This is a genomic window from Paenibacillus tyrphae (genome assembly GCF_027925525.1).
GTDB classification, from domain to species: Bacteria; Bacillota; Bacilli; order Paenibacillales; family NBRC-103111; genus Paenibacillus_G; species Paenibacillus_G tyrfis_B.
The window spans coordinates 115,343-158,770 of record NZ_BSDJ01000015.1 but is presented as its reverse complement, the minus strand read 5'-3'; the positions used below and the strand labels follow the sequence as shown (position 1 = coordinate 158,770).

At 51.2% G+C, this 43,428-nt stretch carries 49 protein-coding genes and 2 tRNA genes (1 of these 51 running past the window's edge); 42 read left to right on the top strand and 9 right to left on the bottom strand.

Annotated elements, in window-relative coordinates:
- The first annotated feature begins 455 nt into the window (after positions 1-455).
- The 12 genes from rpmH (at position 456) to QMG93_RS19460 (ending at position 11,430) form a co-directional block, all read left to right on the top strand.
- Complete coding sequence (rpmH, locus tag QMG93_RS19515; RefSeq protein WP_054975180.1) at positions 456-590, top strand: 50S ribosomal protein L34; 135 nt, start codon at positions 456-458, stop codon at positions 588-590.
- Positions 591-705: 115 nt separating this feature from the next.
- Positions 706-1,056 (top strand): ribonuclease P protein component, encoded by a 351-nt coding sequence (gene rnpA / locus QMG93_RS19510; protein WP_281939330.1) that lies wholly within the window; start codon positions 706-708, stop codon positions 1,054-1,056.
- Between the two features lie 131 nt (positions 1,057-1,187).
- Positions 1,188-1,922: a membrane protein insertase YidC gene (yidC, locus tag QMG93_RS19505; protein WP_054975178.1), complete on the top strand. Its 735-nt coding sequence runs from the start codon at positions 1,188-1,190 to the stop codon at positions 1,920-1,922.
- Between the two features lie 12 nt (positions 1,923-1,934).
- The gene (gene jag / locus QMG93_RS19500; protein ID WP_036691758.1) at positions 1,935-2,552 is read left to right on the top strand and encodes an RNA-binding cell elongation regulator Jag/EloR; all 618 of its coding nucleotides are present in this window, start codon (positions 1,935-1,937) and stop codon (positions 2,550-2,552) included.
- 84 nt (positions 2,553-2,636) lie between these two features.
- Positions 2,637-4,013, top strand: a complete 1,377-nt coding sequence (gene mnmE, locus QMG93_RS19495; RefSeq protein ID WP_281939325.1) for a tRNA uridine-5-carboxymethylaminomethyl(34) synthesis GTPase MnmE — start codon at positions 2,637-2,639, stop codon at positions 4,011-4,013.
- Positions 4,014-4,043: 30 nt separating this feature from the next.
- Positions 4,044-5,933 carry a tRNA uridine-5-carboxymethylaminomethyl(34) synthesis enzyme MnmG gene (gene mnmG / locus QMG93_RS19490; protein WP_281939324.1) on the top strand — a complete coding sequence of 630 codons (1,890 nt, stop codon included), beginning with the start codon at positions 4,044-4,046 and terminating at the stop codon, positions 5,931-5,933.
- Position 5,934: 1 nt separating this feature from the next.
- Positions 5,935-6,657, top strand: coding sequence for a 16S rRNA (guanine(527)-N(7))-methyltransferase RsmG (rsmG, locus tag QMG93_RS19485; protein ID WP_281939323.1), 723 nt, complete (start codon positions 5,935-5,937; stop codon positions 6,655-6,657).
- 158 nt (positions 6,658-6,815) lie between these two features.
- On the top strand, positions 6,816-7,637 hold the full coding sequence (gene noc, locus QMG93_RS19480; RefSeq protein WP_281939321.1) for a nucleoid occlusion protein: 822 nt from the start codon (positions 6,816-6,818) through the stop codon (positions 7,635-7,637).
- Positions 7,638-8,040: 403 nt separating this feature from the next.
- Positions 8,041-8,799, top strand: coding sequence for a ParA family protein (locus QMG93_RS19475; protein ID WP_281939318.1), 759 nt, complete (start codon positions 8,041-8,043; stop codon positions 8,797-8,799).
- A complete protein-coding gene (locus QMG93_RS19470) occupies positions 8,796-9,656 on the top strand; it encodes a ParB/RepB/Spo0J family partition protein (protein WP_054975171.1) in 861 nt (286 codons plus the stop codon). The genes QMG93_RS19475 and QMG93_RS19470 overlap by 4 nt, the downstream gene beginning before the upstream one ends.
- A 104-nt stretch (positions 9,657-9,760) precedes the next feature.
- Positions 9,761-10,915: an aminotransferase class V-fold PLP-dependent enzyme gene (locus QMG93_RS19465; protein WP_281939316.1), complete on the top strand. Its 1,155-nt coding sequence runs from the start codon at positions 9,761-9,763 to the stop codon at positions 10,913-10,915.
- Positions 10,916-10,935: 20 nt separating this feature from the next.
- Positions 10,936-11,430, top strand: coding sequence for a DUF4446 family protein (locus tag QMG93_RS19460; protein ID WP_281939314.1), 495 nt, complete (start codon positions 10,936-10,938; stop codon positions 11,428-11,430).
- Here QMG93_RS19460 and yyaC read toward each other — a convergent pair.
- Positions 11,405-12,019: a spore protease YyaC gene (gene yyaC / locus QMG93_RS19455; protein WP_281939312.1), complete on the bottom strand. Its 615-nt coding sequence runs from the start codon at positions 12,017-12,019 to the stop codon at positions 11,405-11,407. The two genes, QMG93_RS19460 and yyaC, sit on opposite strands and share 26 nt — an antisense overlap.
- 128 nt (positions 12,020-12,147) lie before the next feature.
- Here yyaC and QMG93_RS19450 point away from each other — a divergent pair, with 128 nt between their 5' ends.
- From QMG93_RS19450 to QMG93_RS19435, 4 genes are all read left to right on the top strand, one after another.
- Entirely contained in the window at positions 12,148-12,390 is a 243-nt protein-coding gene (locus QMG93_RS19450; RefSeq protein WP_281939309.1) for a DUF3343 domain-containing protein, read from the top strand.
- 14 nt (positions 12,391-12,404) lie between these two features.
- Complete coding sequence (locus tag QMG93_RS19445) at positions 12,405-13,304, top strand: mechanosensitive ion channel family protein (RefSeq protein ID WP_281939307.1); 900 nt, start codon at positions 12,405-12,407, stop codon at positions 13,302-13,304.
- Entirely contained in the window at positions 13,304-13,537 is a 234-nt protein-coding gene (locus QMG93_RS19440) for a DUF951 domain-containing protein (protein ID WP_281939305.1), read from the top strand. Before QMG93_RS19445 ends, QMG93_RS19440 begins: the two co-directional genes overlap by 1 nt.
- Before the next feature lie 74 nt (positions 13,538-13,611).
- Positions 13,612-13,702, top strand: a tRNA-Ser gene (locus QMG93_RS19435).
- 144 nt (positions 13,703-13,846) lie between these two features.
- Here the strand turns inward: QMG93_RS19435 and QMG93_RS19430 are convergent.
- Positions 13,847-13,948, bottom strand: coding sequence for a helix-turn-helix domain-containing protein (locus QMG93_RS19430; RefSeq protein WP_281939344.1), 102 nt, complete (start codon positions 13,946-13,948; stop codon positions 13,847-13,849).
- A 12-nt stretch (positions 13,949-13,960) separates the two neighbouring features.
- On the bottom strand, positions 13,961-14,227 hold the full coding sequence (locus QMG93_RS19425) for a helix-turn-helix domain-containing protein (RefSeq protein WP_281939304.1): 267 nt from the start codon (positions 14,225-14,227) through the stop codon (positions 13,961-13,963).
- A 170-nt stretch (positions 14,228-14,397) separates the two neighbouring features.
- On the opposite strand from QMG93_RS19425, the gene QMG93_RS19420 reads away from it, so the two are divergent.
- Complete coding sequence (locus tag QMG93_RS19420; RefSeq protein WP_281939302.1) at positions 14,398-14,712, top strand: hypothetical protein; 315 nt, start codon at positions 14,398-14,400, stop codon at positions 14,710-14,712.
- Between the two features lie 148 nt (positions 14,713-14,860).
- Here QMG93_RS19420 and QMG93_RS19415 read toward each other — a convergent pair whose 3' ends face one another.
- Together QMG93_RS19415 and QMG93_RS19410 are read right to left on the bottom strand one after the other, a co-directional pair.
- Complete coding sequence (locus QMG93_RS19415; protein WP_281939300.1) at positions 14,861-15,115, bottom strand: hypothetical protein; 255 nt, start codon at positions 15,113-15,115, stop codon at positions 14,861-14,863.
- 78 nt (positions 15,116-15,193) lie between these two features.
- Entirely contained in the window at positions 15,194-15,379 is a 186-nt protein-coding gene (locus QMG93_RS19410; RefSeq protein WP_163852889.1) for a YjzC family protein, read from the bottom strand.
- Between the two features lie 241 nt (positions 15,380-15,620).
- Between QMG93_RS19410 and rpsF the strand changes: the two genes are divergently transcribed.
- From rpsF to QMG93_RS19350, 12 genes are all read left to right on the top strand, one after another.
- Entirely contained in the window at positions 15,621-15,905 is a 285-nt protein-coding gene (gene rpsF / locus QMG93_RS19405; RefSeq protein WP_036691811.1) for a 30S ribosomal protein S6, read from the top strand.
- Positions 15,906-15,987: 82 nt separating this feature from the next.
- Positions 15,988-16,470: a single-stranded DNA-binding protein gene (ssb, locus tag QMG93_RS19400; protein ID WP_281939295.1), complete on the top strand. Its 483-nt coding sequence runs from the start codon at positions 15,988-15,990 to the stop codon at positions 16,468-16,470.
- 44 nt (positions 16,471-16,514) lie between these two features.
- Positions 16,515-16,796 carry a 30S ribosomal protein S18 gene (gene rpsR, locus QMG93_RS19395; protein WP_010501571.1) on the top strand — a complete coding sequence of 94 codons (282 nt, stop codon included), beginning with the start codon at positions 16,515-16,517 and terminating at the stop codon, positions 16,794-16,796.
- A 112-nt stretch (positions 16,797-16,908) separates the two neighbouring features.
- Entirely contained in the window at positions 16,909-18,621 is a 1,713-nt protein-coding gene (locus QMG93_RS19390; RefSeq protein WP_281939342.1) for a DUF4091 domain-containing protein, read from the top strand.
- Positions 18,622-18,777: 156 nt separating this feature from the next.
- Complete coding sequence (locus tag QMG93_RS19385) at positions 18,778-19,194, top strand: CBS domain-containing protein (RefSeq protein ID WP_054975162.1); 417 nt, start codon at positions 18,778-18,780, stop codon at positions 19,192-19,194.
- 48 nt (positions 19,195-19,242) lie between these two features.
- Positions 19,243-19,554 (top strand): MazG-like family protein, encoded by a 312-nt coding sequence (locus QMG93_RS19380; protein WP_281939291.1) that lies wholly within the window; start codon positions 19,243-19,245, stop codon positions 19,552-19,554.
- Positions 19,551-20,486: a DUF2232 domain-containing protein gene (locus QMG93_RS19375; RefSeq protein ID WP_281939289.1), complete on the top strand. Its 936-nt coding sequence runs from the start codon at positions 19,551-19,553 to the stop codon at positions 20,484-20,486. Before QMG93_RS19380 ends, QMG93_RS19375 begins: the two co-directional genes overlap by 4 nt.
- A gap of 28 nt (positions 20,487-20,514) precedes the next feature.
- The gene (locus QMG93_RS19370; protein ID WP_281939287.1) at positions 20,515-22,476 is read left to right on the top strand and encodes a DHH family phosphoesterase; all 1,962 of its coding nucleotides are present in this window, start codon (positions 20,515-20,517) and stop codon (positions 22,474-22,476) included.
- Complete coding sequence (rplI, locus tag QMG93_RS19365) at positions 22,473-22,916, top strand: 50S ribosomal protein L9 (protein ID WP_281939285.1); 444 nt, start codon at positions 22,473-22,475, stop codon at positions 22,914-22,916. The genes QMG93_RS19370 and rplI overlap by 4 nt, the downstream gene beginning before the upstream one ends.
- Before the next feature lie 118 nt (positions 22,917-23,034).
- On the top strand, positions 23,035-24,393 hold the full coding sequence (dnaB, locus tag QMG93_RS19360) for a replicative DNA helicase (RefSeq protein ID WP_063182403.1): 1,359 nt from the start codon (positions 23,035-23,037) through the stop codon (positions 24,391-24,393).
- A gap of 285 nt (positions 24,394-24,678) precedes the next feature.
- Positions 24,679-25,962, top strand: a complete 1,284-nt coding sequence (locus QMG93_RS19355; protein WP_281939283.1) for an adenylosuccinate synthase — start codon at positions 24,679-24,681, stop codon at positions 25,960-25,962.
- 169 nt (positions 25,963-26,131) lie between these two features.
- On the top strand, positions 26,132-26,827 hold the full coding sequence (locus QMG93_RS19350) for a hypothetical protein (RefSeq protein WP_281939281.1): 696 nt from the start codon (positions 26,132-26,134) through the stop codon (positions 26,825-26,827).
- A 40-nt stretch (positions 26,828-26,867) separates the two neighbouring features.
- On the opposite strand, the gene QMG93_RS19345 is transcribed toward QMG93_RS19350, so the two are convergent.
- Complete coding sequence (locus QMG93_RS19345) at positions 26,868-27,131, bottom strand: hypothetical protein (protein WP_281939280.1); 264 nt, start codon at positions 27,129-27,131, stop codon at positions 26,868-26,870.
- Positions 27,132-27,438: 307 nt separating this feature from the next.
- On the opposite strand from QMG93_RS19345, the gene QMG93_RS19340 reads away from it, so the two are divergent.
- From QMG93_RS19340 to QMG93_RS19315, 6 genes are all read left to right on the top strand, one after another.
- The gene (locus QMG93_RS19340; protein ID WP_281939278.1) at positions 27,439-29,010 is read left to right on the top strand and encodes a M23 family metallopeptidase; all 1,572 of its coding nucleotides are present in this window, start codon (positions 27,439-27,441) and stop codon (positions 29,008-29,010) included.
- Positions 29,011-29,197: 187 nt separating this feature from the next.
- Complete coding sequence (yycF, locus tag QMG93_RS19335; RefSeq protein ID WP_281939276.1) at positions 29,198-29,935, top strand: response regulator YycF; 738 nt, start codon at positions 29,198-29,200, stop codon at positions 29,933-29,935.
- A gap of 15 nt (positions 29,936-29,950) precedes the next feature.
- Positions 29,951-31,795 carry a cell wall metabolism sensor histidine kinase WalK gene (gene walK / locus QMG93_RS19330; RefSeq protein WP_281939274.1) on the top strand — a complete coding sequence of 615 codons (1,845 nt, stop codon included), beginning with the start codon at positions 29,951-29,953 and terminating at the stop codon, positions 31,793-31,795.
- Positions 31,792-33,075: a YycH family regulatory protein gene (locus QMG93_RS19325; protein ID WP_163852883.1), complete on the top strand. Its 1,284-nt coding sequence runs from the start codon at positions 31,792-31,794 to the stop codon at positions 33,073-33,075. The genes walK and QMG93_RS19325 overlap by 4 nt, the downstream gene beginning before the upstream one ends.
- A 13-nt stretch (positions 33,076-33,088) precedes the next feature.
- Entirely contained in the window at positions 33,089-33,835 is a 747-nt protein-coding gene (gene yycI / locus QMG93_RS19320) for a two-component system regulatory protein YycI (RefSeq protein WP_010501538.1), read from the top strand.
- Positions 33,836-33,855: 20 nt separating this feature from the next.
- Positions 33,856-34,659, top strand: coding sequence for an MBL fold metallo-hydrolase (locus QMG93_RS19315; RefSeq protein ID WP_108532511.1), 804 nt, complete (start codon positions 33,856-33,858; stop codon positions 34,657-34,659).
- Positions 34,660-34,853: 194 nt separating this feature from the next.
- Here QMG93_RS19315 and QMG93_RS19310 read toward each other — a convergent pair whose 3' ends face one another.
- Entirely contained in the window at positions 34,854-35,084 is a 231-nt protein-coding gene (locus QMG93_RS19310; RefSeq protein WP_281939267.1) for a hypothetical protein, read from the bottom strand.
- A gap of 175 nt (positions 35,085-35,259) precedes the next feature.
- On the opposite strand from QMG93_RS19310, the gene QMG93_RS19305 reads away from it, so the two are divergent.
- Together QMG93_RS19305 and QMG93_RS19300 are read left to right on the top strand one after the other, a co-directional pair.
- Entirely contained in the window at positions 35,260-36,486 is a 1,227-nt protein-coding gene (locus QMG93_RS19305) for a S1C family serine protease (protein WP_281939265.1), read from the top strand.
- Between the two features lie 118 nt (positions 36,487-36,604).
- On the top strand, positions 36,605-36,772 hold the full coding sequence (locus QMG93_RS19300) for a CxxH/CxxC protein (RefSeq protein WP_010501530.1): 168 nt from the start codon (positions 36,605-36,607) through the stop codon (positions 36,770-36,772).
- A 220-nt stretch (positions 36,773-36,992) separates the two neighbouring features.
- Here the strand turns inward: QMG93_RS19300 and QMG93_RS19295 are convergent, their stop codons facing one another.
- Positions 36,993-37,709, bottom strand: a complete 717-nt coding sequence (locus QMG93_RS19295) for a hypothetical protein (protein WP_281939262.1) — start codon at positions 37,707-37,709, stop codon at positions 36,993-36,995.
- A gap of 167 nt (positions 37,710-37,876) precedes the next feature.
- On the opposite strand from QMG93_RS19295, the gene rlmH reads away from it, so the two are divergent.
- The 3 genes from rlmH (at position 37,877) to greA (ending at position 40,506) form a co-directional block, all read left to right on the top strand.
- Complete coding sequence (gene rlmH / locus QMG93_RS19290; protein WP_281939260.1) at positions 37,877-38,356, top strand: 23S rRNA (pseudouridine(1915)-N(3))-methyltransferase RlmH; 480 nt, start codon at positions 37,877-37,879, stop codon at positions 38,354-38,356.
- 662 nt (positions 38,357-39,018) lie between these two features.
- Positions 39,019-39,888 carry a deoxyribonuclease IV gene (locus tag QMG93_RS19285; protein ID WP_010501526.1) on the top strand — a complete coding sequence of 290 codons (870 nt, stop codon included), beginning with the start codon at positions 39,019-39,021 and terminating at the stop codon, positions 39,886-39,888.
- A 132-nt stretch (positions 39,889-40,020) separates the two neighbouring features.
- A complete protein-coding gene (gene greA, locus QMG93_RS19280) occupies positions 40,021-40,506 on the top strand; it encodes a transcription elongation factor GreA (RefSeq protein ID WP_281939257.1) in 486 nt (161 codons plus the stop codon).
- A gap of 429 nt (positions 40,507-40,935) precedes the next feature.
- Here greA and QMG93_RS19275 read toward each other — a convergent pair.
- A tRNA-Met gene (locus QMG93_RS19275) sits at positions 40,936-41,012 on the bottom strand.
- A 168-nt stretch (positions 41,013-41,180) separates the two neighbouring features.
- On the opposite strand from QMG93_RS19275, the gene QMG93_RS19270 reads away from it, so the two are divergent.
- A complete protein-coding gene (locus QMG93_RS19270; RefSeq protein WP_063182378.1) occupies positions 41,181-42,755 on the top strand; it encodes an ABC-F family ATP-binding cassette domain-containing protein in 1,575 nt (524 codons plus the stop codon).
- 308 nt (positions 42,756-43,063) lie between these two features.
- Positions 43,064-43,428, top strand: partial view of an ABC-F family ATP-binding cassette domain-containing protein gene (locus tag QMG93_RS19265; protein ID WP_281939253.1) — the 5' end (the start) only. Its footprint extends 1,375 nt past the window's final position; 365 of the gene's 1,740 nt are visible here — the first part of the coding sequence; its start codon is at positions 43,064-43,066; its stop codon lies off the right edge, out of view.

Sequence of the window (43,428 nt, the reverse complement as noted above, 5' to 3'; positions counted from 1 at the left end):
CTGTAGAAAAAAATCAGATGCTGTCGAAACTATCCACAATGTGCAGGTTTACGAAATTTTCATTATACAGAGGCACTGAAAATTGTTCACAGAGATATCCACAGGCTGTTGATAACATTGTTGAAAAAAATCCGTATCCACAAAGGAAAACATATTCATGATATCAAAAAAGACCCGCGTTCGCAATGGAATGTTTGGGATTATCCACATACCCAAGACCTTGTGTATATAAGTTATCAACAGCACTAGATATTGTTTATAATCTGTTTACAATTCGACAAGAGCGGTGGAAAACCCGATTTTTTTATTCACAGGGGGGAAATGGTCGAATTTGGCCGAAGCCTGTGCATAACTTTTTGTATGCTGGAAGTTGACTTTTGACCCGTAAAGTGGTTTAATGTTAAAAGGTATTTTTGGGGATTGGGAACCAAATCCTTCGAGGAGGTGCACGATAGATGAGACCGACTTTCAAACCGAACGTTAGAAAGCGCAAAAAAGTTCATGGCTTCCGTAAAAGAATGAGCACGAAGAACGGCCGCAAAGTTTTGGCTGCTCGCCGTCAAAAAGGAAGAAAAGTACTGAGCGCATAAGACGAGAGACCACTGACAGGTGGTCTTTTTTGTTGCATTCGTTTAAATCGGGTCGAATTCGCGAACGATAGGAAAGCCTATGCCGCTAAGGATTGATCATATGGAGCGATGCCGCGTGGAAAAGAAAAACCGACTGACCAAAAGAGAATATTTCGATAAGGTATATCGTCACGGCAAATCCGCTGCGAATCACCAGTTCGTTCTGTATTATAAAGCGCAGCCGCAGCAGGCTTCGTTTCGGCTTGGGGTTTCGGTCAGCAAGAAGCTCGGCAACGCCGTTGTGCGCAACCGGATCCGGCGCCTTCTAAAGGAGATTGTGCGATTGAACGCCGCCCGGATTCCGGAAGGGTACGATCTGATCCTCATTGCCAGGAAGCCGGCGGCCGAAATGTCCTATCACGAGATGGAAAAGAGCGTGCTGCACGTGTTCAAACGGGCGTCGCTGCTGCTTGCGCAAAGAAAATAGTCCGGGACCAGGCTGAGCTTCGCGATGGTACGCTGCCTTCGAGGCCAGTGATTCGCGGGGATCAGTTTCTTTGTGTCCAAAGATATGATATAGTTGATTATTGGAAAAGATGATACTGGGAGGATACTCTTTTGACGCGTCGATTACTGAAATATATACCGCTCGTGTCGGTATTGCTGCTGCTGGCTGGATGCAGCCCCGCCAACGCCCCCATCGACCCGACCAACAGTATGTGGGACAAGTATGCCGTAGGGCCGCTGGCCAATACGCTCGACTGGTTCGCTAACCTGTTCGGGGGACAGTACGGATTATCGATTCTTATCGTAACGATTATTATCCGGCTCATTATATTGCCGTTGACGTTGAAACAATACAAGAGTTCAAAGCGGATGCAGGAGCTGCAACCGGAACTGCAGAAGCTGAAGGAAAAACATAAAGACGACGTGAAAAAGCAGCAGGAAGAGACGATGAAGCTGTTCCAGAAGGAAGGCGTCAATCCGCTTGCCGGTTGTCTTCCGGTGCTTGTACAGATGCCGATTTTGATTGCGCTTTATAACGCGATTATGCGCAACCACCACATCGGGGAGCATTCCTTCCTGTGGATGCAGCTCGGCACGAAAGATCCTTATTATATCCTGCCGCTCCTGGCTGCGCTAACGACGTACTTGCAGCAAAAAATGATGTCGTCGCAAATGAACCCGCAAATGCAAAGCCTGATGTTTATTTTCCCGATTCTTATTTTCGTGATGGCGATGAATTTCGCTTCGGCGCTGCCGCTTTACTGGGTATACAGCAACCTGTTCACCATTGTTCAATCTTACTTTATTTATGGTGTACCTAATAAAAAGGGCGGATCTAAAAAGTAAGGGTGCGATGATATGAAGAAAATCGTGGTTACGGGTAAAACGATTGACGAAGCCGTCAAAAACGGACTCGGGCAGCTGGGCGTGCCGGAGGAACGGGTGAAAATCAGCGTGCTGGAGCAGCCCTCCAAAGGCTTGTTCGGCCTCATCGGGGCGAAGGACGCCCGGGTGGAGCTTGAGCTGCTGCCCGATGCGATCGAGGAAGCGGTCGCGTTCCTGCAGGAGGTTCTCCGCAGCATGAAGCTGGATGTGCGAATCGAACAAAAGCAGGACAAGGACGGTACGCAGCTTCATCTGCATGGCTCGGAGCTCGGCATGCTGATCGGGCGCCGCGGCCAGACGCTGGATGCGCTGCAGTACTTGGTCAATATTGTCGCGAACCGCTTTTCGGACCGTCATGTGCGCATCGTGCTGGACGCCGAGCAGTTTCGCGAGCGCCGGACCAAGACGCTGCAGGAGCTGGCCGACCGGCTGGCGGAACGCGTCGTCCGGACGCGCAAGGAAGTGGTGCTGGAGCCGATGTCGCCTGCGGAACGCAAGGTGATTCACGCTTGGTTGCAGCAGCACGACAAGGTTCGCACGTTCAGCCGCGGAGACGAGCCGAACCGCCGAATCGTTATCGTTTTACGTTGATTGCCACATTGCAATGATGTCATGTCCGTAATGACCTCATTGCTTTTTCTTTAATTACGAAGAAAGTCAGATAGAGGTGCTATCATGAATCAAGACACCATTGCGGCGATTGCCACCCCGATGGGCGAAGGAGGGATCGCGGTCATTCGCGTCAGCGGCGATGAAGCGGTGCCCGTGTGCGATAAAATTTTTACAGGGAAATCGAAGCTTGCGGATGTGCCGACGCATACGGTGAATTACGGCTATATTCACGATCCGGAAACCGGCGCCCGGGTGGAGGAATCGCTCGTGACGGTGATGCGCGCGCCGCGGTCGTTTACAAAGGAAGACGTAGTCGAAATTAGCTGTCACGGGGGCTTCGTCTCGGTGCGGAAGGTGCTGGATCTGCTGCTGGAGCACGGAGCGCGGCTTGCCGAGCCGGGTGAGTTCACGAAGCGGGCCTTTTTAAACGGCCGGATCGACTTGTCCCAGGCGGAGGCGGTCATCGACCTGATCCGCGCCAAGTCGGATCGGGCGTTTCGCATTGCGCTCAAGCAGTCGGAGGGCAGCTTATCGAAGACGATTAAGGAGCTTCGTCATCGTCTGGTCGAGCTGATGGCGCACATCGAGGTCAATATCGATTACCCGGAGCACGATGTGGAAGAGATGACGAACGCTTTTATCAAAGAGAAATGTGCGGACGCGTTGTCGGATATCGAACGCATGCTGACCACGGCCCAGCAGGGCAAGATTTTGCGGGAAGGTCTGGTTACGGCAATCGTCGGCCGGCCGAATGTGGGCAAATCGTCGTTGCTCAATACTTTGGCACAGGAGGAGCGGGCCATCGTCACCGAAATTGCCGGGACGACTCGCGATGTGGTGGAGGAGTACGTGCATGTGAACGGCATTCCGCTGAAGCTGCTCGATACGGCCGGGATTCGGGAGACGTCGGATCTGGTCGAGCAGATCGGTGTGGAAAAGTCGCGACAGGCGCTGTCGGACGCGGATTTGATCCTGTTCGTATGCAATGGGGCGGAGCCGTTGCAGCCGGATGAGTACGTGCTGATTGACCAGTTGAAAGACCGTCAGGTGATCGCGATTATCAACAAGCAGGATCTTCCGCAGCTTATTGAGGAAGAGGTTTTGAAGGAAGCGTTCGGCGAGGACCGGGTTGTGCGGATGTCGCTGCTTGCTCAGCAGGGCATCGCAGACTTGGAAAAAGCTATCGCTAGTATTTTTTTCAGCGGTCAGGTAGAATCAAGTGACCTGACTTATGTGAGCAACGCTCGTCATATTCATCTGCTGAAGCAGGCGAGATCGGCTCTTACGGAGGCACACGAAGCAGCGGAGGCTTTCGTGCCGATCGATATGATTCAAATCGACATTCGCAACGCTTGGGAGCACCTCGGGGAAATTATCGGGGACTCGGTAAGCGAATCGTTAATAGATCAGATTTTTTCGCAATTTTGTTTGGGTAAATAACTTCTCGAAAAGGGTTAGGAGGTTGGAAGAATGACTTACACTGCAGGTCAATATGATGTCATTGTGATCGGAGCCGGTCATGCCGGCAGCGAAGCGGCTTTGGCGGCAGCCCGGATGGGCTGTGAGACGCTGCTGCTTACGATCAATCTGGATATGATTGCTTTTATGCCGTGCAACCCTTCCGTCGGCGGACCGGCGAAAGGGCACGTCGTGCGCGAAATCGATGCGCTCGGCGGGGAAATGGGCCGCAACATCGACAAAACGTATATTCAAATGCGCATGCTGAACACGGGGAAAGGACCGGCTGTGCATGCTTTGCGGGCACAAGCCGATAAATTTTTGTACCAACACGCGATGAAGGAGACGATTGAGAAGCAGGACCACTTGACGCTTCGTCAAGGTATGGTGGAAGAGCTGATCGTCGAGGACGGCGTGTGCAAGGGTGTCGTTACCAAAAGCGGCGCAGTATATATGGGGAAAACGGTCGTACTGACGACAGGCACGTATCTGCGCGGCAAGATCATTATGGGCGAACTGATGTACGAGAGCGGACCGAACAACCAGCAGCCGGCCGTCAAGCTGTCGGAAAATCTGCGCAAGCACGGTTTGGAGCTGGTCCGTTTTAAGACGGGGACGCCGCCGCGGGTGCATGAGGATACGATCGATTTTAGCAAAACGTCGATCCAGCCCGGGGACGAGAAACCGAAGTTTTTCTCCTACGATACGACGGAGGAAGTGCCGAATCAGCTGCCTTGCTGGCTGACGTATACGTCGGAGGAAACGCACCAAATCATCAACGATAATTTGCACCGAGCTCCGATGTTCTCCGGAGCGATCGAAGGTACGGGACCGAGATACTGCCCGTCCATCGAAGATAAGATCGTACGCTTCAGCGATAAGCCAAAGCATCAAATTTTCTTGGAGCCGGAAGGCCGCAATACGAAGGAATATTACGTTCAAGGGCTCTCCACGAGCATGCCTGAGGATGTGCAGCTGCAAATTCTCCGCTCGATTCCGGGGCTGGAGAAGGTCGAGATGATGCGTACAGGGTATGCTATTGAGTACGATGCCGTGATTCCAACGCAGCTGAAGCCGTCGCTTGAAACGAAGGTGATCGACGGGCTGTTTACCGCCGGTCAAATCAACGGCACCTCCGGCTACGAAGAGGCGGCAGGACAAGGGATTATGGCCGGAATCAATGCGGCCCGCAAAGTGCAAGGGAAGGAACCGGTTGTTCTGGATCGTTCCCAAGCTTACATCGGTGTGATGCTCGACGACTTGGTGACGAAAGGGACGAACGAGCCTTACCGCTTGCTGACGTCGCGTGCCGAGTACCGTTTGCTGCTCCGCCACGACAATGCGGATCTGCGGCTGACCCAGACCGGCTACGATATCGGGCTAATAACGGAAGAGCGGTATGCTCGTTATCAGGAGAAAGTACGGCTTGTCGAGGCGGAGCTTGAGCGGCTCAAAACGACGAAGACGAAGCCGACGCCGGAGGTTCAAGCGATGCTTGCTTCACTTGGCAGCGCCGAACTGAACAACTCCGTCGATCTGTTGTCTTTGCTCCGCCGGCCGGAAGTAACTTATGAGCACATTCATGGCATTTCTCCGGCTCCTTATGAGCTCACGGAGGACATGAAGGAACAGGTCGAAATTCAAGTAAAATACAGCGGCTATATTGAGAAGCAGCTCGCGCAAGTGGAACGGCTTCGGAAGATGGAGAAAAAGCGGATTCCGGACGATATCATTTACGATGAGATTCACGGAATCGCCACCGAAGCGAAGCAAAAGCTGGCGAAGATCCGGCCGATCTCCATCGGTCAAGCGTCCCGTATTGGCGGCGTTACGCCTGCGGACATCTCCATCTTGCTTGTTCACTTGGAGCATTACAATAAAGTCGTTGCTGCTAGAGGCTAATATGGACACCGTACAACAACAATTTACCGAACTGTTGAAAGAGAAGGGGATCGAACTGACGGAAGCGCAGCTTCATCAGTTCGAGCTCTATTATCGGGAGCTCGTCGAATGGAACGAGCGGATGAATTTGACGGGGATTACAGAGAGAGAACAAGTGTACGTGAAGCATTTTTATGATTCTCTCTCTGTTTCTTTTTTTATTCCGATGGAACACATTCGTTCCGTTGCGGATATCGGATCGGGAGCCGGATTTCCGAGCATTCCTTTGAAGATTGTGTATCCTCATTTACACGTCACGATCGTCGATTCGCTTAACAAGCGCATACAGTTTTTAACGCATCTGGGAAATACGCTTGGATTAACGGATGCGCGTTTTATTCATGGACGTGCGGAAGACGTTGCGCGTATGCCCGAACATCGGGACCGTTATGATCTTACTACTGCGAGGGCTGTTGCCCGATTAGCTGTTCTTAACGAATTTTGCCTTCCTTTCGTTAAATCCGGTGGGAGGTTTGCTGCCATGAAAGGGCAGGACGTTCAAGCAGAATTAGAGGAAGCGGCGCTTAGCCTGAAAGAGTTAAAAGGTAAATGGAACCATACATATCGTTTTCAGCTTCCTTTGGAAGAATCGACTAGACACATTATCGATATAGAAAAGATAGCTCCAACTCCCAAAAAGTATCCCAGAAAAGCAGGGACTCCTTTGAAAACGCCGCTAGTTTGATGGTGTTCCACGTGGAACATTTTGGAGCAGGCGGTTTCTTTTTGTGAGTGCTAATAATAAACTTCTTCGGAGACTTTTGCAGGATTTTGGGCATATTTGGAGAATTGTTTATAGAGTGGAGTTTCATTATCGGTGAAAAAGATCGGGTGGTTATCGTAATGAAGGAACAAATCTCAAAATTGTTTGGTTTTGCTGAAAAGGCGCCGACTGACGAAGTGAAAAATGTTCCTGTCAATGACATCGTTCCAAGTCCCTACCAACCTCGAACGATATTTGACGATGAGCGGATTGATGAACTGTGTCAAACGATTAAGACACATGGTGTTATTCAGCCGATTGTTGTTCGTCTTCGGAATAACCGCTATGAACTAATTGCAGGGGAACGCAGATGGCGCGCAGTCAAAAAGCTGGGCAATGAAACGATCCCGGCTATTATTCGCGATTTTAATGATTCGCAAGCCGCATCTATTGCTCTGATCGAGAATTTGCAGCGGGAAGGCTTGACTGCCATCGAAGAAGCAATAGCTTATCAGCAACTGATCGATTTGCACAGTTTGACGCAGGAAAGTCTGGCTCAGCGTCTCGGGAAAAGTCAATCGACGATTGCGAACAAGATCCGGCTTCTTCATTTAAGCGAGCCGGTGAAAAATGCATTGATGGAACGGAAAATTACGGAGCGGCATGCCAGGGCGTTGCTTGCATTGGATCAAGAGGAACAGCAGTTGCGCGTTTTGGAGGATATTGTAAGTAAAGAGCTGAACGTAAAGCAAACCGAAGCGAGAGTCGCCTTTTTGAAGGAAGCGGCTAAGATTAAAAACAGCAAGACAAAACGAGTGTCGTTCTCGAAGGATGTACGGTTAGCCCTAAATACGATTCGTCAATCGGTGGATATGGTGACTTCGTCCGGCCTTACGATCAATACGACGGAACAGGATCATGAAGATCACTATGAGATTGTAATTCGGATTCCAAAGCGGTAAAATAGAAGAGTAGAGATTGTTGAAGCCTCGAATGAGGCTTTTGTTTAGCTGTCAGAATACATATTCTCGCAAAAGTATCTATGAATTTCTGATAGTGATTCAGGTACACAGTATAATGCATCCTTGACATGACTTCGATTTGAGTTTTTCTGTTTATGATGGGAATGTTTGAGTTTTAATAGAACATTCAATTTTTACTAGAAAAGCTTTAGCTGAGGCACAAACGTATTTTCCTCGAAAAAGCTTCGTTTCGAAGCTTTTCTTACCAACCGATCATTGGGGAGGGAATAAAGCTCTCCAATGATTCTTTTTTTTCGCTACTGTCGCTAATTGTATGTCTTCTATTCGACCCCTCGAAAAGATCGTATTTACTCTAGTTTTTATTATTTGAGGTGAACAGATTTTGGCTAAAATCATCGCCATAACCAACCAGAAGGGTGGGGTTGGCAAAACAACGACATCCGTCAACTTAGGCGCATCATTGGCATCATTGGGAAAGAAAGTGCTTCTTGTCGATATCGATCCGCAAGGAAATACGACAAGCGGACTTGGCATTAACAAAGCAGATGTCGTTCACTGTATTTACGACGTTCTTATTAACGATGTTCATCCGAAAGAAGCTATGGCCGACACGGCCTTGGAAAATTTGAAAATCATACCGGCTACCATTCAACTGGCCGGTGCGGAAATTGAGCTTGTCCCAACAATTTCCAGAGAACAGCGTTTGAAAAAATCACTGCAGTTAGTCAAACATATGTTCGATTATATTCTAATCGACTGTCCGCCATCCTTGGGGATATTGACTGTCAATTCATTAACGGCTGCCGACTCGGTAATTATTCCTATTCAATGTGAATATTATGCTCTGGAAGGGTTGAGCCAATTACTTAACACGGTTCGGTTGGTTCAAAAGCATCTCAATACGACGCTGCAAATTGAAGGCGTGCTGTTGACCATGTTCGATGCGAGAACGAACTTGGGCATGCAGGTCATTGAGGAAGTGAAAAAGTACTTCCAACAGAAGGTGTATCAGACAATCATACCAAGAAATATTAGATTGAGCGAGGCGCCCAGTCATGGTCAACCGATCATTACGTATGATCCGAAATCCAAAGGGGCAGAGGTATACTTGGAGTTGGCAAAGGAAGTGATCGGACTTTGAGCAAAAAAATTGGATTAGGTAAAGGACTGGATGCACTGTTGCCTGCATTGAGCATTAACGAAGACGATAAAGTAGTAGAAATTCCATTGGCTCAGCTTCGGCCAAACCCATATCAGCCTAGACGCAATTTCAACGATGAGACGATTCAGGAATTGGCTGATTCGATTAAAGAGCATGGTGTCATTCAGCCGATCATCGTTCGCAGTGTTCTTAAAGGATATGAAATTATTGCCGGTGAGCGAAGATTCCGTGCTTCTCAAGTTTGCGGAAAACCGACGATACCTGCGGTTGTGAAAAAATTCAGCGATCAGCAGGTTATGGAAATTGCATTAATCGAGAACGTTCAGCGCGAGGATTTGAATGCGCTGGAAATCGCGATAGCATATCAAGCGTTGATCGATCAGTTTAAACTGACGCAGGAAGAGCTGTCCTTAAAGGTAGGGAAGAGCCGTTCGCACATTGCAAACTTCCTCCGTCTGCTGCAGCTCCCGGAAGAAGTTAAAGAATATGTTTCACGTGGAACATTATCGATGGGGCATGCTAAAGCGATCGTAGGCTTGAAGGATAAGAAGGTCATTAAAGCGTTAGCCGATACTGCGATAAAAGAGCAATGGAGCGTTCGTGAGCTTGAAGAGGAAGTAAAGAAGCTGGAAGAAAAAGCGGATTCGAAAAAGATGAAGCTGAAGCCGAAACGTAAAGACCCGTACATTAATCAGTTGGAAGAAAGCTTGAGAGAAATGTACCGGACGACGGTAAAAATCAAACACAGCAATAACAAAGGGAAGATCGAGTTATTGTATTATTCAAAAGATGATTTGGATCGTCTGTTGGAGCTGCTCCAAGGGAAAACTTCCTAATGATGATGGTATAGCATACCCGGGTCATGCCTGATAAGTACAGGTTAAACTAGGTATGCTATATTTGTGTAACGGATCTGAATTGACAGTAGAGGTGAGAACAAATGTCGGTCATCTACTTGGATCATGCGGCATCTTCCTGGCCGAAGCCACCCGAAGTATTGAAAGCGATGCATGATTGCATGGAACAGTATGCTGCCAATCCAGGGAGAGGCAGTCATGAACTGGCTGTCAAGGCGAGTCGCGTATTGTTTGAAGGACGGAAGCAGTTGGCCAAGTTGTTCAATATCAAGAATCCTAATGATATCGCGTATGCTCACAATACAACTTTTGCCTTAAATCTGGCAATTAAAGGGTTTGTTAAAGAAGGAGATCACATTCTTTGTACGGCCGTCGAGCACAATTCCGTAAGAAGACCGCTGGAATATTTAAAGAGAACAAAAAATGTGCAAGTAACGTATGTGAAAACTGATGAGCAAGGACAGTTGAGCTTGGACGATGTGCGTCGTGAGATTAGACCGCAAACAAGCTTGATTGTAAGTACGCATAGCTCCAATCTGTTAGGCAGTATTATGCCGATCGAGGAATTGGGACAGCTGTGCAGACAACATCATATTAAGCTGCTGGTCGATGCTGCGCAAACGGCCGGGACGATGGAAGTCGATGTGCAGAAGCTGGGCATTCATATGCTTGCTTTCCCAGGACATAAGGGATTACTTGGACCACAAGGAACAGGGGGACTGTATATCGATCCTGAGATCGATCTGGAGCCGCTGCTGCATGGAGGTACCGGCAGTCAATCCGAAGCTGCGGAACAGCCTGACGTTCGGCCGGATCGGTATGAAGCCGGAACGCAAAATACGGTAGGGGTTGCCGGACTTGTGGAGGGCGTGAAGTACATACACAAGCAAACGGTAGAGCAAATTCACGCAAAAGAATGGAAGCTCACCCAAAGGATCATGAACGGATTGATGGAAATTGATGGAGTAACCACTTTAGGGCCGCAAATCGGGCAAAATAAAACAGGAATTGTTGCCTTTACCATCGCCGGCGCCGATTCGTCCGAAGTCGCTTTCATCCTGGATCAATCGTTTCATATTGCCGTTCGGGCCGGCTTCCATTGTACGCCGCTTGCTCATGAGATGGTCGGTACATTGGAACGCGGAGCTGTAAGGGCTAGTGTCGGTTGCTTTACGACGGAACAGGAAACGGATCAACTGCTCTATGCGGTTCGTGAAATTGCCAAGCATTTTAAATAGGTGAGCAGGAGGCTTTTAGCGTGGGGGATGTTGTACTGGAAATGCCTGTAGAGGTGCTGTTGTTCATCACAGCGGCCATCTCTTTGTTGTTTTTAATTCTTGTTATTGTATTGTGGTCAAAATTAAATAAGCTCCGCCGAAATTATAAAAGCATGTTGAACGGGACCGGGAGCTTAAATGTGGAACAGATCCTAATGGAGCTGCAGGAGAAAGGAAACGTTTTGCTGGAAAACGATAGCCGAAACGAACAGCAAATTCAAGCGATACGCCGGGACATGTCCACGATGAAATCGCATATCGGCGTACACCGGTACAATGCTTTTTCGGAAACGGGAAGCGATTTGAGCTTTTCTGTAGCGATCTTGGATGAACAGCAGACAGGAGTCGTGCTTTCGGGCATTCATGGTCGTGATGAAACGTATGTATATGCAAAGCCGATCGAGCAGGGTCAGTCCAAGTATGCGTTGTCCCCCGAAGAAAAGGAAGCGATTAATCGATCCTTACCAAAGAGGTAGGAGACCATTGCTGCTTGCCGCTGAATGCGGTTTGAAACGATTTGGCAATGACCTCAGCCATGCTCATGACCAGGCTCAACCGAGTGTTTTGCAGGACAAAGTACTCCATAAATCCGCCTACGTTCACAATACCGGTAACGTGCATGTGACCGACAGGAGGGAGCTCTTTGTTCACGCCGGCACCCGGTTTGACCGGACCATCGCCTACTTGGATATAGCCAACGCTGGTCAACTGGCCGAGGCAGGCATCGATCGCGATGACGAAAGGCTCGTTGAATTGCTGCTGAATCGTTGTTAAGGTTTCGTTCAGATTCATGGCGTGAACCGGATGCTCCAATGTACCGTATAGATGGAGGCCCTCTATGCCTTGCTTTTGAAGCTGACTTCCGACCAGTGGTCCGAGCGCATCGCCTGTGGAACGATCTGTGCCTACACATACGATGACGATGGGCTGTTGAGCTGGAATCGCTCGCAAAACAGCGCTTAGTTTATCTGAAAGCAGGTCGATGCTGTTCGCTTCGGAGTGCATAATTTTTAAAGTTTCGCTGGCTTTAGGCTTATGAGCATCTCTCTGAAAGGGTAGTTTCATAGGAACGCCTCCTGCGGAAAAGGGTAGAGTGACAATCGGAAACGCCAGAAAATGGGCTGTTACTAGTATACGGTTGCTAGGAACGAAATATACGCGGAGCAGAAAAAAATAGAAAGGGGGTGGGAAGGGTGCTGCTCATGGCTTTCGATTCAACACAGCAAGCTCTGAGGGCGGAAATGCTCCTCGATTATGCGGATATCGAAAACGATATGTGTCCTACCCCCAAAGAAATTACGGCTGGATGCGCGTTATCGCTGGAATTTCAGGAGGAGGATCTTCCGGAGGTTAAGCGCATTATTAAAGAAGAACGGGTAGATATCCACGGGCTCTATAGTAAAGAGGACGGGCATTATGTTAACATAGAGTTGTAAGGTGGGAGATCTTAATGGATGAAATGCTGAAGGAAAGTGGTTTATCCACATGGGGACAATTTCAAGAAAAACTGATTAACTATGTTTCCAACCCTGAATTGTGGACAGGATTGCTGTTCACCGTCATTAAAATCATACTGATTTTTATCGCGGCGAGGGTGATCATTAAGGTTGCGGAAAAAGCGCTGCAGCATATGATGATGGCACGGGATAAAGGGCCGATCAAGTTCGATGCGAGACGTTCGAAAACAGTAGGCAAGCTCGTGGGAAATATTATTACTTACGTTGTTAACTTTATTATGATCTTGATGATTTTGAGTCAATTTCAAGTAAATCTTGGACCGGTCTTAGCTGGGGCTGGGGTCGTTGGGTTGGCGATCGGCTTCGGTGCGCAAAGCTTGGTGAAGGACGTCATCACCGGATTTTTCATTATTTTTGAAGATCAGTTTGCGGTAGGCGACGTTATTCAGGTGGGCAATTACAAAGGAACCGTTGAAGAGATCGGCCTGCGGGTAACCCGGGTGAAGAGCTGGACAGGGGAAGTTCACATCATTCCGAACGGGACGATTGTGCAAGTTACTAACTTTTCTGTCAATAACTCGCTTGCCATCATTGATGTCTCGGTATCGTATGAAACGGATATCGATTTTGCGATGAAAATTCTTGAGGATACCGTCAAAACATTTTATGATACAAGTGTGGAAATGGTAAAAGAGCCGGAAGTGCTCGGGATTCAAATGATGGGAGCATCGGAAATTACGCTACGGATTACGGCGGAGTGCAAGCCTAACCAGCAGTCCGGGGTAGCAAGGAAGCTGAATGCGGAGATCAAAAAAGCGTTCGAGGCCAACGGGATTCAAATTCCTTATCCACGGATGATCACTTATCATAGAACGGAAAAGGCGGAATCGTGATGGAGAAGAAGCAGTATCAGTTAGGCGACGTCGTACAGATGAAGAAGCCGCATCCGTGCGGTACGAATGAGATGGAGATTATCCGGATGGGAATGGATATTCGCATCAAGTGTGTCGGGTGCAAGCACAGCGTGCTCGTTCCCCGTTCCAAGTTCGAGAGCAAGCTGAAAAAAGTGCTTCGTTCCACCGCGCCGGCTGAAGATTCTGCAGCAACGGATGAGGGAGAAGCTTGATCGCTGGTAAATATTAAAAAGCACTTGCATACATGCGGGTGTGTATGCTATTATATTTCTTGTCCCTTTAATGCGGAAAGGTACCCAAGAGGCCCAAGGGGGCTGACTCGAAATCAGCTAGGCGGCGCAAGCCGTGCGTGGGTTCGAATCCCACTCTTTCCGCCATAACTATAAAAACGAGACGACCGCAGGGTCGTTTTTTTTGTTTGTGTGGAAAGTGGGATAGGACAGCATCCCAATCGGCAAGACGCTTTAACCACTTTTCCGGCTACATAAGAAAATCCCCGTATTCAGGACTTTATGTCACTGCTACGGGGATTTTGCGTTATCGTCGTCAGATGCATATTCAAGCAGGTCTCCGGGTGTGCAATCCAATGCTTTACACATCAAATTAAGTACCTCAACGCTTATTGCTTTAACGTGTTACGGAGTCTCTACTTCCTTATTATCCGGTATGTATTCAATTATGTCGGATATCGTTATTTTACGAGTAATGCCTTGTTCGCGCGCAATTGTATTTAATGTATCAAGTAAATTAACCAATGTATGAATCTCGATTCGTTTTGTTTCTCCGCTCACTAAATCTAATACTGTGGCCGGCCGCGTTTTTGACTCGACAGCCAATTTATTCCTCGTAATTCCTAACTCTTCAATAGTTCTACCAAGGTTAAATCGTACTTTCTCCGTCATTTGTTACGCTCCTTAGTTTGCATCCTTCTTGTATTATAACGTAACTAAACGAGGCGGGGAAAACTTTTTAAATATTACTATTGACGCATTACTTCAGAAGTAATATTATATACCTCAGAAGTACTACTGTAGAAGTATTATACGCTAATGAACAAGGGGGAAGAAAGATTATGCTCAAACGAATTAAAATGGTGATTGAGCAAGGGGAAAACGAATTCGAGTTAGTTGATGCTTATTTGACTCCAGATGGATCGCACGCGTTTTATATTTATGAAGGAACTATTCACTACACGATAGCCGTCCGGACGCAAAACGAACGAGTTTATGTTGAAAGTCAGGTATCGATGCAATTAGGGGATACGATCCGCGGCGAGGTGACCATTTATGATTTACATGATAAATTGATCGGTATGAGTGCATACCAGCTTTTAAATTTTCATGTCATTCACCAAATGGATGATCTCAAATTAATAAACGAAAACTAAAGTTGAAAATGCGATGAATAGGGGAGGGGACCCGGCAGAAGACCAAGCGACAACAAGAGGACGAAAAAGGAACCAAGTCAAGGTTCCTTTATCTTTACGTCATATATTATTAGGATACTTAAATCTTCTGGTACCAGCTTTAGAGGACTCATTTCCCATCCTTCGTCCGTCGGTAGACGGAGAAACGGTCAACGGCATAACCGATAATCGTCCACGAAAGAACGGTGAACAGATAAAGCGGCCAAGGATTGATATTGGTGTAGGTGAAGATCGGGTAAAACCAGGCGGGCACGCTGAGCGAATAGAAGAGAAGATAAACCGGATCGTATTCGTGTCCGATATAATGGATAAAGCACAGCACAATGCCCACAATGGTTAAGATTTTCGTATATTTATAGCGCATCGGTTGCGCCTCCTTTGTCCAAGTTGCAGAAGAAGCAGGCTCCCCGCCGATCATCCATCCGGAAGGGAGCGAGCTGGTTTAGCCGCGAAACAGCTTTTTCCACTTGCGGTTATGGTTCGTTGTTTCCGGGAAGGGATCTCCCTTTTTTAAATTGACGATCTTCGGATTATTAATGCCCATATGAAAGGCATTCTCGCCGACTTCCATATATTCGCCGTCGTTCGGCGCTTTGTCTCCCGGACGGAACTGACTCCATTCCCCCACAACAAGCCACCTCCTGTACTTAAATCTGATGTTAGATTTTCCATAAAGCTTCGGAAGCATGCGGGCTAATAATTGCCAGAACACCGTATAAAAAGGGACGCAGCTTGCGGATTTTGCTTGCGTTGAGTGCTCGATTTTGCTATAGTATTATGGTGCGAGTTTGGATATTATCGATTCTCGCTCCTTGCTCCTGACGGTACAAGCCGACTCAGGGGCCGTTAGTCCAAAAGGAGGTGGCAACATGCGCAAATACGAAGTGATGTACATCATCCGTCCTGACCTGGAACAGGAAGCTGTTCAGGCTACGGTGGAGAAGTTCCAAAACATCATCAACAACGGTGGCGAAATTACGAAACACGACCTGATGGGTAAGCGCCGTCTTGCGTATGAGATCAACAAGCTGCGTGACGGTCATTATGTGTTGGTTCATTTCAACGCAACCAATGAAGTCATTAGCGAGCTTGACCGCGTAATGAAGATTTCCGACGAAATCATTCGTTACCTGATCGTTAGAGACGTAGCTTAAGGCTTCGTGCCGTAATTGAGTTTGTTGACAACGAGCATCGTCTGACGACGCGGCCGTTGCAACGATCCGGGAGGGAATGCGGATGTTGAATCGTGTAATTCTGATCGGAAGGCTGACACGTGATCCCGAATTACGTTATACGCCGGCAGGTGTAGCTGTAACCCAGTTTACGCTTGCGGTAGACCGCCCCTTCACAAGCAACCAAGGGCAGCGGGAAGCGGATTTCATTCCGGTCGTAACTTGGCGCCAGCTTGCGGAGACTTGCGCAAACTACCTTCGCAAAGGGCGTTTGGCTGCAGTCGAAGGCCGTATTCAAGTACGCAACTACGACAACAATGAAGGCCGTCGCGTCTATGTGACGGAGATCATTGCGGACAATGTGCGTTTCTTGGAATCCGCGAACAGCGCAAACCGCGACGATAGCGGTATGGGCATGAGCGGCGGCGGCGGTGGCAACAGTGGCGGCGGGAACCGCGGAAGCTACGGCGGAGGACGCGAACAACAGGATCCTTTCCAGGATGACGGCAGACCGATCGACATTTCCGATGATGATTTGCCGTTCTAGCGATAGAGCGGTAGGACAATCTACGTAGAAAGGACTGAAAACAAGTGGAACAAAGAGAGAGACGTAATCCGGAAGAGCGCGGCGAAAGAAAGTTCGGCGGTCGCGGCAAAAAAGGCGGCAAGCGCCGGAAAGTGTGCTACTTCACGGTTAACAAAATTACGCACATCGACTACAAAGACATCGAAACGCTCAAGAAGTTCATCAGCGAGCGCGGTAAGATTCTTCCTCGTCGTGTGACAGGTACTTCCGCTAAATATCAGCGTATGCTGACCGTTGCGATCAAACGCGCGCGTCAAGTAGCACTGCTGCCTTATACAACGGAATAGAAAGATTGGAAAAAGACAGCTGGTATCCTACCGACTGTCTTTTTCTATATCCTCTTCAAGATGCTCTTCAGATCCTGCATGCCTAATCTGAACCGGAGGACGATGAACCTTGATGCATTATGGCCTGCAAAACATGTTCTACAAATACATATGGTCGGCAAACTGGTGGAATCAAGGGGCGAAGGATGCGGCAGCTTCTCATCTCAATCTTCACTGCCAGAAGCGCGATAGCGCTGCGTTTCAAGTGCTGGTTAGCTCGGACCGGGACGAGTTCCTGTTGACTATCGGTGGGGATGCGATTCTGGGCAAAAGCGGCCCGATTAAGATCGTACGCTGCGAGGTAGAGACTGACGCGCCATGTGAGGTGGAGGTCAGGCTGATCGGCTTGATCGAAGACGACGACCGGACGCTCAAGTCCGATGTGCTGCTGGAGGACCAGCATGCTTATGTGCAGAAGAGAAAAATTCAACCGCTTTGGATCGAGCTGCATGCGGGGGAGTCGGCTGCGGCCGGAACGTACGGCGGGAAGGTGAAATTTTACGCGCATTCGATGTTCGAGGACGAGGTGCTGGAGCGGGAGCTGACATTCAGCTTGACGATCGGCGACCGCGTGCTGCCGGACTCGCGGGAATATTCGTTTTACTTGGATCTATGGCAGCATAACTGCAATATTGCCCGGAAATACAATGTGGCCTACTGGTCGGACGAGCATTTTGCGATTCTGGACTCCTATCTGCACAGCTTAGGCCAGCTCGGGCAAAAAGCGCTGACCCTGATCGTCTCCGAGGAGCCATGGTGCGGCCAGCGCTCGTTCATCGACGCGGAACCGTCCGATTTGAATGAATACAGCATCGTGCCCGTCGTGAAGCGCTGCTCCGGCGAGTTCGAGTACGATTTTTCCCGGTTGGACCGGTATGTCGAGCTTGGGGAGAAGCACGGCATTCGCGAGGAACTGGAGATTTTCGGCCTGATTAACGTGTGGGAGCACGAGGAGGAAGGCTTCGGAAGCATCGTGCAGGACTACCCTGATGCCATCCGCGTTCGTTATTACGACGAAGCAGAGGGAAGCTATAAGTTCATCCGCGATCAAAACGAGCTTGCGGCTTATGTGCAGGCGCTGGAGCGGCATTTTGTCGAAAAGGGATGGATCGATCGGGTGCGGGTCGTAGCCGACGAGCCGGAGGATTTCGATTTGTTCGCCAAGCGGATGGCGTGTCTTCGGGAGATGGCGCCTGCTTTCCAATACAAGGCAGCGATTCATCAAAGCGAATTTATTCGCAAAGGGGTCCAAGGCATCGTCGATTATGTGCCGATTCTGGACTGTGCGGCGGGCGAGTTACAGCAGCTGATGCAGGTGCGGTCGGAGGCGAAAGGACGGATGATGTATTACGTCTGCTGCGTGCCGGACAAGCCGAATACGTTTCTTGGCTCGCCGGCGATCGAATCGAGGGTCATTCCTTGGTTGGCGGAAAGGCTGCGGATGGACGGATTTTTGCGGTGGAATTACACCGTTTGGCCGGACAACCCGCTCGAAAAGCTGTCTTACCGGCCTTCGTTATGGAAGGCGGGGGATACGAACTTCGTTTATCCCGGCAAAGGGGGCCGGCCGCTGCTGTCGCTTCGTTACAAATGGCTGCAGCGGGGGATCCGGGACTTCGAGTACATGCAGCTGCTCAAGCGAAGCGGGCTTAAGGAACACGTGGAACAAGCGCTGCAGCGCGTTTTCAAGTTCGATCATCCGGCGCAATTATGTCCCGATTCGGGAAAAACGGCAGAGCAATTATACAGTTTTCATCCGGAGGATTACGATCGGCTTTACATGTAAATGGCGCCAACCACAGGCTTAAGGGCTTGTGGTTTTTGTTTATCCCGGCGCGTCCGGCACGATTTTTCTTCGGGGCTTGTCTCATGATATGATGGAAGGGAGGACCGCCCGGCGCCCGGTGTCGGGGGTCAAGTAAGAGGAAAGTAGGGAGATCCGTTGAATATTGCATTTTTCCTTGTCCCGAAGGACGATGTCATTTATTTTTCCCCTCATCATACGATGCGTCAAGCGCTGGAGCGCATGGAATATCACCGGTATTCGGCTGTTCCGCTCGTGGACGATCACGGCAAGTATGTCGGCACGATTACGGAAGGGGACTTGCTCTGGAAGCTGAAGCATTCGCCGGAGATCGGCTTCGAGAATGCGCATAAGGTGCAGCTCAAAGACGTGCCGCAGCATATGACGATCCATCCGGTGAGAATTAACCAGCAGATGCAGGATCTGATCACGTTGGCCACCAACCAGAACTTCGTACCGGTACTCGACGACAACGAGGTGTTCATCGGCATTATCCGCCGTCGCGAAATCATCGATTATTGCTTCAAGCTGTGGCAGTCGGAACAAAAGGTGTAAAAATGTGTTATAATTAACGAAAGCGTCTGGGTAAGGGGAGAAGCGGCCATGTCCAATCTGGATCGTGACATCGATTTGGCGAAACGGGCCAAAATCATCGAATGGCTCAAAACCGAACTGGTCGATCAGCTGGCTCATCTGCTTAAGGGCATGTGGGAAGGCAGCCATGCCAAAATCGTTGACGGGCTGTCCAGTCTTATCGCCTGCTGCTATATCCTGGGAAGACGGCTCGGCATCTCTTCGCGCAGTTTGGATGAAGCGGTATTGGATAAAATGAAAAAGCACCGCGAAGAAGGACATCAATTGGAAGAGTGGTATGGCGACATATCCGCTGTGGAAGATCATTTGCGTAAGAGGTGAACTGCTTGGAAGGAACCCAAAAACCGCGTATGCTCGGGTGGAGCATTGCGTATATCATTTTGCTTTTATCGATCTTTTTGCCGCCGCTGAGCTTGATTACGGCCGCTCTGCTGATGGTGCCGGTGCTGATCATGTATGTGAAGCTCGGAACCCGCCGGTTTTTGGTTCATTACGTCGTTAGCTTGGCTGTCGTATATTTCGTCGCCTCGCTGCTAGCCGGATGGCTCGGGGCGCTGCTCGTCTCGGTGTCGATCTTTTTCCTGCCGCCGGTCATTCAGATGGGCAATCTGTACAAAAAGCGGGCCGCGGCGCGAACGGTGCTAACGGCAGGAACGCTTACTTTGCTTGGCGAGCTGCTGCTCACTCTGGTCGTCTGCTTCATGTTCGGCCTGAATCCGGTCGGCAGCATGAAACGCTTTATGATGGAGAGCGTGCAGACGCTGCCGGCTCAGGTGCAGAGCATCATGGCCATCGATATGGACACTTTGGTGCAGCTGATGGTACAGATGCTGCCGTTGTATATGATCGGCTTTTCGCTGTTCTACGTCGTCATATCGCACTGGCTGGCGCGCAAGGTGCTGGTACGCTCGGGCGAGTCGATTCCGGCGTTTAAACCGATTAAGGATTGGATGCTGCCCAAATCGTTCGTCTGGCTGTATCTGCTTGCGCTCATCCTGGAGATGTTCGTGAAGGATTCGCGCTCGATGATCTTCACTGTGCTTCTTAACCTGCTTCCGCTGCTGATGGCGGCGTTTGCGATTCAGGCGATAGCTTTTTTATTTTTCGTTGCGCATGTGAAACGATGGAACAAAACGCTGCCGATTGTGGGCATTCTTCTTCTGCTATTCTTCCCGCCGGCTTACTTTATGTTCAGCTTGCTGGGCGTCTTCGACGTAGCTTTTCCAATCCGCGACCGCATGACCAGCAAATGACTTATCTTAGGGATTAGGAGCGAATGAAATGCCGAAGTTCCTGTTGAAGCGTTGGCACGGAATGCATATCGTATGGATTTTTGCGCTGCTTACGGTGCTGATCCTCATTCTTTTCTTGTACTCGTGGATCATCAGCGTGATCGCGCTGGTTCTGTGCGGCATTCTGGGGTACTACACCTTGCAGGCGGAACAGGCGTTCCGTAAGGATTTGAACGAATACGTCAGTACGCTGTCCCATCGGGTCAAGCGGGCGGGGAGCGAGGTCATCCACGAGCTGCCGCTGGGGATTCTCTTGTATAACGAGGATAAGATCATCGAATGGCACAACCCGTTCGTCGCGAAAATGCTCGGCAAAGATTCGCTGATCGGCGAGTCGGTCAACGAGATGTTCCCCGTGCTCAAAACCCGCAAGGACAAAGAGCTCAAGCTTGAAATGACGATCGACAAGCAGATTTATGAAGTGCAGGTCCGCCCGGATGAGCGGCTGCTTTATTTTACGGATATCACGGCGCTGAAATCGCTGCAGCTCCGTTATGAGGAAGAGAAGCTGGCGGTCGGCCTCGTCATGATGGACAATCTTGACGAGGCGACGCAGGGGCTGGACGACCAGACGCGCAGCATCATGATGGCTAAAGTGACGGGCGAGATCACCGAATGGGCGCAAAAGCATCAAATGTACCTGCGCCGGACGGCGTCGGACCGTTATCTTGTCATGATGGACCAAAAAGGGCTGAAGGCGCTCGAGCAGTCGCGCTTTGAGATTCTCGACGAGGTGCGGGACATCACGATCGAAAACAAGCTGCCGATGACGCTGAGTATCGGCATTGCCACGGGCACGTCGTCGCTCACTGAGCTCGGCCATTGGGCGCAGACGAGCTTGGATATGGCGCTCGGGCGCGGCGGCGATCAGGCGGCCGTGAAGGTCGGGGAGCGGCTGTCGTTCTACGGCGGCCGGACGAATGCGATCGAGAAGCGGACGCGGGTGCGGGCCCGGGTCATTTCCCATGCGCTGCGGGACTTGATCAAGGATTGCGACAAGGTCGTGATCATGGGGCACCGGATGCCGGACATGGATGCGATCGGCGCGGCCATCGGGGTGCTCAAGATGGCGCACGTCAGCAACAAGGAAGGCTATATCGTGCTGGAAGGGGTCAACCCTTCCATCCAGAAGCTGATGGAGACGGTATACGAGGACGAGAAGCTAAACCGGTGGTTCATTACGCCGGATCAGGCGATGCAGATTACGAATTCGCGCACGCTTGCGGTCATTGTCGATACGCACCGGGCCTCGATGACGCCGGAGCCGAGGCTGTTGCAGCTCACGCCGCGCAAAGTGGTGGTCGACCATCACCGCCGCAGCGAGGACTTCATCCACGACGCCACGCTCGTCTATATGGAACCGTACGCTTCGTCCACCTGCGAGCTGGTGACGGAGCTGCTGCAATATTTCCACGAGCGGCTGACGATGGGCGTGCTGGAGGCGACGGCGCTGCTGTCCGGCATCATGGTCGATACGAGAAGCTTCAGCCTGCGCACGGGCGCGCGGACGTTCGAAGCCGCGTCGTTCCTGCGGCGGAGCGGGGCAGATTCTTCATTAATTCAGCGGCTGCTGAAGGAGGATCTGGAGCATTACATTCAGAAGGCGGACGTGATCAAGAACGCCGTCGTGATCTTCGACCATATTGCGCTTGCGGTGAATGAGCCGGGACGTAAATATTCACAGTTGCTCATTGCCCAAGTTGCTGATACATTGTTAACTATGACAGGAATTATGGCGTCGTTCGTCATCAGCGAGCGGCCGGATGGCCTGATCGGCATCAGCGCGAGATCGCTTGGCGAGATGAACGTCCAAGTCGTGATGGAGCGGATGGGCGGCGGCGGCCATTTGACCAATGCGGCTACGCAATTGGAAGGTACGCTTGCGGAGGCTACGCAGCGATTAAAGCAAATACTTAGCGAGATTCATGCGGAGGAGGGGTTGTTCGAATGAAAGTCATTTTGTTGAAGGACGTCAAAGGCCAAGGAAAGAAAGGCGAAGTAAAAGAGGTTTCCGAAGGCTACGCGACGAATTTCTTATTTAAACAGCAGTTGGCCGCGCCGGCCAGCGATGCGGCGATGAAGACGCTGGAGCAGCAGAAGAAGGCCGAGGATCGTAAAAAAGCGCAGGAGAAAGCCGACGCGCAGGAGCTCGGCAAGAAGCTCGGCGAGCTGACGGTTCAGCTGAAAGCAAAATCCGGAGCGGACGGCCGCTTGTTCGGTGCCGTATCGAACAAGCAGGTAGCGGAAGCGCTGGAAAAGCAGGGGATCAAGCTGGATAAGCGCAAAATCGTAATGGATGAGCCGATCCGCACGCTCGGCGTGACCGAGGTGATCGTTAAGCTGCATCCGGAAGTGACCTCTAAGCTGAAGGTTCACGTGGTGGAAGAATAGATCGGCCTGACCGATGATTATACGGTATTTTTGGGGAAATGACAGTGCAGGAGCGGGCGGTGAAAAGCAGCCGGCTCCTGCGTCGTTATAAGGCAGTATCCAGTGGGGAGGATAACGGATGAACGAGAGTTTGTTTATGGATCGCATCCCTCCGCAAAATTTGGAAGCCGAGCAGGCGGTGCTCGGCGCTATTTTGCTTGACGGCGACGCGCTGGTCACGGCGATGGAGCGGGTGACGAGCGACGACTTCTACCGCGGCTCGCACCAGCGCATCTTCGAAGCGATGATCGAAATTGCGGAGGCGAACGAGCCGGTCGATTTGGTCACGCTAACGGCCCGGCTGCAGGATAAGAAGCAGCTGGAGGAAGTCGGCGGTATCAGCTATTTGTCGGAGCTCGCCAATGCGGTGCCGACGGCAGCCAACGTCGATTACTACGCGCAGATCGTGGAAGAGAAGTCGATGCTCCGCCGCCTGATCCGCGCCGCGACCCAGATCGTCACGAACGGGTATTCCGGCGAGGACGAAGTGGGAATGCTGCTCAGCGACGCCGAGCAGCGGATTATGGAGATTTCGCAGGCACGTTCGGGGTCCGGCTTTATTGCGATCAAAGACGTGCTAATGGAGGTTTTCGACAAGGTCGAGTTCCTCTTTAACCAGAAGGGGAGCACGACGGGAGTCCGTTCCGGCTTTGCCGATCTCGACAAGATGACGTCCGGATTTCAGCGTTCGGACCTCATTATTGTAGCGGCGCGTCCTTCGGTAGGGAAAACCGCCTTCGCCCTGAACATCGCGCAGAACGTCGGGGTGCGGGAAAAGGAAACCGTGGCCATCTTCAGTCTCGAGATGGGCGCGGCCCAGCTCGTGCAGCGGATGATCTGTGCGGAGGCGAACGTGGACGCCGGCCGGATGCGGACGGGCTTTCTGGAGCCGGATGATTGGGAGAAGCTGACGATGGCGATCGGATCGTTGTCGGAGGCGAATATCTACATCGACGATTCGCCGTCCGTCACGGTGGCGGACATTCGGGCGAAGTGCCGCAGGCTGAAGAAGGAGAAGGGCCTCGGCATGATTCTGATCGACTACCTGCAGCTGATTCACGGCCGAGGCAAGGGCGATAACCGGCAGCAGGAAGTATCGGAAATTTCGCGTACGCTGAAGCAAATCGCGCGTGAGCTGGACGTGCCGGTCATTGCACTGTCGCAGCTCAGCCGGGGCGTAGAGCAGCGGCAGGACAAGCGGCCGATGATGTCCGACCTTCGGGAATCCGGTTCGATCGAGCAGGACGCCGATATCGTGGCGTTCCTGTACCGGGACGACTACTATGATAAGGAATCCGAGAAGAAGAACATCATCGAGATCATTATCGCCAAGCAGCGGAACGGTCCGGTCGGAACGGTGGAGCTGGCGTTTCTTAAAAATTACAACAAATTCGTCAATCTCGACCGGTCGCATCAGGAGATGGCGATGGCGCGTTAACGGCTTGGCGGCTTCCGGGATGTGGTTTTTGTTGCACGGGGAACATTTTTTTGCGGAAGTTGGTTTAAGCTAGCATAAAGGACGGCATCCTGCGGTAGAATACGCGCAGGTGCCGTTTTTTTGTGTTAGGAAGGGTTTATCAATGTTTTCCGAACAATGATGGGCAATGGATTATAATTGTTCGTTTTTATTGACTTTGCGCTAGTCAACTGCTAAACTAGTCATGGTGCGTTGCACCGTAAAGGCTAATATTAGGTGGTTTCCCACCTCACGGGGGTAGTGAAGATGTCAACGGTAGTGGTTGTCGGAACCCAATGGGGAGACGAAGGAAAAGGAAAGATTACCGACTTTCTGGCAGAGTCCGCTGAGGTTGTCGCGCGCTATCAGGGCGGGAACAACGCAGGACACACCATTCTCATTAACGATAAAAAGTATAAGCTGACGATGATTCCTTCCGGCATTTTTTATGAAGATAAAGTATGCGTCATCGGCAACGGGATGGTTATTAATCCGGGTGCGTTGCTTGAAGAAATCCGCTATATTCACGAGAACGGCTTTACAACGAAAAACCTGCGCATCAGCGACCGCGCGCATGTTATCATGCCGTATCATTTGCTGCTCGATGGTCTGGAAGAAGAGCGCAAAGGCGATAACAAAATCGGCACGACCCGCAAAGGGATCGGCCCTTGCTATATGGACAAAGCGGCGCGCAACGGCGTCCGGATTGCCGATCTGATGGACGCGGAAGAATTCGAGAGCAAAGTGCGCCGTCTCGTCGCCGAGAAGAACACGCTCATCGAGCAAGTGTACGGCTCCAAAGGGATCGACGCCGACTCGATCATTCAGGAATACCTCGGATACGCCGAGCAGCTTCGTCCTTACGTCACCGATACGTCGGTCGTCTTGAACGACCTGATCGACGCCGACAAGAAGGTGCTGTTCGAAGGGGCGCAGGGCGTCATGCTCGACATCGACCAAGGCACGTATCCGTTCGTTACTTCGTCGAACCCTTCGGCGGGCGGCGTCTGCATCGGTTCGGGCGTCGGTCCTTCGAAGATTCAGCAAATCGTCGGCGTGGCCAAATCGTATACGACGCGCGTAGGCGACGGTCCGTTCCCGACTGAGCTGATGAACGAAACCGGTGACTGGATTCGCGAGCGAGGCAACGAGTATGGTACTGTAACCGGCAGACCGCGCCGCGTCGGTTGGTTCGACAGCGTCGTCGTCCGTCACGCCCGCCGGGTGAGCGGCATCACGGGCTTGTCCTTGAACTCGCTCGACGTGCTCGCTGGTCTGGAAACGGTCAAAATTTGCACCGCCTATACTTACCGCGGCGAGACGATCAGTCATTACCCGGCAAGCCTGAAAATGCTCGCTGAGTGCCAGCCGGTGTACGAAGAGCTTCCAGGCTGGAGCGAAGACTTGTCCGGTGTCCGCAAGCTTGAGGATCTGCCGGAGAACGCCAGACGTTACCTTGAGCGCGTATCCGAGCTGACAGGCATTCCGATCGCGATTTTCTCGGTTGGCCGCAACCGCGAGCAAACGAATCTGGTGAAGCCGATTTATTAATTCTTATGATGAAATAGGTAACCCCTCGAACCGTTCTTGACTCATGACGGTGGCGAGGGGTTTTTCATGCCCGCATTTGCATTTTTTCCCCGGCGTCCCTGGTTGGTTTCCCAGAAAAAGGTCAATACTGTGAATAGAGTAACAGAAGGCAAGATGGGAGATGTCCGGGATGAAATGGCTGATAGGGATCGCGAAGCTGGCGGTTAGTGCGGTAGTAACCTCGCTTTGTTGTATGGTGCTGACGTTCGCCGCTGCCAATACTTATGTGGACTTATTGCTCGACCAATATCATATTCCGCGCCCAGCTGGTCAAAAGATCGAATGGGGCACTTTCATGAGCCGATTCACGGCGCAGTTAGGGCTTGGCGCGGGGGGCGGGAGTGGCGTGCCTGCAAAGCCTAAGGACTTGGCCGTTTCCGTGCCTCCGGCTGGCAATACGCCTTCCTCCTCGGAAGCCGGCACGAAAGAACGCACGCAGACGGACGGCAAAACGACGGCCCCAGGCAGCGGTAAGGCGAACGATGACCCTTATAAGGTGCCGGAGGATGCGGCCGCCGTCTGGAGCCGTCAATCCGGGAAGACGAGCGGCAAGCAGGATAGTCTCACGGAGCAGGACCGGAAGGTCGTGGTCTCGAGCGAGGAAGTGACGAAGAAGAAGGAGCAGTTGTCCGAAGCGGACAAGGCGAAAATCTTTTCCCTAATGGTCTCGCGTGTGCCGCAGGAAGACATGCAGACGATATCCAAGCTGATGGAGGACGGCATTACGGCCGGCGAGCTGAAGGAAATCGAGCGGCTTCTTCAAAAATCGTTGAAGTCTGACGAGTATAAGCAATTGATGGATTTAATTCAAAAGGAAACGCCCTGACGAGAGCAGGGCGTTTATTTTTTCCTCGTTCCGTATTCCTCTATTCAATGGACCCCCCGAAGCGGGTCACCGTTTCTTCGGCCTGTCGAATCCGCGATGATTCGACAACGACCTGCAGCAAGCAGCCGGGACTTTCGGCTATTGACAAATGAGATAGTCCGCCGCCCAGAAGGGATGTTGGCATCGGCTGATGCGGTTCCACCCCCGGCTCGATCTGGAGATCGACGACGCCCTGCTTGCGCAGCGCATCTATGGCTTGCTGCAGGTCATGTTCGCTTCGGAAAGCCGCCGTAAAATTTTCCATCGATTGTCTTCACACTCCTGTCACTTTCTCCACCTTCATGTGGGATAAGATACGATTTTGTTGAAATCGGTAAAGTCAATGTGGTAAATTTATAAAGTAGTTTTTAACCCATTGGGTTATTGTCCCTTTTTTTAGTGTTTTTATGTGCACATCGTAAGCGAACCTGTGAACGTACGCCCAGACAACATGAGACTATAGACTTAGAGAAAAAAACGTGTCATCAGGAAAAGCATCGCATCCGTCGGTCTTAAGGCCGGGGGAAGCTGAGGTTCGAATGCGGCAAAAAACGGCTTAAAAGGAGAAGAAAATGAAATTTTTCAAAGGAACGGATCGACTCAAAGGCCTGTTGGACAAGCTTCGCACTCCAAGGTCTGCGGATCGGTCGAATAGTTTGGATAAAAGCGTAAAGCCAGCGGCGTTGTCGGAAGTACCGGGAGCGACAGCGCTTGAACGGATGAAAAACCGAATTATTTTACATAAATGGATGGTTATCAAATCGGTCTCTGCGCTGGGCTTGATGGCGGCGGTTGTTGTTAGCGGACATGAATTGGTCGAAGCCAATATGAACGAGTATTATCAGGTATATGCGAACGGAGACCTGATCGGAATCGTATCCGATCCTTCCAAGGTCGAGGAATATAAACAAAAGAAGCGGGAACAGCTGTCCAAGAGCGAGGCCGATCTTCGGATGGTCGTAACGGAACCGAAGCTCGAATTAACGCCTGAAAGGGTTTTCAACCACAATACAGAGGATCAAGCCGTGCTTGATAAGCTCGGCGGCTATTTCTCCTCGTACCCGGTCGGCATGCAGCTTGTGGTGGACGGCAAGCCGATGGGGATCGTGAAGGACGAAGCGACGGCGAAGACGGTGCTGGACCAAATCAAGAACAATGCGATCGCATCGATGCAAACGAAGAAAATGTCGGGGCGCGTAAGCATTTTGTCGGCATCGCCCGCGGCGGGTACACCCGTGCAGACGGAGCTGCAAAAAGCGGACTTCGTGCAAAAGGTCGATCTTCAGGAAGTGAAGATTGAGCCGAAGCAGCTGGTGAATCCGGAGGATCTGCGCAAAAAGCTGGAGACCGGCGATGTTCAGCCGACGAAATATACGGTGGAGAAGGGCGATTGCGTCTCGTGCATCGCAAAGAAGCTGGATATTCCGAAGCAGGTCATTTATCAGAACAATCCCACGATCAGCGACGATATGATCAAGGTCGGCCAGCAGCTCGACTTGACGGTCTTGAAGCCGACGCTTGCCGTGCGGACGGTCGAAAAAGTGGTGGAAAACCAAGAGATCGCCTACGAGACCGAAGTGAAGCAGGATGACAATATGCGTCTCGGCGAGTCCGAGGTATTGAGTCCCGGTAAGAACGGTCTCAAGAAAATGACCTATCAGCTTACGAAAGTAAACGGTCTGTTGGAGGCGGAAACGGTCTTAAGCGAAGAGATCGTTCAACAGCCGGTCAAAGCCGTCGTGAAGAAAGGCACCAAAGTGATCAAAGGCGAAGGAACGGGTAAATTCGCTTGGCCGGTACAGTCGGCATCGATTTCAAGCACGTTCGGCACCCGTTGGGGCGCGTTCCATAAGGGTGTCGATTTGACCGGCAACCGCAACATTATGGCGTCGGATAACGGCAAAGTCGTGTTTGCCGGCGAGAAAAGCGGATATGGCAACTGCATTATCATCGATCATATGAACGGCTACCGCACGCTGTACGGCCATTTGAACCAGATCAATACGAGCGTCGGCAAGATCGTCGAGAAGGGCGAGAAGATCGGTTATATGGGCAGCACCGGAGATTCGACGGGCGTGCATCTGCACTTCGAGGTGCAGAAGAACGAAACGCCGGAGAATCCGCTGAAGTATTTGAACCAATAAGAAGGCTAGAGAGATAGAGGGGCATGGAAGTCACAGGAAACCTGGGCTTCCGTGTCTCTTTTTGCTTCAGGATGTGGTAAAATAATAGAATAGCTTACCATGGATAGGATATCGTTGACATTCGGCCGCGCGAAGCAAAGAGCGTAGTACGGATGCAACGCAGTCTCTGACAGGCGGTGAACGAAGCATGGCCAAAATTCTCGTCGTCGACGATGAACAGCCGATTGCAGATATATTGAAATTCAACTTGGAAAAAGAAGGCCACGAGGTCATCTGCGCCTATGATGGTGCGGCGGCCGTGGATCTTGCCTATTCCGAAAACCCGGACCTGATTCTGCTCGACCTGATGCTGCCGGTCAAGGACGGTATGGACGTCTGCCGGGAAGTACGGGTGAAGCTGAACACGCCGATCATCATGCTGACGGCGAAGGATAACGAAATCGACAAGGTGCTCGGTTTGGAGCTTGGAGCCGACGATTACGTGACGAAGCCGTTCGGCACGCGCGAGCTGTTGGCCCGGGTGAAAGCGCATTTGCGCCGTCATACGAAGTCGGCAGTGCCGGCGGCAGCCCAAGCGCAGCCGAACGAAGAAGAAGCCCGGCAAGGGCTGCGTATCCAGAGCTTGTTTATCGATACGGACATGTATGTCGTATATAAGGACGACGTTCCGCTCGATTTGACACACCGGGAATTCGAGCTGGTGCAGTACATGGCCAAGAACAGCGGCAAAGTCATGACGCGGGAGCATCTGCTTCAAGCGGTATGGGGCTTCGAGTATTTCGGCGATGTGCGGACGGTCGACGTGACGATCCGCAGACTGCGCGAGAAGCTGGAGGACGATCCGAGTCGTCCGGAGTACATCATTACCCGGCGCGGGCTCGGGTACATGATGCGCAATTCGAAAGCAAGCGCCGGCGGCTACTAAGCAGAGGCCGAGCCGATGAAACCGATCCGTTTCTTCCAATCGATTCAAGCCAAGCTGATTGTTATTTATTTGCTGATGATTTTGGTCGCGCTCCAGCTCATCGGGGTTTATTTTATTAAGACGCTGGAAACGTCGCTCAAAAACGAGTTTATCGAGAACCGGAACTCGCAGGCGCAGCTGCTCGCGCAGTATGCGGAGACATACCTGACGGAAAATCAGGAGAATAAAAACTCGGACACGACCAAGAAATCGTATGCCGATCTGAATGATTTTGTAAACAGCCTCTTCGCGACGAGCAAAGCGGAGATCCAGATTATCGATGCGAACGGTGTCGTGCTTACGACGACAAGGCCGATGAACCAATCGGTCGTGAACAGCAAAAATACGCAGACCGAAGTAACGCGGGCGCTGCAAGGCATTAAGGATAACCAGCGTCTGTTCACCGACTTCGACGGCGTCCGCAAAATGATTATCGCCAAGCCGATCGGCTCGGGCGTCAAGGTGCTTGGCGCCGTATACATCATTGCTTCGATGGACGATGTCTACAAAACGCTAACCCAGATCAATAACTTCTTCATCTCCGGTACATTAATCGCGCTCGCGCTTACGGCTGGGCTCGGTGTGATTTTGTCGTCTACGATTACGAACCCGATTAAGGCCATTACGAGACAGGCTACGGCCGTAGCCGAAGGCCGATACGAATATGAGGAAAAAATCCGGGTGATGGGCGAGGACGAGATCGGTCAGCTCGGCAATACGTTCAATTTCATGATGGAGCGGCTGCGCGAGGCGTTATCGCTGAACGAAGAGGAGAAGGAAAAGCTCGCTTCGATTTTGTCCAACATGAACGACGGGCTGATCGCCACGGACGACCACGGGCGCGTCATCGTGATCAACCGGCGGGCGAAGCAGATCCTGCAGGTTAACGAGGATACGACGCTCGGCATGCCGCTTGGCGAGCTGCTCGGGATGCAGCAGGAGAAGATGCAGGTGCTGGAAGGCACGGAGGATCATTCGACGATGCTGCATCTGTATCATGAGGCCGAGGAAGATCCGCTGTTCGTCAAAGTGACGTATACGACGATTCACAGCAAGGGCAAAGGCTCCGCCGGGACGATCGCGGTGCTGCAGGATGTCACCGGTCAGGAGAAGCTCGAACAAGCGCGCCGGGAATTCGTTGCGAACGTATCGCACGAGCTCCGGACGCCGCTTACGACGATCAAGAGCTATCTCGAAGCGCTGGAGGACGGAGCCTTGGAAGAGCCGCAGCTTGCGGGCAAGTTCGTCAATGTGGCGAGGAACGAAACGGAGCGGATGATCCGGCTCGTCACGGACCTGCTGCAGCTGTCCAGGCTCGATTCGAAGCAGGCGATTATTAGCAAGGAAACGACGGATGTGACCGAGATGCTTGATGAAGTGGGGGATCGCTTCTCTTTTCAACTGGAGCAGCGCATGATCGCCATCGAAATCGACGTCGAGAAGCACGTGGACGAAATTATGCTGGACCGCGACCGGATCGACCAAGTGCTCGACAACCTGGTATCCAATGCGATCAAATATACGCCGGAGGGCGGACATATCCGCATTCATGCGGGCCGGAGAGAACACGCTGTGCTGGAAATTTCCGTGCAGGATAACGGCATCGGGATTCCGCGCAAAGATTTGAGCCGGATCTTCGAACGCTTCTACCGGGTAGATAAAGCCCGTTCCCGCAGCATGGGTGGGACAGGTCTCGGCTTATCGATTGCCCGGGAAATAGTGAAGGCGCACGGCGGCACCATTCAATTGGAGTCGGAGCTCGGGCAAGGGACGCGGGTAACGTTCACGCTGCCGTATCAACAGGAGGAGGCGGCCGTATGATCGAGAAACTGAAAACCGCCGCGCTGACGCTGCTGGTGCTGCTCAGTTTGCTGCAAAGCTACCTGCTGGCTTACAGCTATCCGAAATACGACCCGGTCAAGCCGGAGGAATACGTGAAAACCGACATCCTCGGCACCCATGCGTCCTTGAAGGATATGCTGTTTCCGGATCAGCTGGTGCTGCATCTGGGCAATCAGCAGCATACGGTGCTCTACCCGAATACCGTGAAGTACAATGAAGTGATGGAGATTTTGAAGCAGCGGTTTTTGGAAGGGTTCCGGAAGACGAACGTCGCTTCGCTCGGCTTTAACTGGGACGATGTGCGGAATAAGCAGCAGGGAGTCGAGATCCGGTTCCGCGACGGGCTGCCGATGAACGTTCTGCAGGAGGTTATGCAGCTGAAGGGCGATCTGCAGGGCGAGAACGACTTGATTACGCGCATCTGGATTTTTGCCAAGGATACGAACGAGGTCAGAGCGATTCTGTTTACGGATACGGCGAATACGGTATACGAAGCGATCAAAGCCGACTTTACGGTAAAGGATATCGAGAAGTTCGTGCAGGCGGACGAGTCGTTCACCCCTTATAAGGCGATGAATGGGGATTATTATTTGCCGATGAAGCCGCTGACGATCCCGAGCTTCAAGATGACGTATACGCAGTTTACGGCGGATCAATTGAAGCGTACGTTTTTTGTCGATCCGACGCTGACGCGCAATGTGACGGAGCGGGACGGCTCAGAGATCTATACGGACGGAAAGCGCGGGCTGAAGCTGAGAAACGAGCAGCACTGGATGACGTATACCGATCCGGTGGCCGCGACGGAGAACAACAAGGTCGATTTGCGCGAGAGTCTGTTGTCGGCCGTACAGTTCATCAACCAGCATGGGGGATGGAACGGCAAGTACGGGGTGCAAAAGGTACCGCAGCGGCTGCTGCCGGGCAGTCAGCAGTATGTGTTCCGGCAATACTACGATTCGTACCCGGTCATCAATACGCGCAACGAGAATACGGGCTTTATGAAAATATCGCTGCAAAAAGGCATCGTAGCCAGCTACGAGCGTTCGCTGCTTACTCCCGATCTGCGAAGCTCTGTCCGTACCGAAGTGCAGTTGGCGGGCGGAGAGCCGCTGGAGCAGAAGCTGGCCGCGTTCGCCAAAAAGGCGCGGGTGTATTCGATCTTCCCGGCTTACCGCATGGTCGTGACGGAGCAGGCCATGCTTCTTGTTCCGGCCTGGGTGGCCGAGCTTCAAGACGGTTCGTACGAATTTTTGGACTAAGGAGGACGCCGGCGTGGAATGGGGACGTGCCAAGACGATATTGATATTGTCCTTCCTGCTGCTGAACGTGGTGCTCGGCATCCAGCTGTGGTCCAGTCGTGCGGACCTTCTCGATCTGGAGGCGAACGCGATCGGAGCGGCGGAGGAGATTCAAAGGCTGTCGAAAAGTAAAAATATTCAGGTGCCTCCGGATATTCCGAAGGATGTGCCGAAGCTGCGGGAGATTGTTGTCCGGTTCGACGATAATTTCAATCCGGAGAAGGTGGTGCCGCTGGCGGCGCCGTTTAAATTCGATCCGTTGATCAGCAAGGGCTCGTTCCGGGACGTATTGGCGAGAACGGGCATTCCGAAGATCGAGTCGTACCAATTCGATCCGATGACGAGTCTTGGCGGTACTTATGTGTTTCACCAGTTGTACGGCACGCTTCCGATGTTCGACGTGCAGTTGAGGCTGTTCGAGAAAAACGGACAAATCACCTCCTACCAGCAGGGTTATGTGGAAGTGCAGTCTGACGGGCAGCAGAAGGAACAGAAGGTCATTACCGCCTATATCGCTTTGCGGAGTCTGATCGAGAACTATTTGCCGTCGGGAGCGGTCATTACGAGCGTCCGGCTCGGGTATCACGGACAGGTGTACAATTCACAGACGTTGAATATGTGGCCGTCCTGGCGGGTGTCGCTGGGGAATGCGGACGGAGACGTGTATTACGTTCATGCTTTGAACGGTGCGGTGGAAGGGCCGCAGAAGAGCAAAAAGTAAGCGGCTAAGGAGTTTTGAACATGGGGATACGGTTTTGTGTGCTGGGCAGCGGCTCGACGGGCAACGCCACGGTCGTTGCGACCGAGGAGGGCAAAGTGCTGATCGACGCCGGGCTCAGCGCGAAAAAGATAGATCAGCTGTTGAAGGAACGGGGCATGTCGGCCAGCGAGCTGGATGCGATTGTGGTGACGCACGAGCATGCCGATCATATTAAAGGGCTGGGTGCGGTTGCGCGCAAGTACGACTTGCCCGTCTATGCCAATGAGAAGACATGGGCCGAGCTCGACCGGCAAATCGGCGAGATTGCGGAGGAGAACCGCTGCGTGATGAAGACGGGGGAAATGCTCGAATTCGGCTCGCTGCAGGTGGAATCGTACGGCATTTCGCACGATGCGGCCGAGCCGGTCGGCTACTGCTTTTATCACGAGGAAGAGAAGTTGAGCGTCGCGACGGATCTCGGCTACATGAGCTCCAAGGTGAAGGAGAAAATTCAGGATAGCGATGTGCTCGTTCTGGAGTCCAATCACGATATCGAGATGCTGCGGATGGGCCGGTATCCGTGGAACATCAAGCGGCGCATCTTGAGCGATGTCGGCCACTTGTCCAACGAAGCGGCCGGGATCGGCCTCGTCGACGTGATGACGGCGAAGACGAAGCGGGTGTATCTCGCGCATCTCAGCCGAGACCATAACCTGATGGATTTGGCCAGGCTGACCGTGAATAGTATGGTAGAGGAGCGGCTCGCTCCGGACGATCACCGCGCCAAGCTGATGGACACGTATCATGACCGGTCGACGGAGTGGGACGTGTTGAAGGACGATTAGCCGTTCCCGGGACAAGGGAGCGGGGGATAGAATGCTTTTGGAGCCGCGAGTAAGGATCGGATCGTATTAGGTGCTTGTACATAAGCGGTTCGAGCAGGATGGCGCATGGCGAATCACAAGGGCGGCTCAAGTGAAGCTTGCTGATGGCGTGTTGGGAAAGCTCGTTGTTTTTCAGCGATCCGCAGAGTATGGTCTTAATGCCGGTGACGGTTGCCAGAGCCAGTCGGGAGTGTGGACTGATCGGACGCCTCCAGCGTGTGGACTTTGGCAGCTAATTCTTGGGCGGTGAGCAGCCCTTTTTCCAGCAGCAGCTCGAGAATGGCTCCCAGTAAAAGAGAGTTTCGGTAATGGTCTTCCTTGAGGTCTGCAAGCTTGGCGATCCAAGCGACTTCATCCAGATGAGACGATATGCGGCGGTTCGACATCTCCATCATCCTTCCTTGATCGGGTGCAGGTTATGTTCTTATTCTAGTCTAGCTTTAGGGAAATCATTCCTCTTTTTTAGTTTTTGAGATTGCCAGAGTTTAAGGTACAATGGATATAGCAGATTTTTCGGCCTCGGATGGGGTGCGGAGCGGGATGGAACAGGGGGCGGCAGCGGTGAGTTTGTTTGACGACGATTTTTATTCGACGAAGGCACCCCGAAGGGAGACTTGGCGCTTGCCGTCCGGCCGATCCGGTGTCAGGCTGCCGACGTGGCTGCTTCCAGCCGTTGGCGGGGCCGTTGTTACGGCGGCCTTGTTCATGCTGTTCGATCGGGAGGCAGGGCATGATGTGATGCCGCAGGCGGTTTCGGTGATGGCCGCGCCGTCTCCGGGAGCGTCGACCGGCGGAGGCGTCGACACTGAGCGACTGACGAGCGATTCAGTGGTAGGCGCGGCAGCGAAGGTATCGCCGACGATTGTGAGCATTATCGGCTCCCGTCGGGAGGGAGAGAAGGAAAACGCACGCGGCGGCGCGGTGGGTCTCGGTTCGGGGGTTATTTTTGCCCGGGCGGGAGATCAGGTGCGCCTTGTGACGAACAACCATGTCGTGGAAGGCTTCCAGCAGTTGGACGTCATTACGATCACCGGCGAGCGGCGTAAGGCGACGTTGGTCGGGCGCGATCAGATTACGGATCTGGCCGTACTGGAGATTGACGGAAGCGAGATCAAGCAGATCGCCGAATTCGGCGATTCGGATGCGCTCAAGCCGGGGGAGACGGCGTTAGCCGTAGGCAATCCGCTCGGACTCGGGTATGCGCCGACGGTGACCCGGGGCATTATTAGCTGGCCCAAACGGACGATTCCCGTTTCGCTTGGGAAGGACGGCGAGTTCGACTGGGAGATGGAGGTCATCCAGACGGATGCGGCCATCAACCAAGGGAACAGCGGCGGCGCCCTCGTGAATCTGGACGGCAAGGTCGTCGGCATTAACACGCTCAAGGTCGCCGATATGGGCGTAGAGGGCCTCGGCTTCGCGATCCCGATTAATCAGGCGAAATCGATCATTGAGACGCTGATCAAGGATCATAAAATCAAACGCCCTTACATCGGCGTGGTGACACAGGATTTGCAATCGTATGCGGGCATCGAAAGCTTGAAGCTGCCGTCGGATGTCAAGAAAGGCGTGCTGGTGATCGAGGCCGTCGGTCCGGGCAAGGACGCGGGGCTGAAAACCAGCGACGTGATCGTGGAGCTGGACGGCAAGCCGGTTGATGGCACGCTGGCGCTGCGCAAGTACATTTATGGGCACAAAAAGATCGGAGAAAAGCTTGCCGTCACGTATTATCGGGGAGCGAAGAAGAACACGGTTCAAGTCACGCTGGCTGAGCTAAAGGATCGTTAGTTTGATTAGGGAAAGCTGTAAGTCGCGGCCGCTTTTGGGGAACAATGAAAGCAAAGGCTGTATAGAGCGAAACGGTGTGCGATTTTATAAGGGTTAAAAGAAAAAGGGGTCTTATCTTATGCATGTAGTTTGTAAAGAGCACCTAGAGCTGGCCATCGATATGTTCGTGGACGAATACGAGGACGCGCCGGATATCGTGGACTTGGAGGAAGTAAAGTTTACAGGCTGGGACCCGCCTCCGCATTGCGAACGGTGTGCCGAGCCGGGGCGTTTCCTGGTTGTGTAGGAGTTTGTCGAGGTATGGAGATAAATATAGAATGATTGTCGGAGGGCTGGCTTGGTGCGGCCTTCCTTTTTTTTAACGATATAGAATTTATAAATTTTCAGCGAAGCTGAACAAATTCTATATCTCAAGAAAAACTTCCGTTAAACCGCGGTCGCTCATCCATGAATAGACTTCGATAGAAGTTTTTCTTATAGCTGGTTATGGTGCAGCGGCGGTGATTTTACAAGTAGAAGTCTTTGGCGTATTCAACGGCTTTGGGGATTTTGACGTTGATTCTTTGTTGGCCGCGGTCATAGGTGGCAGTATAGAGGATTCGATCTCCGCTATATACATGGTAAATGTCGGTTCGATTCACAACGGTTGTTCCTAAATCATACTGGATCGCACCGTAATAATCACGATGGTTATGAACGGATTCCGGAGCAGAGTATACTTTTGCTTTGGAATAGGTGTGTTTAAATGATCCGTTCGTCTGACCAGTCCATACGAGATTGATGAGTTTTCTTAGTTCAATGCCGACGTTAGATTGAATCTGGACGTTGGCGCGAACTTCAACCGGATTTACAATGGTAGTAGTGCCGCCATTTGGAGCGCTACACAAGAAGGAATCTTGTTCCCTTGGCCCGATAATGTCGTTGCCTTCTTCTATAACTTTATAAGGAATGGAGTACGTCGAATAGGCGTACCGCTCCGTTAGATTGCCTTGGGGAGTAAGAAGCGTCGAGTCATTTCCCTTTAACGCTTGATCAACAAAGGCAATGGCAAGGTTATTCTGACCTTGGGGCTTGCCGACAATAACAGGTACAGTTGGGGTGGCTACTTGTTCATTTGAGACGGGAGCGTTTCCCAAGTTTGGCGCTGTAGCGGCTGGGGAAGCAGCGAGTGTTAGAGCTGCGAAAGAAGCGGCCAGAATGGCAAGTATGCGGTTAAGGGCCATTGTTTTTTACCTTCTTTCGAGTAATAATATAGTTCAATTTACATAATATCACATTTGTTTCTTGTTAAGTTAAAGTTTCTTTGGAGAGAACAATGAAAAGGTGAAGAAACTCCACGACACCTCGAACAGGACAAGTAAAGGGTAGACGAGAGAGGAAGAGCAAGCGGATGAATATTCAGATTATCACTGTAGGGAAATTGAAGGAGAATTATCTGGTACAGGGGATCGCCGAGTACGTCAAGCGTTTGGGGCCGTATGCCAAGGTGCAGATTGTCGAAGTACCGGACGAGAAGGCGCCGGAATCCATGAGCGCCGCGGAGGAGGTGCAGGTGAAACAGCGCGAGGGCGAGCGCATTCTCGCGAAGCTGCACGCCGACGCTTACGTCGTGGCTTTAGCCATCGACGGGAAGCCGCTGTCGAGCGAGGAGCTCGCGCGGCAGGTGCAAGACCTTGCCACGTATGGGCGCAGCCACGTGGCTTTTGTTATCGGAGGCTCGCTGGGGCTTGCCCCAGAAGTGCTTGCACGCGCGGACCTCAAGCTGTCGTTCGGGCGCATGACGCTGCCGCACCAGCTTATGCGGCTGGTGCTGGTGGAGCAGGTGTATCGGGCGTTTAAGATAATGCGGGGGGAACCGTATCATAAGTGACGGCGAAAAATTGAGCTGAGGGCATACGGAAGTAAGCTCATCAGCTAGTGTCTAGAGAGCTGAGATAAACCGACGAAACTACCCACCATTTTCCATTATGTGATATGATGGAAGAAATATAAGCAAAAAGAAGTTAAATTTTCTAGTCCATTAGACCTATACATATTAAACGGAAGGTAGGGGTCTAACCGGGGAGATTTCCATATTTACTCCAATAATCCTCACCCTCCATATTGTACAAGTGCGTATACGAGAAAAGCATAAGGGAGGAGCGGGATTAATTACAAACCTGACTCCTGTGAACGATTGGGAAGGGGTTATGAAGAACTTGCCCCGCTGCTTCGGCTCTCGTGGTTTTTGGCAGTAGTTCGGTAAGTTCTACGTTGCAGAGCTTAACTGCAAAAACTCTAGTTGCTTTTGAAGCCGGGAATGCCGCCGGCGTCACATTTAGGCGCATTTTTCGCCGATAGACCCGTTAAGATGAACCGTATCATAAGTGAGGCGAAAATTAAGGGGGAGCGCCAGATAGGGTGTTGTGGACTAGGGTCGAACGCTGTCGTTTCAGTTTGTCAGTTGTTAATTGCCTGATGTATAACATCCTCTCTTCCCGTAAACGCTGAAAATAATCTGTTAAACGAAATGCGGAATTCGGGGGATAATACATGCTAATCGGAAGTCACGTATCCATGGGCGGCAAGGAGATGTTACTTAAAGCCAGCAAAGAGGCTGCTTCTTATGGAGCGAATACATTCCTGATATACACCGGTGCTCCACAAAATACTAAAAGAAAACCGATCTCTGATTACAAGATTCTAGAGGGGCATGCGCATATGAAAGAGCATGGAATCAGCAATATTGTTGTTCACGCTCCTTTCCTGGTCAATCTGGGGAATTCTAGGAACAATCAAGTATTCAGTCATAGCATTGCCTTTATGCGCGATGAAATGGAACGGACGGAAGCATTGGGTTCGGAACAGATTGTTATGCATCCCGGATCACACGTTGGAGAAGGAGTAGACAAGGGACTTAACAAGATCATTAAGGGGCTTAATGAAGTTCTTACCCGGAATGAAAAAGTTCAAATCTCGTTAGAGACGATGGCCGGTAAAGGCACGGAATGTGGCGTTCGCTTTGAGGAACTGGCTCGCATTATAAACGGAGTAACCAACAATGAGTGTCTTTCAATTTGCTTGGACACTTGCCACGTTCATGATGCCGGATACGATATTGTCCATGACTTTGACGGCGTGATTGATCAGTTCGATCGCATCATTGGGCTTAATCGGTTAAAGGTGCTTCACATTAATGATTCCAAGAACGAACGCGGCTCCCGTAAAGATCGGCATGAGAATATCGGACATGGACTTATAGGTCTGCAAGCCTTAGACTATATTGTTCACCATCCTCAACTTTCTAATATCCCCAAACTGCTCGAAACCCCATCTATAGGACCTATTAAATATAAAAACCCTCCGTATAAACATGAAATTGCTTTACTGAAAAGAGAGTTAACAGAACCGATAGAAAAATAAGACGCTTAGCTCGGTCCATCCGAATTTCGCGCCGCCCAATTTTCTGCCATCCAAATATCCAATAACTATTTTAGCTATTGCGCTCCAAGTAAGGTAATATGGTATAGACTACAGGGAATGAGGGCTGAAACTATGAATAAAGATGAAGTAATATTGACGCAAGAGGGCTTGGAGCAGATAGAGGAAGAACTCAACGAGCTCAAGACGGTCAAGCGTAAGGAGTTGGCGGAGCGGTTGAAAGTGGCGATTAGTTATGGCGATCTTAAAGAAAACAGTGAGTACCATTCTGCCAAGGATGATCAATCGCACATGGAAACCCGGATTTTGGTCCTGGAGCGGATGATAAAGCGGGCACGAGTCGTGAGTGCGGACAGTGTGGACTTGAATGAAGTCGGCGTAGGTTCTTATGTGATCTTGAATGATATTGAATTTGCCGAGAGGATTGAATACCGCATTGTCGGTCCGGCTGAAGCGAATGTAGCGGAGAACAAAATATCTTACGAAAGCCCGCTCGGAAAGGGTCTTTTGGGCAAAAAGGTAGGGGATATAATTAACGTAAACGCGCCGATGGGCAATCTTCAGTATGAGCTGCTCGAAATCAAAATTAGTCATAATTAGCACTTCCGTCGGCACTCCTAGGATCGATGCTATAATAACTTCCGGTTTGTTGTGATCCTGAGGGTCGGTGTCAGATCCGCCGAATATGGTGACGGTATAGGCACTCCTGTATGGTTTCGCTCGTACTGGTGAGGTCATGCATAAGTGATCAGCACAGGTTTTGACGAGATTCAATTGATGAGAATAAGTTGCAGTTGCGTTCAATAGGCAGAAGATGCCCCAATTCAGGCGAAACCTACTTGCTGCGGCGCCATGCGATTTCGCCTTTTTGGCGATAAGTGAACCGTATCACAAATAAGAGCAACTTGCTCGTTTCCTCGCAGGGCATATACAGTATCCATAAATATATAAGATAACGCAAAAATGCCTTTAAGCCACATCAGTGATTTAAAGGCATTCTCATATATGTGTCGAGACAAAATTGTAAGTTGGTTGCGGGGGCAGGATTTGAACCTGCGGCCTTCGGGTTATGAGCCCGACGAGCTACCGGGCTGCTCCACCCCGCGATAGAATAACAAAGTATAGTAACCTTTAACGTTCGCCAGATCACTTATATTACACTAATTGGTGTTAATATGCAAGCTCATTTATGGGATCTCTCTAGAGCGTGAAGTATCCTTAAGGCGAGGGTGGTATAATCACTCTAGAGTGTTGAAATCAGAAGGGTGATAGCCATGAGCGTAATACGGTTGGAGAACGTCACGAAGAAGTACGAAGAGTCTATGATCTTTCGCGACATTTATTTTCGAGTTATGCAAGGGGAACGTATCGGCCTAATCGGACGGAACGGCGCCGGTAAGTCAACGGTATTTAAGCTCATCATGGGCAAGGAAGAGCCGACGTCCGGCAGAGTAGAAATAGATCCTCAGGTGCGAATCGGATATTTTTCGCAATTCTCGGAACTCAGCGGAAGCCTGTCCGTTCAGCAAGAACTGGAAGCGTGCTTCGAGGAGGTTGCCCTTATCGAACGAGAGCTGCAAGAGGTCGGAGATAAGCTGAGCATGGTTACAGATGATCGCGAGATGAATGCGCTGTTAGCAAGGCAAGCGGAGTTATTCGAACAAATGGATCATCTCGATGGCTGGAACGTTTCCGTCGAGATTAATACGGTCCTTACGAAGTTAGGGTTTAAAGACAGATCCCGCAACCAGCCAATCGATGAGTTATCCGGAGGATGGCGTAACCGCGCGGCGCTTGCGAAGATGCTAATCGAGCTGCCTGATGTCGTTCTGCTCGACGAGCCGACGAATTACTTGGATATGGAAGGGATCGCATGGCTGGAGCAGTGGCTGTACCGATTCAAGGGAGCCATGATTCTGGTGTCGCATGATCGGCAATTTATCGACAAGGTCGTCACGCGTACGATCGAGATCGAGAACTATCATTTTCAGGAATACGAAGGCAATTACACCGATTACGTCCGTAAGAAGAAGATGCGCAAGAAGGAGCTGGACCGCCAGTTCGAGTGGGAGGAAGAGCTGCTGCTCATGGAATCCGAGGCGATCGACGATCGCGCGAACCGGAATTCCGGTTCCAAGGACCGACTCTCGCGTAAGCTGGCGGATAACAAGAAGCGGATAGAGCCGCATCCCGTTAACGTGCTGATTACCGATATCTACGAGAGGTTGCGCTTCCCGGACAAGCTATGCGAAGTGAAGAAGATCGGGCAGACATACGAGGGTAGACAGATCTTCGAGAACGTTAGCTTCGATATTCAGAAGGAAGATCGTTTGGTCATCGTGGGACCGAACGGAAGCGGGAAGTCCACACTCATTAAGGCGCTTTCCGGGCAGGAGAAGCCGGTTTCCGGGGAGGTTGTCTGGGAGAAAGGCGTTAACTATGCCTACTTCAACCGGATGTGGGAGGAACTTGATCCTAAGGATACCGTCAGCCACGCGGTGAATACGTATGGATTGGGATTGGACGCTCCGCGCAAAAAGGTGAACAAATTCCTAGCTATGCTGCAATTCTCGGAGGCGGATCTAAGCAAGGCGATCGGCAATCTGTCCGGCGGGCAGAAGGCTCGGGTGGCTCTGGCTAAGTGTCTTCTCTCGGGTGCGGCCGTTATTATCTTGGACGAGCCGACCAACCATCTGGACCTCACGAGCATACAGGTAATGGAGCAAGCTCTGATCCATTTTCCCGGCGCGGTCATTACGGTAAGCCATGATCGCTTCTTCATCGATAAGATCGGGACCAAGATGCTGACCTTCGATCCTGTAACGGGAGTGACCGAACAGAGCCTGTAAGAGAGAAGGGCTCTCTCGATACCTCTCAGCGTTGACTACAAATAGCGGCACGTTGGAGAGTATGTTCAACCATGCCTTCCCTGGACAACTTGGCCAGACGGCCAGATGGTTTTATTAGAACGGTCAAAGGGATACTTGTATGGGATTCCTGTTACACTGGAGTAGGATTGATCTATTCCGGCAGGTATGGAACGTGGGGAATTCCGGAATCAGAGGGGATACCAATGGATTGAAGTTGGTTGTAAAACCTATGTTCTGCAAAACATCTAATGATAATCACTATTTTAGTTATAAAGAAAGGTAATACTATGATAAAAGCTGAACGCTTATCCTTCTCATTTCCTCAAAAAGAACTATATAACAACATTTCATTTACGTTAGATGAAGCACAACATTGCGCTTTTATAGGAACAAGTGGTAGTGGGAAAAGTACATTGATAGATATACTGATGGACCCAGAAAGATATCTTTTCGATGGCAAATTAGAGATAGACCCCGATTGCACAATTGGATATGTAAGTCAGTTCTCGGAACTAGACAACACTAAAGAAACAACAGTTTTTGAATATATAGGAGAACAATTTATAAAGATCCAAAATGAAATTCAATCGATTTGCACGGAAATGGAAACTTCATCAGATATAGAATCTTTACTCGAAAAGTATCAATTAGC

What these genes read in the sequence shown, in the direction of transcription:
- rpmH (WP_054975180.1), top strand. Translation starts at nt 456, where the DNA reads ATGAGACCGACTTTCAAACCGAACGTTAGAAAGCGCAAAAAAGTTCAT.
- jag (WP_036691758.1), top strand. Translation starts at nt 1,935, where the DNA reads ATGAAGAAAATCGTGGTTACGGGTAAAACGATTGACGAAGCCGTCAAA.
- mnmE (WP_281939325.1), top strand. Translation starts at nt 2,637, where the DNA reads ATGAATCAAGACACCATTGCGGCGATTGCCACCCCGATGGGCGAAGGA.
- mnmG (WP_281939324.1), top strand. Translation starts at nt 4,044, where the DNA reads ATGACTTACACTGCAGGTCAATATGATGTCATTGTGATCGGAGCCGGT.
- rsmG (WP_281939323.1), top strand. Translation starts at nt 5,935, where the DNA reads ATGGACACCGTACAACAACAATTTACCGAACTGTTGAAAGAGAAGGGG.
- noc (WP_281939321.1), top strand. Translation starts at nt 6,816, where the DNA reads ATGAAGGAACAAATCTCAAAATTGTTTGGTTTTGCTGAAAAGGCGCCG.
- QMG93_RS19465 (WP_281939316.1), top strand. Translation starts at nt 9,761, where the DNA reads ATGTCGGTCATCTACTTGGATCATGCGGCATCTTCCTGGCCGAAGCCA.
- yyaC (WP_281939312.1), bottom strand. Translation starts at nt 12,019, where the DNA reads ATGAAACTACCCTTTCAGAGAGATGCTCATAAGCCTAAAGCCAGCGAA.
- QMG93_RS19445 (WP_281939307.1), top strand. Translation starts at nt 12,405, where the DNA reads ATGGATGAAATGCTGAAGGAAAGTGGTTTATCCACATGGGGACAATTT.
- QMG93_RS19440 (WP_281939305.1), top strand. Translation starts at nt 13,304, where the DNA reads ATGGAGAAGAAGCAGTATCAGTTAGGCGACGTCGTACAGATGAAGAAG.
- QMG93_RS19425 (WP_281939304.1), bottom strand. Translation starts at nt 14,227, where the DNA reads ATGACGGAGAAAGTACGATTTAACCTTGGTAGAACTATTGAAGAGTTA.
- QMG93_RS19420 (WP_281939302.1), top strand. Translation starts at nt 14,398, where the DNA reads ATGCTCAAACGAATTAAAATGGTGATTGAGCAAGGGGAAAACGAATTC.
- QMG93_RS19415 (WP_281939300.1), bottom strand. Translation starts at nt 15,115, where the DNA reads ATGCGCTATAAATATACGAAAATCTTAACCATTGTGGGCATTGTGCTG.
- rpsF (WP_036691811.1), top strand. Translation starts at nt 15,621, where the DNA reads ATGCGCAAATACGAAGTGATGTACATCATCCGTCCTGACCTGGAACAG.
- ssb (WP_281939295.1), top strand. Translation starts at nt 15,988, where the DNA reads ATGTTGAATCGTGTAATTCTGATCGGAAGGCTGACACGTGATCCCGAA.
- QMG93_RS19390 (WP_281939342.1), top strand. Translation starts at nt 16,909, where the DNA reads ATGCATTATGGCCTGCAAAACATGTTCTACAAATACATATGGTCGGCA.
- QMG93_RS19380 (WP_281939291.1), top strand. Translation starts at nt 19,243, where the DNA reads ATGTCCAATCTGGATCGTGACATCGATTTGGCGAAACGGGCCAAAATC.
- QMG93_RS19370 (WP_281939287.1), top strand. Translation starts at nt 20,515, where the DNA reads ATGCCGAAGTTCCTGTTGAAGCGTTGGCACGGAATGCATATCGTATGG.
- rplI (WP_281939285.1), top strand. Translation starts at nt 22,473, where the DNA reads ATGAAAGTCATTTTGTTGAAGGACGTCAAAGGCCAAGGAAAGAAAGGC.
- dnaB (WP_063182403.1), top strand. Translation starts at nt 23,035, where the DNA reads ATGAACGAGAGTTTGTTTATGGATCGCATCCCTCCGCAAAATTTGGAA.
- QMG93_RS19355 (WP_281939283.1), top strand. Translation starts at nt 24,679, where the DNA reads ATGTCAACGGTAGTGGTTGTCGGAACCCAATGGGGAGACGAAGGAAAA.
- QMG93_RS19350 (WP_281939281.1), top strand. Translation starts at nt 26,132, where the DNA reads ATGAAATGGCTGATAGGGATCGCGAAGCTGGCGGTTAGTGCGGTAGTA.
- QMG93_RS19345 (WP_281939280.1), bottom strand. Translation starts at nt 27,131, where the DNA reads ATGGAAAATTTTACGGCGGCTTTCCGAAGCGAACATGACCTGCAGCAA.
- QMG93_RS19340 (WP_281939278.1), top strand. Translation starts at nt 27,439, where the DNA reads ATGAAATTTTTCAAAGGAACGGATCGACTCAAAGGCCTGTTGGACAAG.
- yycF (WP_281939276.1), top strand. Translation starts at nt 29,198, where the DNA reads ATGGCCAAAATTCTCGTCGTCGACGATGAACAGCCGATTGCAGATATA.
- walK (WP_281939274.1), top strand. Translation starts at nt 29,951, where the DNA reads ATGAAACCGATCCGTTTCTTCCAATCGATTCAAGCCAAGCTGATTGTT.
- QMG93_RS19325 (WP_163852883.1), top strand. Translation starts at nt 31,792, where the DNA reads ATGATCGAGAAACTGAAAACCGCCGCGCTGACGCTGCTGGTGCTGCTC.
- QMG93_RS19315 (WP_108532511.1), top strand. Translation starts at nt 33,856, where the DNA reads ATGGGGATACGGTTTTGTGTGCTGGGCAGCGGCTCGACGGGCAACGCC.
- QMG93_RS19310 (WP_281939267.1), bottom strand. Translation starts at nt 35,084, where the DNA reads ATGTCGAACCGCCGCATATCGTCTCATCTGGATGAAGTCGCTTGGATC.
- QMG93_RS19300 (WP_010501530.1), top strand. Translation starts at nt 36,605, where the DNA reads ATGCATGTAGTTTGTAAAGAGCACCTAGAGCTGGCCATCGATATGTTC.
- QMG93_RS19295 (WP_281939262.1), bottom strand. Translation starts at nt 37,709, where the DNA reads ATGGCCCTTAACCGCATACTTGCCATTCTGGCCGCTTCTTTCGCAGCT.
- rlmH (WP_281939260.1), top strand. Translation starts at nt 37,877, where the DNA reads ATGAATATTCAGATTATCACTGTAGGGAAATTGAAGGAGAATTATCTG.
- QMG93_RS19285 (WP_010501526.1), top strand. Translation starts at nt 39,019, where the DNA reads ATGCTAATCGGAAGTCACGTATCCATGGGCGGCAAGGAGATGTTACTT.
- greA (WP_281939257.1), top strand. Translation starts at nt 40,021, where the DNA reads ATGAATAAAGATGAAGTAATATTGACGCAAGAGGGCTTGGAGCAGATA.
- QMG93_RS19270 (WP_063182378.1), top strand. Translation starts at nt 41,181, where the DNA reads ATGAGCGTAATACGGTTGGAGAACGTCACGAAGAAGTACGAAGAGTCT.